The sequence below is a fragment of the Neisseria sp. 83E34 genome (assembly GCF_001308015.1).
Classification (GTDB): Bacteria; Pseudomonadota; Gammaproteobacteria; order Burkholderiales; family Neisseriaceae; genus Neisseria.
The window spans coordinates 1-57,453 of record NZ_LGYH01000008.1 but is presented as its reverse complement, the minus strand read 5'-3'; the positions used below and the strand labels follow the sequence as shown (position 1 = coordinate 57,453).

General features: G+C 47.8%; 56 protein-coding genes and 1 pseudogene (1 of these 57 only partly in view). 32 read left to right on the top strand and 25 right to left on the bottom strand.

Annotated elements, in window-relative coordinates; translation table 11 throughout:
- On the top strand, nt 1-263 hold the end of the coding sequence (leuB, locus tag AKG09_RS08900; RefSeq protein ID WP_054619100.1) for a 3-isopropylmalate dehydrogenase. 808 nt of this gene lie to the left of the window's left edge; only the last 263 of its 1,071 coding nucleotides appear in the window; its start codon lies beyond the left edge, outside the window; the stop codon is at nt 261-263.
- Between the two features lie 75 nt (nt 264-338).
- Here leuB and AKG09_RS08895 read toward each other — a convergent pair whose 3' ends face one another.
- The 3 genes from AKG09_RS08895 to AKG09_RS08885 are packed head-to-tail and all read right to left on the bottom strand — an operon-like array spanning nt 339 to nt 2,425.
- Nucleotides 339-1,088: an ABC transporter ATP-binding protein gene (locus AKG09_RS08895; protein ID WP_054619099.1), complete on the bottom strand. Its 750-nt coding sequence runs from the start codon at nt 1,086-1,088 to the stop codon at nt 339-341.
- A gap of 3 nt (nt 1,089-1,091) precedes the next feature.
- Nucleotides 1,092-2,033, bottom strand: coding sequence for an iron ABC transporter permease (locus tag AKG09_RS08890; RefSeq protein WP_054619098.1), 942 nt, complete (start codon nt 2,031-2,033; stop codon nt 1,092-1,094).
- A 56-nt stretch (nt 2,034-2,089) separates the two neighbouring features.
- Entirely contained in the window at nt 2,090-2,425 is a 336-nt protein-coding gene (locus tag AKG09_RS08885) for a MerR family transcriptional regulator (RefSeq protein WP_054619097.1), read from the bottom strand.
- A gap of 80 nt (nt 2,426-2,505) precedes the next feature.
- On the opposite strand from AKG09_RS08885, the gene AKG09_RS08880 reads away from it, so the two are divergent.
- Complete coding sequence (locus tag AKG09_RS08880) at nt 2,506-3,171, top strand: alpha/beta hydrolase (protein WP_231623924.1); 666 nt, start codon at nt 2,506-2,508, stop codon at nt 3,169-3,171.
- A gap of 73 nt (nt 3,172-3,244) precedes the next feature.
- On the opposite strand, the gene AKG09_RS08875 is transcribed toward AKG09_RS08880, so the two are convergent.
- From AKG09_RS08875 to AKG09_RS08865, 3 genes are all read right to left on the bottom strand, one after another.
- Nucleotides 3,245-4,036 (bottom strand): hemin ABC transporter substrate-binding protein, encoded by a 792-nt coding sequence (locus AKG09_RS08875; RefSeq protein WP_054619095.1) that lies wholly within the window; start codon nt 4,034-4,036, stop codon nt 3,245-3,247.
- Between the two features lie 219 nt (nt 4,037-4,255).
- Nucleotides 4,256-5,296 carry a hemin-degrading factor gene (locus AKG09_RS08870; protein WP_054619094.1) on the bottom strand — a complete coding sequence of 347 codons (1,041 nt, stop codon included), beginning with the start codon at nt 5,294-5,296 and terminating at the stop codon, nt 4,256-4,258.
- An 85-nt stretch (nt 5,297-5,381) separates the two neighbouring features.
- Nucleotides 5,382-7,580: a TonB-dependent hemoglobin/transferrin/lactoferrin family receptor gene (locus tag AKG09_RS08865; RefSeq protein WP_054619093.1), complete on the bottom strand. Its 2,199-nt coding sequence runs from the start codon at nt 7,578-7,580 to the stop codon at nt 5,382-5,384.
- 192 nt (nt 7,581-7,772) lie between these two features.
- Here AKG09_RS08865 and trmA point away from each other — a divergent pair, with 192 nt between their 5' ends.
- Entirely contained in the window at nt 7,773-8,861 is a 1,089-nt protein-coding gene (gene trmA, locus AKG09_RS08860; protein WP_054619092.1) for a tRNA (uridine(54)-C5)-methyltransferase TrmA, read from the top strand.
- A 64-nt stretch (nt 8,862-8,925) separates the two neighbouring features.
- On the opposite strand, the gene AKG09_RS08855 is transcribed toward trmA, so the two are convergent.
- Complete coding sequence (locus AKG09_RS08855) at nt 8,926-10,614, bottom strand: glutamine--tRNA ligase/YqeY domain fusion protein (protein WP_054619091.1); 1,689 nt, start codon at nt 10,612-10,614, stop codon at nt 8,926-8,928.
- Between the two features lie 89 nt (nt 10,615-10,703).
- The gene (gene ung / locus AKG09_RS08850; RefSeq protein ID WP_054619090.1) at nt 10,704-11,363 is read right to left on the bottom strand and encodes a uracil-DNA glycosylase; all 660 of its coding nucleotides are present in this window, start codon (nt 11,361-11,363) and stop codon (nt 10,704-10,706) included.
- A gap of 246 nt (nt 11,364-11,609) precedes the next feature.
- On the opposite strand from ung, the gene AKG09_RS08845 reads away from it, so the two are divergent.
- Nucleotides 11,610-12,107 carry an SgcJ/EcaC family oxidoreductase gene (locus AKG09_RS08845; RefSeq protein WP_054619089.1) on the top strand — a complete coding sequence of 166 codons (498 nt, stop codon included), beginning with the start codon at nt 11,610-11,612 and terminating at the stop codon, nt 12,105-12,107.
- Nucleotides 12,108-12,219: 112 nt separating this feature from the next.
- Here the strand turns inward: AKG09_RS08845 and AKG09_RS08840 are convergent, their stop codons facing one another.
- The 3 genes from AKG09_RS08840 to AKG09_RS08830 form a co-directional block, all read right to left on the bottom strand.
- Nucleotides 12,220-13,032 (bottom strand): basic amino acid ABC transporter substrate-binding protein, encoded by an 813-nt coding sequence (locus AKG09_RS08840; protein WP_054619088.1) that lies wholly within the window; start codon nt 13,030-13,032, stop codon nt 12,220-12,222.
- Between the two features lie 86 nt (nt 13,033-13,118).
- Complete coding sequence (gene ubiE, locus AKG09_RS08835; protein WP_054619087.1) at nt 13,119-13,856, bottom strand: bifunctional demethylmenaquinone methyltransferase/2-methoxy-6-polyprenyl-1,4-benzoquinol methylase UbiE; 738 nt, start codon at nt 13,854-13,856, stop codon at nt 13,119-13,121.
- Between the two features lie 24 nt (nt 13,857-13,880).
- A complete protein-coding gene (locus AKG09_RS08830; protein WP_197272141.1) occupies nt 13,881-14,300 on the bottom strand; it encodes a gamma-butyrobetaine hydroxylase-like domain-containing protein in 420 nt (139 codons plus the stop codon).
- A 130-nt stretch (nt 14,301-14,430) separates the two neighbouring features.
- On the opposite strand from AKG09_RS08830, the gene nadE reads away from it, so the two are divergent.
- The 5 genes from nadE (at nt 14,431) to AKG09_RS08805 (ending at nt 18,771) form a co-directional block, all read left to right on the top strand.
- Nucleotides 14,431-15,222 carry an NAD(+) synthase gene (gene nadE, locus AKG09_RS08825; protein ID WP_054619085.1) on the top strand — a complete coding sequence of 264 codons (792 nt, stop codon included), beginning with the start codon at nt 14,431-14,433 and terminating at the stop codon, nt 15,220-15,222.
- Nucleotides 15,223-15,360: 138 nt separating this feature from the next.
- Nucleotides 15,361-16,494, top strand: coding sequence for a class Ia ribonucleoside-diphosphate reductase subunit beta (nrdB, locus tag AKG09_RS08820; RefSeq protein ID WP_054619181.1), 1,134 nt, complete (start codon nt 15,361-15,363; stop codon nt 16,492-16,494).
- A 78-nt stretch (nt 16,495-16,572) separates the two neighbouring features.
- Entirely contained in the window at nt 16,573-16,869 is a 297-nt protein-coding gene (gene yfaE, locus AKG09_RS08815; protein WP_054619084.1) for a class I ribonucleotide reductase maintenance protein YfaE, read from the top strand.
- Nucleotides 16,870-16,979: 110 nt separating this feature from the next.
- Entirely contained in the window at nt 16,980-18,137 is a 1,158-nt protein-coding gene (locus AKG09_RS08810; protein WP_054619083.1) for a 5-(carboxyamino)imidazole ribonucleotide synthase, read from the top strand.
- Between the two features lie 142 nt (nt 18,138-18,279).
- On the top strand, nt 18,280-18,771 hold the full coding sequence (locus AKG09_RS08805; protein ID WP_054619082.1) for a GNAT family N-acetyltransferase: 492 nt from the start codon (nt 18,280-18,282) through the stop codon (nt 18,769-18,771).
- A 51-nt stretch (nt 18,772-18,822) separates the two neighbouring features.
- Here the strand turns inward: AKG09_RS08805 and AKG09_RS08800 are convergent, their stop codons facing one another.
- Nucleotides 18,823-19,479: a cytochrome b/b6 domain-containing protein gene (locus tag AKG09_RS08800; RefSeq protein ID WP_054619081.1), complete on the bottom strand. Its 657-nt coding sequence runs from the start codon at nt 19,477-19,479 to the stop codon at nt 18,823-18,825.
- A gap of 99 nt (nt 19,480-19,578) precedes the next feature.
- On the opposite strand from AKG09_RS08800, the gene AKG09_RS08795 reads away from it, so the two are divergent.
- The 7 genes from AKG09_RS08795 to AKG09_RS08765 all read left to right on the top strand — a co-directional run bounded on the left by AKG09_RS08795 (nt 19,579) and on the right by AKG09_RS08765 (nt 28,013).
- Nucleotides 19,579-20,463 carry an NAD(P)H-hydrate dehydratase gene (locus AKG09_RS08795; RefSeq protein ID WP_054619080.1) on the top strand — a complete coding sequence of 295 codons (885 nt, stop codon included), beginning with the start codon at nt 19,579-19,581 and terminating at the stop codon, nt 20,461-20,463.
- A gap of 118 nt (nt 20,464-20,581) precedes the next feature.
- Nucleotides 20,582-21,616, top strand: a complete 1,035-nt coding sequence (purM, locus tag AKG09_RS08790) for a phosphoribosylformylglycinamidine cyclo-ligase (RefSeq protein WP_054619079.1) — start codon at nt 20,582-20,584, stop codon at nt 21,614-21,616.
- Nucleotides 21,617-21,815: 199 nt separating this feature from the next.
- Nucleotides 21,816-22,052: a hypothetical protein gene (locus AKG09_RS08785; RefSeq protein ID WP_054619078.1), complete on the top strand. Its 237-nt coding sequence runs from the start codon at nt 21,816-21,818 to the stop codon at nt 22,050-22,052.
- A gap of 207 nt (nt 22,053-22,259) precedes the next feature.
- Nucleotides 22,260-24,671, top strand: a complete 2,412-nt coding sequence (locus AKG09_RS08780) for a DUF2974 domain-containing protein (RefSeq protein WP_054619077.1) — start codon at nt 22,260-22,262, stop codon at nt 24,669-24,671.
- Nucleotides 24,672-24,921: 250 nt separating this feature from the next.
- Complete coding sequence (locus tag AKG09_RS08775; RefSeq protein ID WP_054619076.1) at nt 24,922-25,359, top strand: META domain-containing protein; 438 nt, start codon at nt 24,922-24,924, stop codon at nt 25,357-25,359.
- Between the two features lie 82 nt (nt 25,360-25,441).
- Nucleotides 25,442-26,953 carry a TolC family protein gene (locus AKG09_RS08770; protein WP_054619075.1) on the top strand — a complete coding sequence of 504 codons (1,512 nt, stop codon included), beginning with the start codon at nt 25,442-25,444 and terminating at the stop codon, nt 26,951-26,953.
- A 61-nt stretch (nt 26,954-27,014) separates the two neighbouring features.
- Nucleotides 27,015-28,013 carry an HlyD family secretion protein gene (locus tag AKG09_RS08765; protein WP_054619074.1) on the top strand — a complete coding sequence of 333 codons (999 nt, stop codon included), beginning with the start codon at nt 27,015-27,017 and terminating at the stop codon, nt 28,011-28,013.
- A 391-nt stretch (nt 28,014-28,404) separates the two neighbouring features.
- Here AKG09_RS08765 and rplI read toward each other — a convergent pair whose 3' ends face one another.
- The 7 genes from rplI to AKG09_RS08730 form a co-directional block, all read right to left on the bottom strand.
- Nucleotides 28,405-28,857, bottom strand: coding sequence for a 50S ribosomal protein L9 (rplI, locus tag AKG09_RS08760; RefSeq protein WP_054619073.1), 453 nt, complete (start codon nt 28,855-28,857; stop codon nt 28,405-28,407).
- A gap of 17 nt (nt 28,858-28,874) precedes the next feature.
- Nucleotides 28,875-29,105 carry a 30S ribosomal protein S18 gene (gene rpsR, locus AKG09_RS08755; protein WP_009116841.1) on the bottom strand — a complete coding sequence of 77 codons (231 nt, stop codon included), beginning with the start codon at nt 29,103-29,105 and terminating at the stop codon, nt 28,875-28,877.
- Between the two features lie 6 nt (nt 29,106-29,111).
- Nucleotides 29,112-29,408 (bottom strand): primosomal replication protein N, encoded by a 297-nt coding sequence (gene priB, locus AKG09_RS08750; protein WP_054619072.1) that lies wholly within the window; start codon nt 29,406-29,408, stop codon nt 29,112-29,114.
- Between the two features lies 1 nt (nt 29,409).
- Entirely contained in the window at nt 29,410-29,796 is a 387-nt protein-coding gene (gene rpsF, locus AKG09_RS08745) for a 30S ribosomal protein S6 (protein WP_054619071.1), read from the bottom strand.
- 658 nt (nt 29,797-30,454) lie between these two features.
- Nucleotides 30,455-31,429, bottom strand: coding sequence for a lipoyl synthase (gene lipA, locus AKG09_RS08740; RefSeq protein WP_054619070.1), 975 nt, complete (start codon nt 31,427-31,429; stop codon nt 30,455-30,457).
- Between the two features lie 108 nt (nt 31,430-31,537).
- Nucleotides 31,538-32,143, bottom strand: a complete 606-nt coding sequence (gene lipB, locus AKG09_RS08735; protein ID WP_054619069.1) for a lipoyl(octanoyl) transferase LipB — start codon at nt 32,141-32,143, stop codon at nt 31,538-31,540.
- Nucleotides 32,143-32,412 carry a YbeD family protein gene (locus tag AKG09_RS08730; protein ID WP_054619068.1) on the bottom strand — a complete coding sequence of 90 codons (270 nt, stop codon included), beginning with the start codon at nt 32,410-32,412 and terminating at the stop codon, nt 32,143-32,145. The genes lipB and AKG09_RS08730 overlap by 1 nt, the downstream gene beginning before the upstream one ends.
- A gap of 274 nt (nt 32,413-32,686) precedes the next feature.
- On the opposite strand from AKG09_RS08730, the gene lon reads away from it, so the two are divergent.
- From lon to ribBA, 5 genes and pseudogenes are all read left to right on the top strand, one after another.
- On the top strand, nt 32,687-35,140 hold the full coding sequence (lon, locus tag AKG09_RS08725; RefSeq protein WP_054619067.1) for an endopeptidase La: 2,454 nt from the start codon (nt 32,687-32,689) through the stop codon (nt 35,138-35,140).
- A 216-nt stretch (nt 35,141-35,356) separates the two neighbouring features.
- Nucleotides 35,357-35,626: an HU family DNA-binding protein gene (locus tag AKG09_RS08720; RefSeq protein WP_009116825.1), complete on the top strand. Its 270-nt coding sequence runs from the start codon at nt 35,357-35,359 to the stop codon at nt 35,624-35,626.
- A gap of 74 nt (nt 35,627-35,700) precedes the next feature.
- A pseudogene (locus tag AKG09_RS12240) lies at nt 35,701-35,902 on the top strand (IS30 family transposase); the annotation flags it as partial.
- 161 nt (nt 35,903-36,063) lie between these two features.
- Nucleotides 36,064-36,942 (top strand): cupin-like domain-containing protein, encoded by an 879-nt coding sequence (locus AKG09_RS08715; protein ID WP_054619066.1) that lies wholly within the window; start codon nt 36,064-36,066, stop codon nt 36,940-36,942.
- 162 nt (nt 36,943-37,104) lie between these two features.
- Nucleotides 37,105-38,460, top strand: a complete 1,356-nt coding sequence (gene ribBA / locus AKG09_RS08710; protein WP_054619065.1) for a bifunctional 3,4-dihydroxy-2-butanone-4-phosphate synthase/GTP cyclohydrolase II — start codon at nt 37,105-37,107, stop codon at nt 38,458-38,460.
- A gap of 115 nt (nt 38,461-38,575) precedes the next feature.
- Here ribBA and AKG09_RS08705 read toward each other — a convergent pair whose 3' ends face one another.
- The 4 genes from AKG09_RS08705 to AKG09_RS08690 form a co-directional block, all read right to left on the bottom strand.
- The gene (locus tag AKG09_RS08705; protein ID WP_054619064.1) at nt 38,576-39,154 is read right to left on the bottom strand and encodes an opacity family porin; all 579 of its coding nucleotides are present in this window, start codon (nt 39,152-39,154) and stop codon (nt 38,576-38,578) included.
- Nucleotides 39,155-39,413: 259 nt separating this feature from the next.
- Nucleotides 39,414-40,721, bottom strand: coding sequence for an MFS transporter (locus AKG09_RS08700; protein ID WP_054619063.1), 1,308 nt, complete (start codon nt 40,719-40,721; stop codon nt 39,414-39,416).
- Nucleotides 40,702-40,917 carry a cbb3-type cytochrome oxidase assembly protein CcoS gene (ccoS, locus tag AKG09_RS08695; protein WP_054619062.1) on the bottom strand — a complete coding sequence of 72 codons (216 nt, stop codon included), beginning with the start codon at nt 40,915-40,917 and terminating at the stop codon, nt 40,702-40,704. The genes AKG09_RS08700 and ccoS overlap by 20 nt, the downstream gene beginning before the upstream one ends.
- Nucleotides 40,918-40,920: 3 nt before the next feature.
- Entirely contained in the window at nt 40,921-41,235 is a 315-nt protein-coding gene (locus AKG09_RS08690) for a hypothetical protein (RefSeq protein ID WP_054619061.1), read from the bottom strand.
- Nucleotides 41,236-42,179: 944 nt separating this feature from the next.
- On the opposite strand from AKG09_RS08690, the gene AKG09_RS08685 reads away from it, so the two are divergent.
- The 4 genes from AKG09_RS08685 to mpl all read left to right on the top strand — a co-directional run bounded on the left by AKG09_RS08685 (nt 42,180) and on the right by mpl (nt 46,217).
- On the top strand, nt 42,180-42,599 hold the full coding sequence (locus tag AKG09_RS08685; protein WP_054619060.1) for a hypothetical protein: 420 nt from the start codon (nt 42,180-42,182) through the stop codon (nt 42,597-42,599).
- A gap of 37 nt (nt 42,600-42,636) precedes the next feature.
- Nucleotides 42,637-43,596 (top strand): prolyl aminopeptidase, encoded by a 960-nt coding sequence (gene pip, locus AKG09_RS08680; protein WP_054619059.1) that lies wholly within the window; start codon nt 42,637-42,639, stop codon nt 43,594-43,596.
- A 103-nt stretch (nt 43,597-43,699) separates the two neighbouring features.
- Nucleotides 43,700-44,710, top strand: coding sequence for a tryptophan--tRNA ligase (trpS, locus tag AKG09_RS08675; protein WP_054619058.1), 1,011 nt, complete (start codon nt 43,700-43,702; stop codon nt 44,708-44,710).
- A gap of 130 nt (nt 44,711-44,840) precedes the next feature.
- Nucleotides 44,841-46,217, top strand: coding sequence for a UDP-N-acetylmuramate:L-alanyl-gamma-D-glutamyl-meso-diaminopimelate ligase (gene mpl, locus AKG09_RS08670; protein ID WP_054619057.1), 1,377 nt, complete (start codon nt 44,841-44,843; stop codon nt 46,215-46,217).
- 154 nt (nt 46,218-46,371) lie between these two features.
- Here the strand turns inward: mpl and AKG09_RS08665 are convergent, their stop codons facing one another.
- Nucleotides 46,372-46,797 carry a DUF4124 domain-containing protein gene (locus AKG09_RS08665; protein WP_054619056.1) on the bottom strand — a complete coding sequence of 142 codons (426 nt, stop codon included), beginning with the start codon at nt 46,795-46,797 and terminating at the stop codon, nt 46,372-46,374.
- Between the two features lie 243 nt (nt 46,798-47,040).
- On the opposite strand from AKG09_RS08665, the gene AKG09_RS08660 reads away from it, so the two are divergent.
- From AKG09_RS08660 to AKG09_RS08640, 5 genes are all read left to right on the top strand, one after another.
- Nucleotides 47,041-48,669: an ABC-F family ATPase gene (locus tag AKG09_RS08660; protein ID WP_054619055.1), complete on the top strand. Its 1,629-nt coding sequence runs from the start codon at nt 47,041-47,043 to the stop codon at nt 48,667-48,669.
- Between the two features lie 170 nt (nt 48,670-48,839).
- Nucleotides 48,840-49,316, top strand: coding sequence for an LPS assembly lipoprotein LptE (gene lptE / locus AKG09_RS08655; protein WP_054619054.1), 477 nt, complete (start codon nt 48,840-48,842; stop codon nt 49,314-49,316).
- On the top strand, nt 49,316-50,323 hold the full coding sequence (holA, locus tag AKG09_RS08650; RefSeq protein WP_054619053.1) for a DNA polymerase III subunit delta: 1,008 nt from the start codon (nt 49,316-49,318) through the stop codon (nt 50,321-50,323). The genes lptE and holA overlap by 1 nt, the downstream gene beginning before the upstream one ends.
- A 99-nt stretch (nt 50,324-50,422) precedes the next feature.
- Nucleotides 50,423-50,875: a hypothetical protein gene (locus tag AKG09_RS08645; protein ID WP_054619052.1), complete on the top strand. Its 453-nt coding sequence runs from the start codon at nt 50,423-50,425 to the stop codon at nt 50,873-50,875.
- A gap of 96 nt (nt 50,876-50,971) precedes the next feature.
- A complete protein-coding gene (locus AKG09_RS08640; protein ID WP_156320830.1) occupies nt 50,972-51,472 on the top strand; it encodes an ankyrin repeat domain-containing protein in 501 nt (166 codons plus the stop codon).
- Between the two features lie 65 nt (nt 51,473-51,537).
- Here the strand turns inward: AKG09_RS08640 and AKG09_RS08635 are convergent, their stop codons facing one another.
- Entirely contained in the window at nt 51,538-52,584 is a 1,047-nt protein-coding gene (locus AKG09_RS08635; protein ID WP_054619050.1) for a GNAT family N-acetyltransferase, read from the bottom strand.
- A gap of 493 nt (nt 52,585-53,077) precedes the next feature.
- Here AKG09_RS08635 and tkt point away from each other — a divergent pair, with 493 nt between their 5' ends.
- Nucleotides 53,078-55,066 (top strand): transketolase, encoded by a 1,989-nt coding sequence (gene tkt, locus AKG09_RS08630; RefSeq protein ID WP_054619049.1) that lies wholly within the window; start codon nt 53,078-53,080, stop codon nt 55,064-55,066.
- Between the two features lie 182 nt (nt 55,067-55,248).
- Nucleotides 55,249-57,282, top strand: a complete 2,034-nt coding sequence (locus AKG09_RS08625) for an OPT family oligopeptide transporter (protein WP_369814091.1) — start codon at nt 55,249-55,251, stop codon at nt 57,280-57,282.
- The last annotated feature ends 171 nt before the right edge of the window (nt 57,283-57,453 follow it).

Here is a 57,453-nt window from a genome sequence, read left to right as displayed (position 1 = left end):
AAACAGGCAAAGGTTTGTACGAACCTTCGCACGGCTCCGCCCCCGATATCGCAGGCCAAGATAAAGCCAATCCGCTGGCAACCATTCTTTCTCTAGCCATGCTGCTGCGTTATAGCCTGAACGATGAAGCCCGCGCGGCACAAGTGGAAGCTGCTGTACAAAAAGTTTTGGAGCAAGGCTTCCGAACCGGTGATATTTTTGAAGAAGGCTGCAAACTCGTTTCGTGCACGGAAATGGGCAATGCAGTTTTGAATGCTTTATAACGGCTTGACTATGCAAACAAAATGCCTGTCTGAATATTTTTCAGACAGGCATTTTGTTTAAATAAAGCAATAGCTTCAAACCCTGAAATACACGCCCTGACCGTCTTGAATCCGGCGGATTTCCCAGCCGTAAACGGCTTGCAGCCGTTCGGACTGCATCACTTCGTCCACGGTGCCGGTGGAAACGATTTTGCCTTTGTTCATCAAAATAATGTGGCGGGCGTAGCGGGCGGCAAGGTTTAAATCGTGCAGCACCATCACCGTGCTGAAATTCTTGCCGTGTGTGGTTAAGTATTGCATCAAACGGTGCTGGTGGCGGATATCGAGGTGGTTGCACGGTTCGTCGAGCAGCAGTATCGGGGCGTTTTGCAGCAGCGCACGGATGATATTGGCGCGTTGCTGTTCGCCGCCGGAAAGCGTGCCGATGCGTTTTTCCGCCAAACCGGAAAGGTCGAAATAATCCAACAATTCATCGGCTTGCCGTTGCGTTTGCTCGCGGTCTTTGTGGGTGCGGAAAGTATGCGGATAACGGCCCAGCTCGATGTATTCGCGCACAGTAAGCGGCATCTGGTATTGCCCGTGCTGGCCGACCCAAGCCACTTTGCCCCGCTTGAGCTGCGGGGTGACATCGGCGCCGAACAGGCTTACATTGCCTGTTCCCGTTTGCCGTATCAAGGCTTTCAGCAGGGTGGATTTGCCCGCTCCGTTGGGGCCGATGATGGCGGTGCAGCAATCGTTCGGCAGCGATAATTCTTCCACCGAAAGAATGGTTTTTCCTTTTGCTTCCACATTTAAGCGGCTGATTCGGAAAGAAATGTTTTTCATGATTTATCCTTTCCGCATCGGTTTGACAAACAGCCACATAAAAAACGGCCCGCCCAGCAAGGCGATGATGATGCCGACCGGTACATCGACCGGATAGGTTATCCAGCGTGCCGCGCTGTCCACCGCCAGCAAAAACACCGCCCCCAGCCATGCTGAAAGCAGAATCAATTTGCTGCGCCGCCCTCCGACGGCTTGCGCCAGCACGTTCGGCACCATCATGCCGAGAAAACCGATAACGCCCGACAATGAAACCGCCGCGCCGGTGAGCAAAGCCGCGCCGACCACGGTTTGCACCCGCGTCGCATTGACCGAAATCCCCATGCTGACCGCCGTGTCTTCGCCCAGCATCAGGCAATCCAGCCGCTTGCCCGCCCAAAACAGCAACACCAGCCCGATAGCCATCACCAGCGCAGCATACAACGGTGAAGTAAATCCCGCTTCAGCCAAACTGCCCGATAACCAAATGGTCGCGCTGCGCAATACCATGTCGTCGGATAAAAACAGAATCAGGCTCACGATGGCCGCCGAAAACGCGCTCAACACAAAGCCCAACACCAACAGTCCCAACGTGCCGCCGCCAAACAAACGGTGTATGCCCAAAATCAGCAGGCACACCGCCAACGCTCCGGCAAAAGCGGCCAGCGGCACGCCGATCGCCCCCACGCCGAACGCCAGCACGATAATCACCCCCAATGCCGCGCCGCCGGAAGTGCCGATTAAACTCGGGTCGGTCAGCGGGTTTTCAAACAAAGCCTGCAACGCCGCCCCCGCCGCCGCTAAAGCCGCGCCGACCAACAGCGCGGTGGCGACGCGCGGCAGACGTATGCTTTGCACGGTTTCGTCCATCTGATACGGCGGCTGCCACTCGCCGAAGCCGATACCGGCGCAGAACCAAACAAGTGCGGCGGTAAAGATGAGGCAGAGAATTAATGGAATAGGTTTCATTTATAATATAATTATTTATTTCAGACAGGCATATCTTTGTAGATAAACCCAACAAATTAACGTGCCAATAATTTATCCAGCAAAGCTTTTGATTCATTCAAGGAATCAATCTGCCGGTCAATATCCGCACGTTTATCTTCCAATTTTCCACGTAAAACAGCGCAAAAATCCTGAGGTTCGTCATTCAAACAATCCCGCAGCAACGCAATATCTTTCAAAGCCAAGCCTGCACGATTCAAAATGATTATTTTTCTTATAAAATCAATATCCTGTGATTTATAAACACGGTATCCGCTGGTGTTTCTTTGAGGAGAAACCAGATTTAACTTTTCATAAAAACGTATCATGCGGATACTGGTTTTGCAGGCTCGAGCCAATTCGCCGATTTTCATTTTTCTTCCTAAAACAATTGACCCTGACATTATGTCAGGTTTTAGACTTCGATATACCCAAACTATATAATGAGGAACAGATGATGAATCGACGCGATTTTTGTTTAAGCGGTGCCACTGCCTTATTAACCGCCTGCACAGGGCAGCTTTTTTTCAAAGCATCAGGCAAGATTAAAAAAGTTTATATTATCCACGGATACGCTGCTACACCGGACGATCATTGGTTTCCCTGGCTGAAAGCCCTATTGGAAAATCAAAATATTGCCGTCGATGCCGTCAAACTGCCCCAAAGTCATCAGCCCGATTTCGACCTCTGGCAAACTACGCTGGCCGAGCATATAGGCAAACCGCAAAAAAATGATATTTTTATTGCACACAGTTTAGGCACTATCAGTCTATTGCATTACCTTTCCAAACATAAACCCATGTCCATAGGCGGACTGATTTTAGTGTCGGGCTTCGGCCGGCGCTTGCCTAAACTTTCTACCATAAACGGTTTTAATGTGGATGCTTATATAGACTCAGCCAATCTTGATTTGGCTGCCATACGCACCATGTCTCCCCAAATTTACAGCATCATCAGCGGAAACGATTCTATAGTCGATCCGGAAGAAAGCTTGAAATTGGCCGAACAACTGCACAGCAAAATCATTAGCATACCCAAAGGCGGACATTTTCTGGCACAAGACGGATTCAGGCAGTTGCCTCAAATTCTGCCTCCGCTAAAACATTTCTTAGAGCCATAAAACAATACTTTCAGACAGGCATATCATTACAGACACTCTATAACTGATTACTCCTGTCTGAAAACCAGCCGCGCTACTTCGCCAACCCGTTCAACTTCTTCACAATCTGCGGTGTATCTAAGCCGTAGCGGAACATATCGTTGGCTTTCCATAAGTAAATCTTACCGTTTTTGGCGGCGTTGCTGCCGGCGATTTCAGGACGGGCGGCGAATTGTTTGGTGCCGCCGATCAGTTTTTCGTGGTGGTCGGCGATGATGATCACGTCGGGTTTGGCGGCGATCCATGCTTCGCGGTTGAGCGGTTTCATGCCGTCGAGGTTGCCTGCTGCGTTGATGCCGCCTGCGCGTTTGATGATTTCGTCGGCGGCGGTGTTTTTACCTGCGACGATGCGGCCGTCGTAGCTGAAAAGGTAGCGTTTGCCGTTTTGCGGCTGCTGTTTCATGTCGGCCTGCCATTTGCCGGCCAATGCGTCGGCTTGGGCGGTTTTGTTAATCAGTTTGCCCACGGCGCGGATGCTTTGCGGGTAGGCGGCGATGCTGTCGTCGGGAGCAACGTTCACGGCATTGACGCCGGCTTTTTTCAGGTTGGCAAAAATAGTGGCCGGCTGCACCATCCACGAACCGATTGCCACATCAGGTTTAGCAGCGATAATCGGCTCGACGGTCAGCTGGCGGTGGATGCCGATGCTGGGCTTGCTTTTCAACACGGGGTTTTGAACGGTTTGGTCGCGGGCAACGATTTCGTTGGCGGCACCCAATGCGACAACGATATCGGCCACGTCGGGCGACATCACCACGATACGTTGGGCGTAGGCGGTTTGCATGGCCGCACACAATACGGCGGCGGCGAAGATGGTTTTTTTCATGTGTTTTTCCTTTGTGGATATAAGGGTTTTCAGACGGCCTTTGGTGTATGGGGGAGGCCGTCTGAAAGGTTTGGTTAAGACTTTATGCTGCTTTTACCGGTAGGGCGGGCATCTCTGCCCGCCGCATTGGGGCTTTTTATTTATCGGGTACATGGCGGGCAAGGATGCCTGCCCTACTTTCAGACGGCCACAATGCCTGTCTGAAAACATGATCAAGCATCAACCCGCTTGCAGCAGCTTATCGGTAATCTCGCGCCATACTTCGAGTTCCGGCTCGCCTTCCTGCCGTCTGCCGAAAATCTGAATCACGGTTTTGCGGTGGTTGTCGAAACCTTCCACACAGGTAACGAAGCCGTCGCGTATCGGGCGGCGCACTACCCAAGTTTCTACGATTTCATCATCTTTCAGATGCATGCTGAAGCCTTCTTCTTTGCCGTCGAGCACGTTGAGGTAGCCGCGGGCGCGCACGACGTTGTGCACTTTGCCTGTCTGAATCTGCACGAGGCCGCGGTTGCCGGCAAAAATCATGATTTCGATGCCGCGGTCGCGGGCGGCTTCCAGCACTTGCTGCCATGCTTCGTGACTCAGCAGTTTGGCCGCGCCTTCGGGGGCGTGGCGGTAGGCGGTTTGGCGGTCGAGATTGAATGTTTCCAGCAAGCCGCCGAAGTGGTGTACGTCTTTCAATTCGTTCCAACGCTCTTGAAACGCGGCTTCTTTTTCAGACAGCAATGCGGGCGTGGCGGTTACGGGCGGCAATTCGCCGGTTTGGAATGCGGGCTTGCCTTCGGTGCGGAACGCGTCGAGCAAGGCCTGCCACTCGGCTTCTTTGCCCTCTTCGCGCATAAAGACTTTCTGCACGGATACGCCGAATTCGTCGTAAAACTGAATCGAACGGGACACTTTTTCGCCGTCGCGGTTGGTTACGGCCAGCACATGATGCCAGCGCGCCGGAAAAATCCGCAGGTCGATGCCGCCCACGTTGACGGCGATGCCCGAAGTCGGCGCCATGCTCACATTTTCATACACGCCCTGCTTTTCGTGCACACACACGCTGTTGCGCACGATGCACTGCACCAAGCCCAGCGTGTGCAGCTTCAGCACAATGTCGCGCACATTGTTTTTGCCGCCGAGGTAAACCGTTTCCGGCGCATCGGCCATCAACGCGCCTTCGCTCACGCCCAAATCGGCGGCGGCTTCGCGCGGGAAATACATACCCTGTTTTTGGGCTTTGTTGGCTTGGTATTGTTCCCAAAGATTCATTCGATTCTGCTCCTTTTTTCTTGCTCTCTGCTTTTTCAGACGGCCTGTCTGAAACCTAACACCGAGGCCGTCTGAAAAAATGTGTTTAAAACTTCAGCTGTAACGAAGCAGCCACATTGCGGCCGGGCTGGGTGTAGGTATCCATAGTGCCGGTGTCCGCTACGCCCGCCACATCGGCATGCTGCCAGTATTTTTTGTTGGCAATGTTATATATATTCAGGCCAAGCTCTAGATTTTTAAGCGGTTTGTACCAAACGCCTGCATCCCAAACGCCGTAGCCGGGCGTTTTGAAATAGCTGGCATCGCTGGTGCGGTTTTGCGCTCTCGCCCAGCGCAATTTGGTGCCTGCGCCCCATTTCTCTTGAGCGTAGTCCAAACCGATCACGCCGTTGAGCGGATAAGCGGTGTCCAGCGGTTTGCCTTCGCCGTCTTTGCCGCGCATCCAAGCGATGCTGCTGCCGAGTTGCCAGTTGTCGCCGAATTTCACAGCCGCAGCGGCTTCGATGCCGTAGGTTTTTACTTTGTCCAGATTGTCGTATTTGAACACATTGATCGGGCGGCCGCCTGCGCCCTGCTCAACTCCGACCTGCTTGCGGCTGATAAAATCGCGGTAACGGTTATAGAAGGTGGTTACCTGCGCTTTGGTGCGCTCGTCTTTATATTTAAAGCCCAGCTCGACGCTGTCGGAATGTTCCGATTTCAAGTTGTTGTTCGGAATCACTTTATAGCCGTGCTGGCTGTTGTTGAACGACATAGTGGCCGTATCAAACGGCGGCGTGCGGAAGCCGCGCGAATAAGTGGCAAAGCCGGTAAACGCCTCACCGAACGGCACGCTCAAACGCAGACTGGGCGTAAACGAACTGTCGCTGAAATCTTTCGGCAGGCTGTCGGGCCTGCTGTTCAGATAGGCTTGATCGATTTGCGGTTTGAGCTTTTCATGCTCGAAACGCAAGGCCGGCGTCAGCACGATGCCGTTGGGAAACGCCAAGCTGTCTTGCGCATAAAGGCTGACGGTGCGGCGGCGCGAATCGGGGAAGGTTTTGTTCGGATACAGCGCGCCGGCATACATTTTGCTGATGCTGCCGTCGCGGCCAACCGTGGTGCTGTCGCGCGGACGCTCCGTGTCGGTTTGTTTGAATTCCGCGCCCGCCACAATGGTGTGTTTCAGACGGCCTGTATCGGCTTCAAACACGCCGCGGGTATTGATGCCTTGGGTGGTTTGGTTGAAACCGTAATCGGAATAGCGGATGCCGTCTTCAGTGATGCGTCCGGCCATGCGGGCGGTTTCATCAGTAACCGCATCGTCTTCCGATTTCAGCCTTTGCCGGTAAACGTAAATATTGGCTTCTTTCAAGGCGGAGTCGCCGCGGTAGCGGTAGCCCAATTCAATACGCTGGCGGCGGGCGCGGTCGTCCGACGAACTGGCTGTCGTTGTGGTTACCCGCGGGCCGCGCGGCGCACCCGTGCCCAAAGTGTTCAGCAAATCGGTTTCTTTCTTGCGGTAAAAATGCTCGAATAAGGCTTCTACGCGGTGGTTTTCATTGCCCGCATCGCCTTTGGCTAAGATATTGTAACTGCGGAAATCTTGCGGATTCGGTTTGGTACGGCTGCCGTTGCGCGTATCGACGCTGCCGCGGTTTTTGCTTTCATGGCCTTGGCGGCGGGTCAGCATCAGCAAACCCTGTGCGTTTTGCGCATAACCTGCTGCCGACGCAGTCACGCCGTGGCTGCGGTCGCGGCTGCGGTAGCTGTGTTTCAAGCCGAAGTGGAAAGGTTTTTCGGCATCCACAAAATCAGCAGGCGAATAAGTGGAAAGATTCACCACGCCGCCCAAGGCATCGCTGCCATACAGTGCGGAATACGGGCCTTTCACAATATCCACCTGCTTCAAAGTATCGGCTTCCACCAAATCGCGGCCGGAAACCGCCGCATTGCTTCCGCCGCCCGCATACGCTTCGGGAATGCGGATGCCGTCCACCATCATCAGAATACGGTTGCCGCCGATACCGCGGATATTCACCCCCGCATTGCCGCGGCGGTTGTTGTCGGTCGGCACATCTACGCCCGGCTTGTACAGCACTAAATCATCCAAATCAGCCGCAGCCGCCCGATTCAACTCTTGGCGCGAAATCACCGCCACATTCGGCGCGGCTTTGTCTAAATTTTGCGCGTTGCGGTCGGCGGTTACGGTAACGGTTTTTACTTCAACGGTTTGCCCGTTTGCATACACTATTGGTGCAGTAAAAGCCAATGCAATCAACTGCACTGTTTTTTTCAAATACATTTTGTAATCCTTGATTTTAATATTATTAAAAATAATTATTATTTATATAATTCTTTGTAAGAAAATGCAAGCTTTAGAAAATGCAAATTCCTGTCTGAAAAGCAAAGCTTTGTTTTGATGAATAATAGAGAACAACGGGAAGATTAAGATTCGGGTAAAATAGCAAGGTTTTTTATTAAGGAAGTACCCATCATGCCCGATCAGGATTACCAGCAGCAATTAGCTGAAAAATCCGCCTATTTGCGCGATTTGTTTAAAAATCTGGCCATACCCGAGCTGGAAATCTATGCTTCGCCCGAGCAACATTACCGTATGCGCTCGGAATTCCGCATTTGGCATGAAGGTGATGACATTTGCTATGCCATGTTTGAGCGCGGACAAAAAGCTTCTTCCGCATCGTTAATCCGGCTGGAACAATTTCCACCGGCATATACAACCATCAACGAATTGATGCCTGTGCTCCTGGCGGAAATCAAACAATCTCCCGTATTACAAACCCGCTTATACCAGTGTGAATTTTTATCAACATTAAGTGGAGAAATGCTGGTTAGCCTGATTTATCACAAAAAACTGGATGATCAATGGCAAACCACAGCGGAAGCCTTACAAAACAAACTCGGCATTTTCATTATCGGGCGCAGCCGCGGTCAGAAAATCGTTTTATCGCAAGATTTTGTTACCGAAAAATTAAGCGTTGGCGGCAAGACTTTTGTATACCGCCAAACCGAAGGCAGCTTTACCCAGCCCAATGCCTTTGTGTGTGAAAAAATGTTGGAATGGGCATGCAATACTGCCAACGGCTTAGGCGGCGATTTGCTGGAACTTTATTGCGGCAACGGCAATTTCACCCTACCTCTGGCCGACCAGTTCCGCCGTGTATTGGCCACTGAAGTATCCAAAACATCCGTGCAGGCGGCGCAATGGAATATCGAAGCCAACGGCGCTGCCAACATCTCCATTGCCCGCCTTTCCGCAGAAGAATTTACTGAAGCCTACACCTGCTCCCGCACATTCCGACGCTTGCAAGAGCAGAATATTGATTTACAATCTTATGATTTTTCAACCATTTTCATCGATCCGCCTCGTGCCGGAGTAGATGAGGAAACGCTGAAACTGGTTGCACAATTTGATAATGTAATCTATATTTCGTGCAACCCCGAAACGCTGCACAACAACTTAAACCAATTATGCAAAACCCACATTCCGGTACGTTTTGCTTTGTTTGACCAATTTCCGTTTACCCATCATATTGAAAGCGGTGTGTTGTTGAAGAAACGTTGAAACAATAAATAAAGATGCCTGTCTGAAAAAGTTTTCAGACAGGCATCTGTTCATTCCATCCTGTTTAAGCTTCTTTAGCTTGCCAAGTGTCTTTCAAAGCCACGGTGCGGTTGAATACCGGTTTTTCTTTGCTGTGGTCATAACGGTCGGTAACGAAATAGCCCAAACGCTCAAATTGCCAGCGGCTTTCAGGTTCTAAAGTATCCGCAACCGGCTCGACATAAGCAGTGATTTCCTTCATAGACTCAGGGTTGAGGAAATCGGTAAACGGCAGGTATTCGCCGTCTTCACCGCGAACGGCATCCGGGCGCGGCTCGATAAACAGGCGGTCGTACAGGCGTACGGTAGCGGGTACGGCATGTTCGGCGGAAAGCCAGTGAATCACGCCTTTCACTTTACGGCCTTCCGGCTTCTTGCCCAGCGTATCGTGGTCAATGCTGCATTTGAGTTCGACTACATTGCCGTTTTCATCTTTCACCACTTCCTCGCACTTAATCACATAGCTGTAACGCAGGCGTACTTCTCCGCCGAGTGTGAGGCGCTGCCAGCCTTTAGGCGGATTCTCGCTGAAATCGTCGGCTTCGATATACAGGGTTTGGCTAATGGGTACTTCGCGCTCGCCCATTTCTTCGTGATGCGGGTGGTAAGGCGCGCTGCGGCTTTGAGTTTTGCCTGCTTCAAAATTGGTGAGCGTAACCTTAATCGGGTTTAAGACGGCCATCATGCGCGGGGCGGAATCTTCCAGCTCTTCGCGAACCGCCCCTTCCAATACGCTCATATCCACCACGTTTTCAGATTTGGAAATGCCGACACGCTTGGCAAACAGACGCAGGCCTTCGGGCGTGTAGCCGCGACGGCGCATGCCGGAGATGGTGGGCATACGCGGGTCGTTCCAGCCTGAAACGTGGCCGTCTGAAACCAGCTGGTTCAGTTTGCGTTTGGATGTGATGGAGTACAGCAATTCCAAACGGGAAAACTCGTATTGGCGCGGGTGGTTATCAATCGGAATGTTGTCAAGCACCCAGTCATACAGCGGGCGGTGAGCTTCAAATTCAAGCGTACACAGCGAATGGGTGATTTTTTCGATGGCATCGGAAATGGCATGGGTGTAGTCGTACATCGGGTAGATGCACCACTTGTCGCCGGTGTTGTGGTGATGCGCACGACGGATGCGGTAAATTACCGGATCTCGCAGGTTTACGTTGCCTGCGGCCATGTCGATTTTCAGGCGCAGGGTTTTGCTGCCGTCGGGAAATTCGCCGTTTTTCATGCGCATGAACAAATCGAGGTTTTCTTCGACGCTGCGGTCGCGGTAGGGACTGTTTTTGCCCGGCTCGGTGAGCGTGCCGCGGTATTCGCGCATTTCTTCGGCGGTTAGGTCGTCCACATAAGCTTTGCCGTCTTTAATCAGGCCGACAGCGTAATCGAACAGTTGGTCGAAATAATCGGAAGCATAGCGCGGCTCGCCCGCCCATTTGAAACCCAGCCATTGCACGTCTTCTTTAATCGAATCAACGTATTCTTGATTTTCTTTTTCGGGGTTGGTGTCGTCGAAACGCAGATTGCACAGGCCGTCGTAAATATAGGCCAAACCGAAGTTCAGGCAGATGGATTTGGCGTGGCCGATATGCAGATAGCCGTTCGGTTCAGGCGGAAAACGGGTTTGGATGGCGGTGTGCTTGCCGCTTTTGAGGTCTTCGTCAATAATGGTGCGGATAAAGTGGTTATCGGCAAATTGGTCTTTATTCATCATTTTGCGGTAGCCTTTGATTTTTTCAGACAGGCATATACTTTATGCAATGCCTGTCTGAAAACAAGATATGGAAAGGATTCAATTGTACCTTAAATCTGCCATTCTATGGGCGTTTGGCCGTGTGCTTCCAGATAAGCATTGGCTTGGGAAAAGTGGCGGCAACCCAAAAAGCCTCGGTGTGCGGAAAGGGGCGACGGGTGAGGCGCAGTCAAAACCAGATGGCGGTTTCGGTCGATGAATGCGCCTTTCTTTTGTGCGTGGCTGCCCCAAAGCATAAATACAAGATGCTCGCGCTGATCATTCAGGCGGTGAATCACGCAATCGGTAAACTGCTCCCAACCCAATGAAGCATGCGAATGCGCCTGCCCTGCGCGCACGGTTAACACGGTATTGAGCAGCAATACGCCCTGCTCCGCCCATTTTTGCAGATAACCGTGCCGGGGAATCTGAAAGCCTTCAATATCGGCCGCCAGCTCTTTATAAATATTTTGCAAAGAAGGCGGTATCTGCACTTCAGGCCGCACCGAAAAAGCCAAGCCGTGCGCCTGCCCGGCGCCATGATACGGATCTTGCCCCAGGATCACGATTTTTACTTGGTCAAATTCCGTGGCTTTAAACGCATTAAACACATCGTTTGCCGGCGGATAAACAATCTGCCCAGCCTGCCGCTCAGCTTTCACCGTGTTCAAAATATGTTGGAAATAAGGTGCTTCTTTTTCTGACCCAATCGCTTCTTTCCAAGTCTGCATAAATATTCCATATAAATCAAAAACAGCCTGCACTATAACAAAAGCTATGCCTGTCTGAAAATGATTCCGGCAATTCATTTACCCAACACTTAACCTAAACATTACATTCTATTAATCATTTAGTATAAGTTCAGGAACAAAATACTGCCTCCGCCCTCTAAACTGCTCAAGCAATGTATTTTTAAATATATAAAATATAAAAAATAATTTTTCCTGTCATTCTATTAACTTACAAAGGAGAATAATATGAAACTACACATGTTAGCCGCTTTGGTAGCATCTACTGCATTGTCGGCCTGCTCGGTTTTCGATAAAAAAGCCCCGGTTGCCGAACATTCCTGCAAACAAACTACTAAAGAAGAAATCGCGGCTTTATTCGACCGCTGGAATAACTCGCTGCAAACCAGAGATCCGAAAAAAGTGGTGGAGAATTATGCCGAAGACGGCATCTTGCTGCCGACACTCTCCAACAAACCCCGCCTGACACAAGCTGAAAAAGAAGATTATTTCAAACACTTCTTAGAGAAAAAACCAGTCGGCAAAATCGATATGAGCCATATCCAAATCGGCTGTAACGTAGCCAAAGATAACGGCTTATATACATTTACGTTTGCCGACGGTTCATCAGCCCCCGGTCGTTATACGTTCACTTACAGATGGGACGGCAACAAATGGCTGATTTCATCACACCATTCATCCCTGATGCCTGAAAAAACAACCGGTGCCAAAGGTAAGAAACACTAACCGGTTTCTTGATTCGAGGTAGCAACAATGCCTGTCTGAAATTATTCAGACAGGCATTGTTTAATGATTATCGCTATAAAACTTAATATTTGCTTCACAGCGATATCATATTTTATTTTGCAGAAGCTGCCGATGCTGCAACGGCTTCATCCTGCTTAAACCATTTGGCTTCGATATTGGCATAAGTGCCGTCTGCCTTAATAGCAGCCAAGCCTTTGTTGATTTTTTCGCGCAAGCCGTCATCGCGGCCTTTTTTAAGCGCAAAGCCGTATTGCTCTTTCGGAAACTCCGGATCAATAAACATGCGGTATTTTTTACCCGGGTTATTGGATACAAAGTTTTGAACCACGCCGTTATCGCCCACGGTCGCATCTACCCCGCCCGCTTCCAACTCTTTAAATGCCAAAGGCATGGTTTCGAAGCGTTTGATATTTGCGCTGTCTTTACCTTGCAAATCTTGCAAAATCAAATCAGCAGTTGTGCCGGTTTGAACGGATACGCTGCGTTTTTTCAAATCTTTGAAAGACTTAATATCGCTACCTTTCTCGGCGGTAACAATCATCTGAGTGGCTTCAAAATAAGGATCGGTAAAATCCACTTGCTGCTTGCGCTCTTCGGTAATAGTGATGCTGGCCAACGCCACATCACTGTCGCCTTTACCTACGTTGGCAAAAATGCCTTCAAACGGCGTGTTGACGAATTCAAATTTAATGCCTTCTTTTTCGCCTGCTGCTTTCAAGATATCGTGAGAGAAACCGATAACCTGATTATTCTCCATATATTCAAAAGGCGCGTAAGACGCATCGGTCGCAACGATATAAGTTTTCTGACCGGCCTCGGCAGCGTTTTGCCCATTGTCTTTCGAACAAGCGCCGAGCATGAGTGCTGCGGTTAAAGATGCTAATAGGGTAGCTTTTTTAATCATGGTTCTCTTTCATTATAAGATTCAATATTTATCATGATGCCTGTCTGAAAACACACACTTTTCAGACAGGCATTTTATTAAGGGAATCAGAATTTCACGCCTTTATGCAAAGCAACGATGCCTGCACTCATATTATGGTAATCCACGCTATCGAAACCTGCGTCATACATCATTTGCTTCAAGGTTTCCTGATCGGGATGCATCCGGATGGATTCCGCCAAGTATTGATAACTGTCGGCATCTTTGGCAATCACCTTGCCCATCAGCGGCAAAAGTTTGAACGAATACAAATCATAAGCAGGAGCCAATGGTTTGAATACTTTGGAAAATTCCAGCACCAAAAGCGTGCCGCCCGGTTTGAGCACGCGATACATTTCTTTCAACGCAGCATCTTTATGCGTCATATTACGCAAACCGAAAGCCACGGAAACCAAATTGAAATAATTATCAGGAAAAGGCAGCTTCTCCGCATCGGCCAAAGACACAGGTAAAATCAAGCCCTCATTCAACAGGCGGTCGCGGCCGACGCTGAGCATAGACGAATTGATATCAGTCAGCCACACTTCGCCTTCTTTACCCACGCGTTTTGCCCAGCCTCGCGACAAATCACCCGTTCCTCCTGCAATATCCAACACTTTATCGCCTTTTTTCAAACGTGCGGTGTTGATTGTGAAATGCTTCCAAACACGGTGCAGGCCGCCGGACATCACATCGTTCATAATGTCGTAGTTTTTCGCCACTGAGTGGAACACTTCGGCCACTTTGCCTGCTTTTTCGCTTTCATCAACCGTTTTATAGCCGAAATGGGTTTTGTTATCGCTCATGCTTTTGGTTTCCGTTTGATTTGGTTAATGTTTGCCGCAGCCGCCCGAAGCACAGCCGTTTGCATTTTTTTCAGACAGGCTTTCCGTTGATGCTTCCCGTGAAGCACCCGCCGCCTCAAGCCGGCGCAAATAATCGGCCCACATTGTATCGTATTCGCAAGCCAGTTGATATAAATAATCCCAGTCATACAAACCGCTGTCGTGGCCGTCGCTGAAAATAATTTTTAATGCATACTGACCAACCGGCTCCAAACCCGCAATACAAACGTTTATTTTACCCGTCTGCAAAGTTTCCTGCCCCGGCGCATGACCGCGCACTTCCGCGCTGGGCGAGTAAACGCGCAAATATTCGGCCGGCAGCTTTTTCACCTCGCTACCGTATACCAAAACCAGCGCATTTTTATCTTTTTGCAAGCGGATTTCTTCAGGAACAGGATGCTTCATAATTCGCATTTTTCAGATTCAGACAGGCATTATAAGTTTAACTATGCCTGTCTGAAAGAATTTTATTTTCATACGCGCGCGAAAGGTTTATATTAACGCAATGCCCATCTTGCCAATTCAAAGGAATATCATGAAATATCAATTCGTTATCCAGCATATCACCAACTGGCTTTCCGATTACGCAACCAAAGCCCGCGCGAAAGGTTTTGTCGTAGGTATTTCCGGCGGTATTGATTCGGCCGTGGTATCCGCTTTGGCAGCAAGAACAAGGCTGGACGTATTGCTTTTGGAAATGCCGATCAGGCAAAAAACCGATCAAATAGACCGCGCGCAAGAGCACATCGCCGATTTACAAAGCAAGTTTGACAACGTGCGCGCCATGCGGGTGGACTTAACTCCCGCGTTTGAAGCATTCGAAAAAACAGTTAACGTGGATGCTGCTGATTACCCCGCCCGCGATCTTGCTTTTGCCAACAGCCGCGCCCGCCTGCGTATGCTCACGCTTTATTATTACGGTCAAATTAACCAGCTTCTGGTTGCCGGCACCGGCAACAAAGTAGAAGACTTTGGTGTAGGCTTTTTTACCAAATACGGCGACGGCGGCGTGGACATCAGCCCGATCGGCGATTTACTGAAAACCCAGGTTTACGGTTTGGCTAAAGAATTAAACATTGTCGATTCCATCCAACGGGCCATACCCACCGACGGCCTGTGGGATGAAGAACGTACCGACGAGCAACAAATGGGGGCAAGCTATCCCGAGTTGGAATGGGCTATGAGCGTATACGATTCACACAAGCCTGAAGATTTTCAAGGACGTAAACGAGAAGTGTTGGAAATTTACACGCGTTTGCATAAGGCCATGCAGCATAAAGTTCAGCCCATCCCGGTATGTAAAATTCCTGAAGAATTATTGGGTTAGATTCAAACAAAGCCTACCTGAAACGTCATTTTTTTCATATAACCGCACTTAAAAACCAATTAAATTTAAGGTAGAATACTCGCCTTAATTTGTTATTTATTTTTTGAAGAGTTCAACATGTCTTGCGAGCACCTGGTAATGGCTTACAGCACATTCAGCAAAGAGAAAAACGACGCCTTACAAGAGCCGATGTTTTTCGGCCAGCCTGTGAATGTGGCTCGCTATGACCAACAAAAATATGAAGTATTTGAAAAGCTGATTGAAAAACAGCTATCTTTTTTCTGGCGGCCGGAAGAAATCGACGTATCGCGCGACCGCATCGATTACCAAAACCTGCCCGACCACGAAAAACATATATTTATCAGCAACTTAAAATATCAAACCCTGCTTGATTCCATTCAAGGCCGTAGCCCGAATGTGGCTTTGCTGCCGCTGGTTTCCCTGCCTGAATTGGAAACTTGGATTGAAACCTGGTCGTTTTCCGAAACCATCCATTCACGCAGCTATACCCATATCATCCGCAATATCGTCAACAACCCGTCAATCATTTTTGACGATATTGTGCAAAACAAATACATCATCGCCCGCGCGGAAGACATCGCATGTTACTATGATGATTTAATTGAATACACACAATATTACAACCTGTTAGGCGAAGGTTCGCATCAGGTAAACGGCAAAACCGTTACCGTTAGCAAGCGCGAACTGAAGAAAAAGCTTTACTTGTGTCTAATGTGTGTCAACGTATTGGAAGCCATCCGCTTTTATGTATCGTTCGCCTGCTCGTTTGCTTTTGCCGAGCGTGAATTGATGGAAGGCAATGCAAAAATCATCAAACTAATCGCGCGCGATGAAGCCTTGCACTTAACCAGCACGCAACACATGCTCAACCTGATGCGCAGCGGTTCGGACGACCCTGAAATGGCGCAAATTGCTGCCGAATTGGAAGAAGACTGCTTCGAATTATTTAAAAAAGCTGCCGTGCAGGAAAAAGAGTGGGCCGAATATCTGTTTAAAGACGGCTCTATGATCGGCCTGAATAAAGATATTCTCGGCCAGTATATCGAATACATCACTAACCTGCGCATGACTGCCGTAGGCCTGCGTCCGGCTTTCGTCGGCTCCAATCAGAACCCGATTCCGTGGATTAACGCATGGCTCTCGTCCGATAACGTGCAAGTTGCACCGCAGGAAGTGGAAATCAGCTCTTACCTGATCGGCCAGATTGATGCAGAAGTGAAGGCTGAAGATTTGGGCGACTTTGAATTATAACCGCCCGCTTTAAGCTTTATATACAATGCCGTTTCGCCATTAGCTTGAAACGGCTTTGATTTTTCAGGTTATTCCTTCATGCCATTGATTACCACCAACGATAAAGCTTTTGAATTGCAGGAGCATGAAACCCTGCTCGAAGGTTTGGAGCGCACAGGTCACGAAGTCGAATACCAATGCCGCAGCGGCTATTGCGGCTCCTGCCGCGTCAAAATCCTGTCGGGCAAAGTAAGTTACCCGGATTTTCCGTTGGCTTTTGTCGCACCCGGCGAAATCCTGCCCTGCTGCTGCCGCGTCGACGAACCCATACGCCTCGATTGCAACAGCAAAATGGAAGAGCCTGATCTGTTTGAACAAGATTTGTTTAATGAATAAAAATGCCTGTCTGAAACTTTTTCAGACAGGCATTGCACAAGCAACAACCGACACAAACACATTAAACAAGCCTATTAACCACCCTACCTGATGTAAGCGTTTTACACAAAATGAACACCGACCAACCCATTCTTCCTCCTGCCATGCTCGGCATACTCGGCGGCGGCCAGCTTGGGCGCATGTTTACCATCGCAGCCAAAACCATGGGCTACCGGGTAACCGTGCTCGATCCCGACCCAAGTGCACCGGCCGCCGAATTTTCAGACAGGCATTTGTGTGCCGCTTTCGATGACCAAGCAGCCTTAAACGAATTGGCACAATGCGCCGCTGTAACCACCGAATTTGAAAACGTCAACGCCGATGCCATGCGCTTTCTGGCAAAACACACAACCGTTTCGCCCAGCGGCGACTGCGTTGCCATCGCACAAAACCGCATCCAAGAAAAAAGCTGGATACGCAAAGCCGGCCTGCAAACCGCGCCTTACCAAGCCATCCGCCGGGAAGAAGACATCACCGAAGCCAGCGCGCAATACCTACCCGGCATACTCAAAACCGCCACGCTAGGCTATGATGGCAAAGGCCAGATACGCGTGAAAACGCTGGAAGAACTACGGGCAGCTTTTGCCGATCAGGGCAAGGTAGATTGCGTACTGGAAAAAATGGTTGATTTACGCGGTGAAATTTCCGTGGTTGTCTGCCGTTTGAACCATGAAAATGTGTGTACGTTCGACCCCGCAGAAAACATCCATGAAAACGGCATTCTCGCTTATTCCATCGTACCCGCCCGTTTAAGCGCCGATGTGCAGCAACAAGCGCAAGAGATGGCGCGGCGGTTGGCTGATGAATTGGATTATGTCGGTGTATTAGCGGTAGAAATTTTCGTGGTCGGCGACACACACGAACTCATCATCAACGAAATCGCCCCTCGCCCGCACAATTCCGGCCACCATACCATAGATGCCTGCGCAGCAAGCCAATTTCATCAGCAAGTGCGCATCATGTGCAAGCTGCCGCCCGCAAATACCCGATTGCTTGCTTCCTGCTGCATGGCCAATATTTTAGGCGACGTTTGGGGCGAAAACGGCAGCGAACCCAACTGGTTGCCCTTGATGAACAATACCCGTGCCCATCTACATCTTTACGGCAAAAAAAGCGCCCGTATCGGCCGTAAGATGGGGCACTTTACCGTATTGGGCGCGGATGCCGACGCCGCATTTGAAGCAGCCAAACAATTGCATGCTTCTTTAACTGATAAATACGCCCGGTAAAGCACATGCCTGTCTGAAAACTTTCAGACAGGCATTCTTTGCCTAAATCTTTATTTCTATTACAATAAAACCCTCTGCGCGCAACGCGCGCCATAACACATTTTCCAAACACCATTACATTACGCCTCTATCCAGACAAATCATGAGCCTGTTAACCGTACTCCGCCCCGCTCTACCGGATGACTGCGAAGCCATCTACACCACCCACCGCTTTTCCGTGCAATACACTTGCGAACGCTGCTATGACCGGCGCGTGCTTGAAGCATGGAGCAAACTGCTGCATCCCGAAAGCTATCAGGAAGCCCTGAATAATGACAACAAAGCCCTTTGGGTTATCGAATACCAGCGGCGGATCCGAGGCTTTTTTCAAGTAGATTTAGTACAATCCCAGCTTGATGCGCTCTATGTGCACCCTTTCCTGCACAACCGCGGCCTCGGCACTGCTCTGCTCAACCGCGCCGAATCGCTGGCAGCCCAATCCGGGCTGGGCTTTTTGAAACTGTATGCCTCACTAAACTCAGTCGGTTTTTACCATATCAATGGCTACCGCTCCCTCGGCTCTGCCATTTTGCCTTTAAACTTGGAAGTGTCGGTGGAATGCGAATTGATGCGTAAGTATTTAAATGATTATTAAATAAAAAATGCCTGTCTGAAACATTTTCAGACAGGCATTTCCGCATATTTATCACGCTCCCGCAAACACCACCGCACACACCGCAGCCGCCGCAATCGCCAGAGCCACCAAAAATTTGCCTGCTCCGGCAAACTTCAAAACAGGCAATTTGCCTTCCAGATATTTATAGCCGGTCAGCATCGGCGTAATGAGATTGTGCTTTTTCACAAACTTATACAGCAACACCGTAAATACATGCACGCCGATTAAAATCAGCAGCAAATCAAAAAACTGTATATGCAGCTTACGGAAATCTGCGCTGGCGCTGCCGGCAAGGCCACTTAAATAACCATTGTAGAGAAACGCGTTTTCATCACTGGAAAGCAAACCCGTTACCACCTGAAACAACACCGCACCAATCAGCGCCACCACCATCAGCGCGCCCAGCGGATTATGCCCGGGCTGTTCATTCTCGTTCAAGCTGCCTTTCAAATAGCGGCCAATCTGCCACGGCTTGAAAAATTGGACAAAACGCGCAGTATCGCTGCCCCAGATGCCCCAGCAGATGCGGAACACAATCAATCCTAAAATAAACACGCCGCAGCGCAAATGCCAAGCCATGATGTCGCCACCCTGCTCGCCGCTGTACCACATAAAAGCAATCGACACCACCAGCAGCCAATGGAACAGCCGCGTGGGCAAATCCCATACTTTTAATTTCTGTTTCATAATAAAATATCCATATTGGTTTGTGTTTTTCAGACAGGCATTCAATGCCCGCTTGAAAGCGTGTAAGCCCGATTGTACTCATTTTTCCGAGGAGCTGCCATGCCGGAACTTTACCATACCGACCTCACCCGTTTTATCCAACCGGCCAAACAATTTCCCAATATTTTCAAAGCGCGCGCGGTCGACAGCCACAAAGGCACCCACGGCACACTGGGCATCATCGGCGGCGCGGCAGGCATGAGCGGCGCCGTAGTGCTGGCCGCAGAAGCCGCAATTTACAGCGGCTGCGGCAAAGTTTGGGCAGGTTTCAACCAAAGCGCACTGCCCATGCCGCTGATTCCGGAACGCCCGGAAATCATGCTTTCCACCGCAGCCAACTTACAAAAGCGCAGCGACATTACAGCGTGGGTTGTCGGCTGCGGGCTCGATTTAGACGCATCCTCCACCCTGCTGCTGCACACCCAATTCACACTTTCACACGATATCCCCTTGCTGCTTGATGCCGATGCACTCACTCTGGTTGCCCATGATGAAAATTTGGCCGCCACCTGCCGCGAACACCCCGCACTCGTGCTCACGCCCCATCCTGCCGAAGCCGCACGCCTGCTCGGAAGCACTACCGCAGCCGTGCAGGCAGACCGCGTGGCCGCAGTGCAATGCCTGTCTGAAACATTCAACGCAACCGTCGTATTGAAAGGCCACCAAAGCTTGGTAGCCGAACCCGGCGCCGCACTCTACACCAACACCAGCGGCAACGCAGGTCTTGCCACCGCGGGCAGCGGTGACATACTCAGCGGCATCATCGGCGCCCTGCTTGCACAAGGTATTTCAATCGGAGAAGCCGTGCGCGGCGGCGTATGGCTGCACGGCGCGGCAGCCGATGTATTGCGCGATTCGCAAATCGGCGAAATCGGCATGCTTTCGGGCGAAATCGCTCCGGCAGCACGCTGGCTGCGCAACCGTTTGGTTAATACACCAGCATAAACCGTATGCCTGTCTGAAAAATCCTTTCAAGCAAAGCGATTATTAACCAAGCCACAGTTAAAATCGGGTAAAATAAGCCCGATTTTTTTACCCTCATTATCAACTGAAAGAACCCGACATGAGCGATTCACTGAGCTACCGCGACGCAGGCGTGGATATCGACGCAGGCGACCAACTCGTTGAAAACATCAAACCTTTTGCCAAACGCACCATGCGCCCCGAAGTATTGGGCGATTTGGGCGGCTTCGGTGCACTGGTGGAAATCAGCAAAAAATACCAAAACCCCGTGCTTGTTTCCGGCACCGACGGCGTGGGTACCAAACTGAAACTCGCTTTCGATTGGGACAAACACGACACCGTCGGCATCGACCTCGTGGCCATGAGCGTGAACGACATCTTGGTGCAAGGCGCGGAGCCGTTGTTTTTCCTCGACTATTTCGCCTGCGGCAAATTGGATGTCGCCCGCGCTACCGACGTGATTAAAGGCATCGCGCAAGGCTGCGAAGAATCCGGCTGCGCCCTCATCGGCGGCGAAACCGCCGAAATGCCTGGCATGTATCCCGAAGGCGAATACGACTTGGCCGGCTTCGCCGTGGGCGTAGTGGAAAAAGATCAAGTAATCAACGGCCGCAGCATCGTGCCCGGCGACGTGGTGTTGGGCTTGGCTTCCAACGGCGCGCACTCCAACGGCTATTCGCTGGTACGTAAAATCATCGAGCGCGACCAACCCGACTTAGACGCGCCGTTTGACGGCGGCAAAACCCTGCGCCAAGCCATCATCGCGCCCACCCGCCTGTATGTAAAACCGATTCTCGCCGCGCTGAAACAGTTCACCATCAAAGGCATGGCGCACATCACCGGCGGCGGCATCACCGAAAACGTGCCGCGCGTACTGCCGGAAAACACCGTTGCCCAAATCGACGCCAAAGCGTGGGAAATGCCCAAGCTGTTCCAATGGCTGCAACAAGCGGGCAATGTGGCGCAACAAGAAATGTACCGCACCTTCAACTGCGGCATCGGCATGGTAGTGATCATCGCCAAAGAAGATGCCGACGCGGTGCAAAAATTCTTAGCCGAACAAGGCGAAACCGTTTACCGCTTGGGCGAAATCCGCGCACGCAACGGCGACGAGCATCAAACCCAAGTGGCCTAACATCAGACTTATTTCGCTCAATATAGTTAACGCCCGTCATACTCGGGCTTGACCCGAGTATCCCGAATTTTCGGTAACTTTAAAGAGATACCCGGGTCAAGCCCGAGTATGACGATATGGTTATTAAAATTATGATAGAAGCCGTCTGAAAACACCTTTTCAGACGGCCTGTCCCTAGAACCATCACACTTAAACCTATATGAACATCATTGAAAAACAAGCCTTAAAATTCATCCTCAAACACACGCAGGAAACGCACCAGCAACAAATGTCCGACTACGTGCAAACCCATTGGGCGCGCTACCGTGCAGGCGAAATCAATCTGCAAGAAGCCAAAACACTGGCCAAACAAGCCCGCCCGATGCTGAAGCCCGAAAGCGTGACCGAGCTGACCGAGTTTGTCAAAACATGGTCGAAGCGCTTGAATTTCAAATAAGCTTAAATTATGAAACTTCCCGAAATAATATAAATGCCTGTCTGAAAATATCGTTCAGACAGGCATTTATGCTAAACGGAATTGTTGTTTTTTAAATAAAAGTTCCGCATTTATATTTAATAAATATAGTAATAATTTTATTAGAAATAATAAATATTATAAAATATCAACTCAAGCACTTTAAATATTTACTTAGGGGATTTTTAAATGAACGAAACAATACTGCATCCAATCAACCAAGCTATTTCTGAAAATACCGTAAAAGAGCAAGAAGTTATCATAAACGCAATAGAAGAAACACCTCTTCTTCCTACCAATACAACACAAGAACGACCATCCCAACCCCAAAGCCCGGCAGCCTCTAATGCCCCAACCTCTGCAAACTCGGAACAACCCTCTCCCACTGACCAAGTATTACTGGCTTCGGAAGTAGAGTCGGTTGAACCCGCTACAGCCTCCGGCTTCGGCGCTGCAAAAATTCTCGGCGGTTTGGGTGCGCTAGGTGCAATCGCCGCTTTGGCAAGCGGCGGGGGCGGGGGCGGAGATGACGCACCGAAGAAAAACAATAAAACCGAAAATCCGGCTGAAAAGCACGATAAGAAAACCGGGCAGCCCGATAATCCGCAGATACCCGAACAGAACATCCAACCGCCGGCTTCCAATAAAGAACAAGCCGATACCCATCAGCAACCCGAATCACCACCGGAAACCTCGCCCATCCAGCCTGTTGTTTTGACTACCCGCATCCTATATAAAGACGGCAGCGTGCTAACACACAAAGGGAGTGCGGATAACCCTTTTCAGACAGGCATGTTGAAATACTCCGAATCTAATCCGATTCAGCAATCACATAACAAAACTGTATTGCCTTCAAAAGAGAAAATAACTTCCTTAGAAACTTATATTGCTAACAATTCTGATTTTTTAAACAAAAATATCATTTCTTCTTATGGTAAAGATACTGACGGTGATGGTTTGATTGATTTAAAAGACCCTTACCCAAACAGCTGGAATGTATCCGACCGTGATTTAAGAATGTTTGCCACCTTAGCTTATGAAGATGAATCATCATTAAAGGCTATTTTCAACGATCAATCCATAGAGGTAATTGAACAAATTAACAGAGATTCCAAAAAATTTAATGGTCAAGCAGATGTTGCCGAACTTATTCAGCATTGGCATTTATTGAAAGTGCATAATTCCAGTGACATTACAGGAAGCGGTTTGGACTATGCGATTTTCGGTAATGGAAAAACAGAAAAAGGCTATGAAAATATAGTGGTTGCTTTTCGCGGATCAAGCAATGTGGGGGATTGGACAGCTAATGGCAAAATTTTATTCGGCCTTCTGCCAACTCAAGCAAAAGATTTATCATATACCATTGATGATGTTCAATACTTTAACCCTGAAAAAATTTATTCTACTGGCCATTCATTAGGTGGTTATTTAGCCCAATATTTCGCCGCTCACAATATTCAATCTACGCCCAGTTTAAAAGAATATTTTATTCGTAATACATTATTTAACCCAGCAAAAATTGATGCCAAATTTTGGTCGAATAAAAATTTAAAAAATGCAGAAAAAAATACTGAAAAGCTCTTAGAAGAATATATATGGGATAACGGTGAGCAGCATAAAAAAACCACTCCCTTTGTTATTAAAAGAGAATGGGTAGGTGATGCGCTTGGTACTTACAAAAATACTATTTTCTTCGAAGATTCAAGGTCTTGGGGAAAACACGACATGGTTAGTTTTTATAATAAAAACAGCAAAATGCAACAATATTTTACCCAAGGATACCGTACCGACACACATTATCAAAATATAGATACAGACAAAGACGGCTTAACCGATATACAAGAATATAGAATAGGCACCAACCCGAACCTTGCCGACTCCGACGGCGACGGTTTTTCCGACGGCATCGAAATCAAGCTGGCGTCCAATGCCTCTGATGCAGGAATCACGCCTTATACTACCGGCAGCCCGTTAATTGAAACGGATAACCGCCCTTTTGTTGCAATTGTTCAAACAGAAGACGACAAAGGCAGAATCATCGGGATAAAAGGTATTGAAATGCAGGCTGATCAGTTAGATGGTGAAATCGTGTATACGCCTTCCGGCAAAGAGTTTGATTTGGCCGGCAGTGGGTTTGATTGGTCTGCTTTCGAATCCCAAAACGCTGCAAAAGGCCTCGCGTTCCTAAACGGCACCTCCGGCAACGATACTTTGCAAGGCAGCAAGGGTAATGATTATTTATGGGGCAATTTGGGTAAAGACACGCTTATCGGCGGCGAAGGGAGCGACACATTTGCCTTTAAAGCAACCGATATCCGGCAAGGCGAAGCGGATATAATTAAAGATTTCCATCCGCAAGAAGATTATTTGGATTTAAGCGGCATGCGCTCTTTATTTGAAGACAGAAGCCAAGGCTTTAAGTGGTCTGATGTGCTGGTAAACGATAAAGAAATTTTCAACGACACATTGTCATCTCTACATTTCAATAGCCAAGAGCAAACTTTGTCTTACCACAAAGCAGGTGCGAAAGAAGGGATTGTTTTTGCGCAATTTGACGGAGAACATCATGTCAATATCGGCTCGGAACATTTAATAGGCTGATACCTGATTAAGTTGATAAACATATAAATGCCTGTCTGAAAAACCGCTTTTTCAGACAGGCATTGCTCATCGATTCGAATCAACCATCCTCACTAAGAATCCGTGTACAATCACTCTTAATAGTCAATCAACTTAACTTTATACTACGGCGTTACTGAGCTTTGTCATGCTACCTGTACTGTTTTCGCCTTGCTACCTCGTAAATGTGTTGATTAACTATATTTCTCAAGCATTAAGATAGGATCGGATAATGAAACTGCCTTTCATCGCATCAACTCTACTATTGCTTGCAGCCTGCACCGTTACACCGCAACAATCCGGCAGCGCTGCTCCCCCTCAGAGCAGCACACACGTTAAACGCATTTGGAAACTTATCGAAATGGAAGGCTTCAGCCGCGACCAATTGATTAACGCCAAAGCCACAATGGATTGGACAAAACTACCCAAAATACATGCCTATATGGGCTGTAACCAATTAATATTCAGCGCTGAAAAAATGAATGCCGGCCAAATAAGCTTCAGCAATGCAGCCGCCACCCGCATGTATTGCGCGGAAACCATGAAGCTGGAGCAAACCTTTCTGAGCAAACTGAACAGCATCCATAGCTACACCGTTCAAGGGCACGAGCTGATTTTAAACAGCCCGAAAGGCAAGTCCATGCGCTTCATTGCAGAAGATTGGGATTGATGCTTGTCTGAAAAGATTGTGTAGAATACATTTTATTTAAAACCAACAAACCACACTGCATTCCGGCAGCAAACCACCCGTCATGAGAAAAACCGCTTTATCTATCGTTTATCTGCCTTTTCTCGCAGCCTTTCCGCTCAGCGCAGCCGCTTCCCCACTGGCGCAAGAGCTACCCGTTATCCCGCATACAGAGCAGGAAAATGCAGAACACTCCGGCTCAAACGCCTTAAGTTTTCAAGAAGCTCGGGCGGAATTAATGCAGCAATCCCCCAAGCTTGCCGCCGCTCAAGCTTTTGAATCCGCCCGACAGCTGCAAAGCGATGCCGCAAAAGGATTGGGCGGCCCCAGCCTAGTGCTGGACGCATCCGCATCCAAATACCGCGTACGCGGCGATGTGGATGTGGACGATATCAAACAACATGCCCTAGACCGAGGCGGTAACAGCGCCGCCTTAAGCGGTATCGACCCTTCTATTTCATCTTTACTGAGCAACACAGCCAACCGCATCTCCTCAGGTATACCCGATGAAATCGTTTACGACCAACGCGGCAGCACCAGCAATGCCTCGCTGATTGCCATTTGGCCGGTATACAACGGCGGCACCACAAAAGCAGTTAAAAACCTGTTGAAAGCCCGGGCCGAAGAGGCCGGAGCGGATACCTTGCTTACCGCCAACGAATTAAACAGCACACTGATTGAGCGCTATTTCGGCACCCAGCTCGCACGCATGGCCGCCGGCTTACACGATCAATCGGTACGCACCATCTCCCGCTACGATTACACCGCTAAACGTGCTTTGGAAGAAGGCTTAATCTCCAAAGTTGAACGCTTGGAAGCACAAACTGCGTTTGAAAACGCCAAGCGCGAGGCAGAAAAAGCGCACAACGATGCCATACTCGCCGAAACCGCTCTGCGCCGCCTGCTCAAGCGCAATGCTCCCGTCAAACAAACCACCCCGATTTTTATCCTTACCAAACCCATCGAACCTGTTGAATACTTTCAAGATTTGGCTTTAACAAATCACCCCGGTTTTAAAAAAGTCAACGCCAAAAAACATCAAGCCGAAGCCATGCATAAAGCAGGGCAAGCGCGCTATATGCCCAACGTCAATTTATTTGGCGCCTATCAGACCCGCGAAAAAGGCAGCTGGGTTGCCGGTGTGAATATGAGTTGGACGCTATACAGCCAAATCGACCGACGCGCGATGAGTCATGCTTCTGCCCAGCAAATCATTCAAGCTGAACAAAGCGATGAAGAACTCCGCGAAAACATTATGCTGCTGGTAGAGAAAAACTGGCGCAGCGTTGAAAATGCACGCACCGACTACATCCGCCGCGGCAGCAACGTCAACCTCGCCAAAGAAGTGCTCCGCCTGAAGCAAGCCGGGCTGCGCGAAGGCGTGAACACCGTGGCCGACTTAATGAAAGCCGAAACAGAGTTCGCCAAAGCCGAAACAGAACGCGCCAAAGCCGCCAATGATTATGTGCAATCTTTGGCCAAGCTCCTCGAAAGCAGCGGCGTGCCCGAACGGCTGACAGATTACGAACGCAAAGCCGATGTAAAATTACTGATGAAAAACCGAATAACGAAATAAAGCATGCTTTCAGACAGGCATTCACTCCACCCATGCCTGTCTGAAAAAAGAAAGATAAATCATGACAAAAAGTGAAAACAAAACCCGCTCCACCGCCCTGATTATCGTATTGCTGATTTTAGTGTGCGTGATTGCCTATGGCGTGTGGCTGGCTGCCAAGCCCGACCCCGTGGTATTGCAAGGCCAGATGGATGCACAAGAAACCGATATTGCCGCCAAAGTACCCGGCCGCATCAGCAAAATATTAGTGAAAGAAGGCGAAAACATCGAAGCCGGCACACAACTGATTGAAATGGACAGCCCCGAGATTACCGCCAAAATCAAACAAGCCAAAGCCGCACAAGATGCCGCAGATGCAGTGGCACGCAAAGCCGAACACGGCGCCCGCCCGCAGGAAATCGAAATGGCACGCGCCACATGGAAACGTGCACAAGCCGCCGCTGAACTCGCCGAAACCTCTTACCGTCGCGTGCAAAACTTAGCCAACGAAGGCCTGATGTCCCGCCAGAAACGTGACGAAGCCTACACCAACTACATCGCCAGCCGCGAGCAGGCCGCCGCCGCCAAAGCGCAATACGACATGGCAAAAACCGGCGCACGCACTGAAGACAAAGAAGCAGCCGAAGCTCAAGCTAAACAAGTGGCCGCCAAAGTGGAAGAAGCCGAAGTCGCACAAGCCGAAGCCAACCTGAAAAGCCCGATTAAAGGCCAAGTGGCCGACGTAATGGTGGAAGAAGGCTCCGTTGTACCGCAAGGCGTGCCTTTGGTTACGCTGGTGGATTTAAGAGACCAGTGGGTAGTATTGAACGTGCGTGAAGATTATTTAGAAGCTTTCGGCTTGAATAAAGAATTCGAAGGCACGATTCCCGCTCTAGGTGAACAACCCGTACGCTTTAAAGTGTTTGCCAGCAAAGTCCTCGCCGACTACGCCACCTGGCGCGCTACCCGCAACAACGACGGCTTTGATATGCGCACTTTTGAAATTAAAGCCCGCCCCGTGCAACCGCTAGACAATATCCGCCCGGGCATGAGCGTGTTGGTACCCGTGGAGCAGAAATAAGCTTTACATATAGTAGAAATATGACAGTAACAGAGTAGGCTAAGATTAAGCCTGCATTCTCAATCTAAACACTCTAAAAATACTGGCCTAAAGCCCGACCTGTCCAGTTACTATCTTTCGGTTCTTCCGTAATTATGAAATTATGGAATTCTTACATAAAATCGACACAACATAATGCCTGTCTGAAAAACAACTTTTTCAGACAGGCATTTCTATTATTTCTATCATTCATTGTCATACTCGTGTTACGCCTGAGTATGACGAAACCATGATTAAAGATAAGTTTGTTTTACTATAGCTATGATATATTGCTCATTTTTTAACAAAAAACCCTTCAAAGTCTTATCCGACTTTAAAGGGTTTCTACTGATAAAACTAATTATTCAATTTCTTATTGAGCGGCAGCTACAACAGCCACTGTAATCTTAGCAACAGCATCGGAATGCAAAGCAACTTCTACTTCGTATTCACCTATCGCTTTAAATGGGCCGTCAGGCAAGCGTACGTTCGATTTAACTACTTCAACACCAGTAGCTTTAATAGCTTCTGCAATGTCAGAGTTAGTAACAGAACCAAACAAACGACCATCAACACCGGCTTTTTGGGCAACAGTAATGGTTTGTCCATCCAATTTAGACTGACGCTCTTTTGCATCGGCCAAGATTGCAGCTTGTTTGGCTTCCAACTCAGCGCGACGCTCTTCAAACTCTTTCAAGTTTTCAGCAGTAGCACGTTTCGCTTTGGCTTGAGGAATCAAAAAGTTACGGGCATAACCGTTTTTAACAGTTACCACATCACCCAAATTGCCCAAACCACCGATTTTTTCTAACAGGATAATTTGCATAATCTGATTCTCCCAAATTATTTGTGTTGATCAGTGTAAGGCAACAATGCCAAGAAACGTGCACGTTTGATCGCAGTAGTCAATTGGCGTTGGTAACGGGCTTTAGTGCCGGTGATGCGCGCGGGAATGATTTTACCGTTTTCAGAAATGAAATCTTTCAGCAAATCAACTTGTTTGTAATCCACTTCTTGGATTTTTTCAGCCGTGAAACGGCAGAATTTTCTACGTTTAAATGATTGACGAGCCATTGTCGTTTAACCTTTATATTCTTGAATATTTTGAATCCGCAGTATCGGCTTAAATATGTGTTGGCTGCGCTGCGCTAAAAAGCCGCTCGCTTTAACCATTGTATTTTCACGATACTGCCATTGCTTAGCCTGCTCACCCACAATCTTTGCTGGCAGTTCAAACTTAACCAAACATTTTTGTCCGTTTTCTACTTGCCAAGACTCATGTTTTAGCATGACATCCAATACAGGAATTCCTGCAGGCGTATAACGAAGCACTTCGATTTGAGTTAGTTCGGCAGTAATTTGGAATAGATTATCCAAATTAGGCTTCGGCAGCTTCTTCTTTAACAGGTGCAGGGGCAGCTCCCTCGCTCAGCAGACTTTTTGATTTTTCGTCTTTCATCATTGGGGAAGCTTCGGTAACTGCAGCTTTGGTTTTGATGGTCAGATGACGCAATACTGCATCGTTGAAACGGAAAGCAGTTTCCAATTCATCTACCACTTCAGGAGTGGTTTCGATGTTCATCAAAACATAATGTGCTTTGTGGATTTTGTTGATCGGGTAAGCCAGTTGACGACGACCCCAATCTTCCAAGCGGTGGATAGTACCGTTGTTTTCGGTAACAAGTGCTTTGTAGCGTTCAACCATAGCGGGAACTTGCTCGCTTTGATCAGGATGAACGATAAACACGATCTCATAATGACGCATGTTATCTCCTTACGGTTTAAACAGCCTTTTACCATGCGAAAGCAAAAGGCAAGGTTAAAAACCTGTGTATTATACATACTTTATATTCTTTACACAAGTAATAGCGTGGTTTAATAATAAATAATGCCTATCTGAATTTTTCAGACAGGCATTATTTATTTACACAGGCCGCTTTTACGCTTCATGTAAATTCCATCATTAAATGGTGCCCAAACGACCTAAAACTTTATTTTCTACATTATTATTTAGTGCTAAACGGGTTAAAAATTTATCCTTAAGTCAAAATTACAACGATATTTGAGACTGAATTATCATGCCTGTCAGAAAAATTCCTATAAATTACCGTAATATCACTGGAATGGCCGCCCATTCTACGTCTGTAGGCTGCGCAGCTTATGAATCTTCTTTGGAACGGGATTTCCTTAGCCTGTTGGAGTTTTGTCTGTTACTGATACAGGTCTGAGATAAACGTCGATGGTCGGTTCCGTAGGTACGTTATCGTTTTTTCGTACTGCTCCGAACCAATCAATTCTCCAAACTCTTCCGTCGTTGGGAAATTCTTTAATCTGGATCACCGGCATCTTGTTATTCCATGTTAGCACCATTTAGCGATGTATAGCACCAAAGAGCGATGTTCAGTATCATTTATTGTTAGAATTCACACTTCATTTTTCCAAGCGTGTTCGGCTTGTTCGTCAGCATGGTAACTTGACCTTACCATTGCGCCAATCGCAGCATTGGTGAAGCCCATCTCATAAGCTTCTTTTTCAAACTCTTTAAATTGTTGGGGCGTTACATAACGCAGCACCGGCAAATGACCGTCACTCGGTTGCAGGTATTGGCCTACCGTAATCATTTCAATATTGTGCGCCCGCATATCCCGCATGATTTCACGTACTTCTTCATCAGTTTCCCCCAATCCGACCATAATACCCGACTTAGTGGGAATATGAGGCATCATTTCCTTATAGCGGCGAAGCAATTCAAGCGAATGCTTATAATCTGACCCCGGGCGTGCCTGTTTATACAAACGGGGATGGGTTTCCAGATTGTGATTCATCACATCAGGCGGTGTTTGTGCGAGAATTTGCAGCGCTATATCTAAACGGCCGCGGAAATCCGGCACCAGAATTTCAATTTTAGTATTCGGACTCCGTTCACGTATGGCTTGAATACAGTCTGCGAAATGCTGTGCGCCACCATCGCGCAAATCGTCTCTATCCACGGAAGTGATCACAACATAGCGCAAATTCATTGCCGCAACCGACTCGGCCAAGTTTTTGGGTTCATCTGCATCCAGGGGATTCGGCCTACCGTGGCCTACATCACAAAAAGGGCAGCGCCGAGTACAAATATCGCCCATAATCATAAAAGTGGCTGTACCTTTACTAAAGCATTCGCCGATATTCGGGCAACTTGCTTCTTCGCATACTGTATGCATTTTTTGATCACGAAGAATATTCTTGATTTCGAAGAATTTTTTATTATTGGGCAATTTGGCCCGAATCCACTCCGGCTTTTTGAGTTTTTCTTCCAAAGGCACTACTTTAATCGGAATGCGTGCGGTTTTGGCTGCACCTTTGTGTTTTACGCCTTGGGCATTATCAAGTTTGGCGGGCATTTCATTATTCATTTCAATTATTCTTTCGCGATTCTCTATGAGGTAGCTTTAAATTAATCTATTAGCTATATTTTGGTGCACTATAATGCTATTAAAATTCAAAGGGAAGCATGATACTATCTAAATTACTAATTTTTCTTGCAAATTAGAGGTCAACCTTGCTGCAACTTCAGCAACAGAAGGGCAAGGCTTAAGGAAATCGGCCATTTGCGCCATTTCCAAGCCCGAATAGCCGCAAGGGTTGATGTGGGTAAACGGATTTAAATCCATATTTATATTGAGCGCCAATCCGTGATAAACCGAGCCGTTTTTAATTCTCAAGCCCAAAGAGGCAATTTTTTTTCCTTCGACATACACCCCCGGTCTTTTAGGATCTGCTGAGGCTTTAATTCCATAGGCTGCCAGCGTATCAATAATGCTGTTTTCCAAGGCCGTAACGATATGGCGAACTCTTGTTTTACGGCGTTTGAAATCAATCATGGTATAAACCACCAACTGCCCGGGCCCATGATAAGTAATCTGTCCGCCCCTATCGATTTGCACCACAGGAATATCATCTTGAACCAACAGATGCTCGGCCTTTCCTGCCAAACCTTGCGTGAATACAGGCGGATGCTCCACCACCCAAAGCTCATCTTCCGTGCTTTCGGTGCGCGAATCATTAAATTTTTTCATTGCCTCAAAAGTCGGCAGATAATCTACCAACCCCAAGTGCACGATTTTCATTATAAAACCACTTTTACCATAGGATGGGAAGTGAGCGCGCGATAGATATTATCGAGCTGCTCTTGGTTTTCCACATTTACCGGCAACGTTAACCCGGTATAGTTACCGCTCGAGCTTTCACGGTGTTGTAAATGTTCTTCGCTCGCATCCGGCGCATGCACTTTTACCGCTTTGATTACCTCGGCAGGAAATTCCGGATGTTTAGCACCCATAATTTTCAAAGGAAACTTACAAGGGAACTCGATCAGCGTTTTTTTTTCTTCAGACATTGTTACATTCCTAAACTTACTTTTCAGACAGGCATATATATAAGGATAATGACGGTGTAATTCAAATAAAAAATACCGCCCTTAGTTTTTTAAGCTATACTGAATGCCTGTCTGAAAATCGAATCTCGCATTTTAACGCAAAAGCTATTTTCAATCCACGCACCCCTTTCACAATCCCTCTTAAAACAATCTATTCAAAATCTCTTGAAAAACAAATTTACCGGCCCAATTTCACGCTCATCAAGTAAGTTTTTAAAGAAAGCAGAATTCAATTATGGCAAACAAACAACTCGAGGATTACGGCACCCTGCCCCTCCTACCACTGCGTGACGTAGTGATTTATCCACACATGGTACTTCCACTGTTTGTAGGCAGACAAAAATCCATCGCCGCACTGGAAGCTGCAATGGAAAACGATTCTCCCGTATTTCTGCTGGCGCAACGTGATCCAAACGATGAAGATCCATCGGTTGATAATCTATACCAAGTCGGTACATTAGCCAACGTATTACAAGTATTAAAATTACCAGACGGAACCGTTAAAGTTTTGGTTGAAGGCATTCGCCGTGCGCGCGCAGTTTCCGTACAAACCGGAGAAAACTATTTCTCAGCGCAAACCGAAAATATTGAAGAAAAAGAAAGCAAAAATGCCGATGCAGAAGCATTGCGCCGTGCCATTTTGTCGCAATTTGATCAATTCACAAAATCCAATAAAAAAATTCCGGCTGAAATCGTAAGCACTATCCACAGCATTGAAGACAACGGTCGCCTGGTAGACACCATTGCCGCCCACCTTCAATTGAAGTTGGAATTCCGTCAGATGATTCTGGAAAAAGCAGATATTATCGAGCGCATGGAGTTTCTGCTTGGCCAGCTGGAAGCCGAACTCGATATCTTGCAAGTTGAAAAACGCATCCGCGGCCGTGTAAAGCGCCAAATGGAAAAGTCACAGCGCGAGTATTATCTCAACGAGCAAGTTAAAGCGATCCAAAAAGAATTGGGTGAAGAAGATGAGCGTGGCGAACTGGAAGCTTTGGAAAACAAAATCAAAGCTGCCGGCATGAGCAAAGAAGCAGAAGACAAATGCCTGTCTGAACTTAAAAAGCTCAAAATGATGCCGCCGATGTCGGCCGAATCTACTGTGGTGCGCAACTATATTGATACCTTGCTCGAACTGCCGTGGAAGAAAAAGACCCGTGTTATCAAAGATATTGCCAAGGCTGATTTAGTTTTAAACGAAGACCATTACGGCTTGGAAAAGGTGAAAGAGCGCATCCTTGAGTATTTAGCTGTACAAAAACGTACCGACAAGCTCAAAGGCCCGATTTTATGCTTGGTCGGCCCGCCCGGGGTCGGCAAAACCTCACTTGGCGAGTCGATTGCTAAAGCTACCGGCCGTAAATATGTGCGTATGGCTTTGGGCGGAGTGCGCGATGAAAGCGAAATCCGTGGTCACCGCCGCACCTATATCGGCTCGATGCCCGGCAAAATCATTCAAAACATGATTAAAGCAGGGGTAAAAAACCCGCTCTTCCTATTAGACGAAATCGACAAGCTCGGCAATGATTTTCGTGGTGATCCGGCGAGCGCATTGCTGGAAGTGCTGGATCCGGAACAAAACAACTCATTTGCCGACCACTTTGTTGAAGTAGATTTCGACTTAAGCGATGTGATGTTCATTGCCACTTCCAACAGCCTGAACATTCCGCCTGCCCTACTCGACCGTATGGAAATCATCCGCCTCTCCGGCTATACCGAAGATGAAAAAATCAATATTGCCATGCAATATCTGATTCCCAAGCAGATGAAACGTAACGGCGTTAAAGAAGGCGAGATGGAAATTCAAGACAGCGCTGTGCGAGATATTGTCCGCTACTATACACGTGAAGCAGGTGTGCGTTCTCTTGACCGTGAGATTGCCAAAATCTGCCGCAAAGTGGTTATGAGTGTGCAGTTGAAAGAAGATGCCCAGAAAACCAAAACCCGGAAAACCAAGCCTAAAACCATCGTTGTCAGCGACAAAAACTTACATGATTATCTAGGCGTGCGCCGATTTGACTATGGGGTAGCAGAGAGTGAAAACCGCATTGGTCAAGTTACCGGCTTGGCTTGGACTGAAGTGGGCGGCGAATTGCTTACCATCGAAGCCGCTGTAATGAAAGGCAAAGGAAATATTGTACGCACCGGCAAGCTTGGCGATGTGATGCAAGAATCGATTTCTGCTGCGTGGACGGTCGTGCGCTCACGTGCAGAAGCTTTGGGAATCGCATCGGATTTCTACGAAAAAAACGATGTGCATGTCCACGTCCCCGAAGGTGCCACACCGAAAGACGGGCCGAGTGCAGGTATTGCCATGACTTTGGCCATGGTTTCGGCTTTTACCGGCATTCCTGTGCGCGCCGACGTTGCCATGACCGGTGAAATTACTTTGCGCGGTGAAGTGTTACCGATCGGCGGCTTAAAAGAAAAACTTTTGGCAGCCTTGCGCGGCGGTATCCAACATGTCTTGATTCCCCATGGAAACGTTAAAGATCTGGAAGAGATTCCGCAAAATGTAAAAGAAGGTTTGCAGATTCATCCGGTAAAATGGATAGACGAAGTATTAGCTTTGGGCTTGGAACGCCAGCCTGAAAGCGGCGTGACATCACCCGTTGAGCCGATTAAAGCACCTTCTTTGCCTAAAACAAGGCGGCGCACTAAGTCAAGCGCGAAAGCAACGCAACATTAAAAAAAGTAAAATGTGTTGTAAAGGTCGGATGTAAACGGTTAAAACCGCCGACAAGCCTTACCATTCGTACCTTTTCGCTTGACACCTGCTTTTTATACTTGCTATAAAGGCGCAAATGCAAGAAAACCGTATCTTTCATTAACGCGCTACATTCTCAGCAGATAACCAACCGCTTGAGGGTTTCATAAATTTACAACGATAGAAAGGGACTTAACTGTGAACAAGTCTGAATTGATCGAAGCAATTGCTCAAGAAGCTGATATTTCTAAAGCCGCCGCAACTAAAGCTTTGGACGGTATGATGAATGCTGTAACCAATGCATTGAAAAAAGGCGATACTGTAACTTTGGTAGGTTTTGGTACTTTCTACGTTGGCGAACGCGCTGAACGTCAAGGCCGCAACCCCAAAACTGGTGAGCCTCTGACTATTGCTGCTGCAAAAACCCCGAAATTCCGTGCAGGCAAAGCTTTGAAAGATGCGCTGTAATATCAGTTAAAGGAACATCAATCAGGTGGGTAAAATACCCGCCTGATTTTTTATATAGAGCAGCAGATTCGGATGAAGGGCAACAAAGTGCATTATTGACCTTAGTCGAACGGATTACCCCATATACCCTCATCTGCAAATTGAAGGGCCTCAAAGCCAAAGATACCCGCCCGCTCCATCATCAAGGTATTAAAAGCACATAAAGCCAGAGTGCACATTATTACCATGGGTAACGGCAAAGCATGCTACCCTAAATGTTTTATTTTTAAATCTGTTTCAACCATTAGCACTTGAAATTCGAATTTAAAATCCTGTCTGAAAATTTTCAGATAGGCTTCTTTTATAAGCAAAGCGCTCCCTTTATCTAAAAACAGTTTGCCTAACAAACAAATTTAACTAAAATCATCATCCTATATTCAATTACCGTAATAACAAATATGGGCTTCAAACTTACCCCTATTGATGTGGTTGACAGCATCAGCCGCGAAGATTTCCGCCAACACTATCTCAAACCGCGCCGCCCTCTGGTCATCAAAAACTTGACCCAAAGCTGGCCGGCATACGGCAAATGGTCGCTGGATTATATGAAAGAAGTCATCGGCGACATTACCGTACCACTTTACGACAGCAGCAAAGCCGATCCTGCCGCCCCGATTAATGCAGCCAGCACAGAAATGAAATTCGGCGACTATATTGACCTAATCAAACGCGAACCAACCGATTTACGGATTTTTTTGTTCGACCCCATCAAACACGCACCTTCCCTGCTCAATGATTATGTTTTCCCCAAAGATCTGATGGGCGGCTTTCTCGATAAATATCCCACCATGTTTTTCGGCGGTATCGGTTCCGAAACTTTTCTGCATTACGATATCGACATGGCGCATATATTTCATACCCATTTCGGACGAAAACACATCATCTTGTTCGACTATAAATGGAAAGAGCGGCTCTACCGCATACCCTATGCCACTTACGCCTTGGAAGATTACAGCGTTGAAAACCCCGACACACAACGCTTTCCCGCACTAGAAGGCGTAGAAGGCGTGGAATGCTTCTTAGAACATGGCGACACACTATTTATGCCTACCGGTTGGTGGCATTGGATGAAATACCTTGACGGCTCATTCTCCATCTCCCTGCGCGCTTGGGATGAAAGTTGGGCTGTCAAAGCCCACAGCCTGTGGAATCTTACCGTACAGCGTAAATTCGACAATCTCATGAAAGCCCGCTACCGCCAACGTTATATGGATTGGAAAGAACAACAAGCTGTCAAACGCGCAGAAAAAGCGCTGATCAAAGGCTTACCCCGTTAATATTTCCTAATACAAATGCCTGTCTGAAAACATTGTCAGACAGGCATTCATTTCAAACCTATATTTTACTTTAAAGTAAAACCCATACAATAACACAAAACTTTACTTTTAATAATAGCAAGCGTAATATCCATTTTTTCAGCTCATCAACGCCCTTATAACATGAATCTTACCGACCAGCGCCGTAAAAACCTGCGTCTATGGATAAACCGCCTACACCAAGGGCGGCAATCACTTTTTGCCGCAGAAACCGGTATCAATCAAGGGGAGCTTTCCGCCCTTTTAAAAAACAAACCTTTTGGTGAACGCAAGGCTCGCAAAATCGAACAATCCGCAGGCATGCCCGCCATGTGGCTCGACGGCAACTACTCCAAAACCACATCAACCGCAAGCCCAAACCTTCCAAACTCTCAGAAAACAAACGCCAACACTATGCAAATCTCACCTATATCCGAAATTCTGGCCGACATCAAAGCCGGCAAAATGGTTATCATCACTGATGCAGAAGACCGCGAAAACGAAGGCGACCTTGTTATGGCCGCCCAATTCGTCACCCCGCAAGCCATCAACTTCATGATCAAACACGCGCGCGGCTTAGTTTGCCTGCCTATGAACGATGCTATGGTCGACCGCCTTAATCTGCCGCAAATGACACAAAAAAACGGCGCCCAATACGGCACCAACTTTACTGTTTCCATTGAAGCGGCTCACGGCATTTCTACCGGCATCTCCGCAGCAGACCGCGCCCTTACTATCCAAACCGCCGTATCACCCAACGTAAAACCCGAAGACATCGTGCAACCCGGCCACATCTTCCCGCTGCGTTCACAAAAAGGCGGCGTATTGGTGCGGGCCGGACATACCGAAGCAGCAGTCGATCTCGCTGAAATGAGCGGACTTTCTCCTGCCGGCGTTATCTGCGAAATACTCAACGACGACGGCACCATGGCGCGTATGCCGGAATTAATGAAGTTCGCCGAAGAACACAACCTGAAAATCGGCACCATCGCCGATTTAATCGAATACCGCAGCCGCACCGAAAGCCTGCTCGAAGAAATGGGCGATACTACCGTACAAACCCTTTGGGGCACTTTCCAACAGCATGTTTATGTAGACAAACTCTCCGGTGAAACCCATCTGGCCTTGGTTAAAGGAGAACTATCGCCCGAAACAGAAACTCTTGTGCGCGTACACGAACCCTTCAGCGTGATGGACTTTCTACAAGCCGATCCCAACCATTCCTGGCCGCTGCCTAAAGCGCTGGAACATATCCAAAACGCCGCCAGCGGTGTGATTATTCTGCTGCACCGCACAGAAGACGGCGACGCTCTGCTAGACCGCACCTTGCCGAAAAACACATTCCAAATCAAAAAATGGGATAGAAAAACCTACGGCATCGGCGCCCAAATTCTCGTGGGGTTAAACGTGAAAAAAATGCGCGTGATGGGCAAACCCTCTTCCATGAACGGCCTAACCGGCTTTGGCTTGGAAGTAACCGGCTTTGAAGCCGCACCTTGAAATCATCCGATATAAAAAAACAATGCCTGTCTGAAACAAGCAACGCGAATTTCTGCGAAGCTAAAATTTTCAGACAGGCATTGTTATGTTTTATCAATTGAAATAACACACCGACTTAAAATTTGAAGCGTACACCAGCGGATAATTCATGTGTATGTACTTTCACTGTTTCTATCTTTTGCCAACGGTTGAAGCGATAACCGGCATCCAAAGTCACATTGTTAGAAACTTGAAAACCCACACCGGTCATAATACCCAGTCCGGTTTTTGCTTGTGTGTTGGCATTATGTTCAACATAGCCGTTTTCGTTAATCGTTTCTTTCGTATTGGCTCTGTTAATTGAAGCACGCGCGCCAATATAAGGTTTGATTTTTTCGTTTACATCGAAATCATAAGCGACAGAAAAACCTACGCTTTCCAATTTAACTTTTGATTCGATTTGCTCTTCTTCATCAACCGAAGATATTCTGGCCGTTTTATAACGCGTGTAATCTAATCCTGCACGCACATTATTTCCAAAATCATATCCCACAGTTAAACGCGGGCTGAAACCTTTTACCGAAACAGATTCTTCGTGATTTTTGGCTTTAAACCAAGAACGACCGGCGTCAACTTGAAGATATACGCCGCGTTCTGCAAATGCCGGAGCAGATAGAGCTACAGAAAGCAAAGCAACTAAAGTGAGTTTTTTCATAATATTCCCCAAATAAATAGTTAACAACTTTACAAAAGCGAGGGAAGTTTATGTGAAGTCTGTGACATTTGTAAATTGAAGCATAGAAGATAATCGCAAATGAAATTATTTTTGTACACAATCCACTACAATGCCAACCAAATAAAATTATAACTGAATGATTAATAAAGTTAATTCAAATAAAATATCAAAAAACATGCCTGTCTGAAAATTTTAGCTTCGCAGAAATTCGCGTTGCTCGTTTTCAGACAGGCATTGTTCACTTGATACCCAAATAAGACTTCAAATCTTCCCATATCTTCGGCTCCAGCTTCAAAAGATAATAAAGCATGCCGAGATTGCCCAATGCGGCTAAAAAATAAAGCAGGTTAATGCTGTCAAACAAAAATAAAAGCAAGGCGCTAGCCAAAGCAGCAATAACCATAAACAAGCCGTTCACGATATTGTTGGCGGCAACAGCGTGTGCGCGAAAGCTGTCGCTGCTGGCAGTTTGCAGCCAAGTATAAAGCGGCACGGAGAAAAAGCCGCCGAAAAATCCGATGGTAACCATACAGGCCATGATTGGCAAAGAGCGGGGCTGTGAAAGGAAATACCACACGCCGTTCAGCTCAACATGATGTGTGCCGTAAGTGAGCCACACCAGCAACACCCCGGATAAGGTCAAGCCCACAGTTCCAACAGCAACCAAGCCTAAACGGAGGCGCTCGTGGCTGAGCTTGGCGCATAGTACCGATCCTACTGCAATGCCGATGGAAAACAGCGCAAGCATAAGGTTGAATACATTGTCGTTGCCGCCTAAATGGATTTTGGTAAAAGTCGGCAACTGGGTGGTATAAACCGCACCAATTAACCAGAACCATGAAATACCGATAATCGCAGTATAAAGCTCACGCTGGGCAAATGTGGCTTTCAGCAAGCTCCAAGTGCTGCGGGCAATATTCGGATCAATCCGCACATCCGGCTGTTTGGCGGCTACGGGCGGCATAAATGCGCTGGTTACAAACCCCACAAATGCAATCAAAATAATTAATGTTGCCACCACATAATGACTCATACCGGCAACAAACGTACCCAAAATCTGACCAAACAAAATCGCTAAAAACGTGCCGGACTCAATCAGGCTGTTGCCCATAATCAGCTCTTTATTATTCAGATAATCGGGCAAAATGGCGTATTTCAACGGCCCAAACAAGGTAGATTGCGCCCCCATCATAAACAGACATACCAAAAGCATAGACGCAGACTGAATCAGAAAACCGTAGGCGGCTACCAACATAATCAAGATTTCTAATATTTTGATTATGTTGGCAAGTTTCGCTTTGTCGAATTTGGTGCTCAATTCACCGGAAATCGAAGAAAACAAAAAATAGGGCAAAATAAACAGTAATGCCCCTAAATTCAGCATTTGGCTGGGAGGAAGCCAACCGTTATTGCCCAAACCATAAAAACTGATGGACACAAACAACGCGGTTTTAAACAGATTATCGTTAAATGCGCCAAGAAACTGCGTGCCGAAAAGCGGAGCGAAACGACGGCTGCTTGCAAAATTAAGATTGTCTTTGATCATGTTTGTCTTCTGCCGCAGAATCAACCGGCTTGGATTCGCTCTCTTCAGGGTGATATTCGTCATCGTCCATAATAATCCGGTGCGCCGGGCCTTCCAAATCATCAAACTGGCCGTTTTTACCTGACCACCAGAAAAAATAGCCGATTAAAAACGCCAGAATGATACTCAGCGGTATCAGAATATAAATGCTTTCCATGGTTTACATCATTCCTGTCATATCGCCCAATATCAGCGATTGTGTGCCGATTCTTAAAAATTCATTACGCAAGCTGCCGACTTTCTCAAATTCTTTATAAAGACTAATCTGGTCTTTCTCCACGCGCCAGCAAAACGGCTGCGTTACATCGCCAAACGCTGCCAACACACTCAAAGCTGCCTGATCTTGCGGCTGCGTTTCGCTTTGCAGCTTAACAATAAAACGCCCGCTTTGCGGATGTGCACTTTCATCATCCGGCAACATGATAAAAAAGCCCAAATGCTCGCCTGCTTGGTTATGAATACTGAAATAATGCATGGCTTAAAAATGCCTGTCTGAAAAATCATGAAACATGAGAATTTAAACCCCTTTAAGCCAAGCTGCAAGACACAGGTTATATTTGGCTTGTAAGCAATGTTTTATTTTATTAAGCTGTTTGAAAAATCTTACAAACAGGAATATTACGGCGTATGAACGCTAAAATTAAAAAATTAAAACGTTTTTTCTTACTTCAATTATCATCGCATCTCTCAAGTGTCTGCCAAAACCAGCCGAAATCTTCAAACAATATACGCCGATTACGATAACCTTCCCTTTAGCGAAGCCGAGTTTTTAAAACACACGAGAGACATTCAGAAAGCTGCCGCCGGCCTTGAACCACAACGCACAATCTACTTCGTCAAAGATTGACAAGAAACAAAAGAGCCCGCTCCCAAAGGCTATTTCCGCAAATCATACTGCCTCGAGATAACGGCCTCTATCTGCTGCAAGACTTTTTCCACAACGGCAAAAAACAAACCAGCTTGTTTTACTGCAATTCGGAAAACGATGGAAACACCAGTAATTGTTTTCAGACAAGCATAATTCCCAACAATGCCTGTCTGAAAGCTTGTTTATCCTGCAGCTTCAAAATTTTGCATATCTACTATCTCGCTTTCCTCCAAAATAGACTCTTGAACTTAAGCCGTCTACGACATTTGCATACCATTAATCTTTAAATAATTTGCAAAAAATATAATTTGTTTACAATGTTTGTATAAAACAATGAAATTCTGTTAAATCAATAATAATAGTGGTTTGTTGTTTTACAACCTATCCATTGTTTGTATCTCACCATATCGATTATTGTTTGAACAATCCAACCGAACCATACACAAACTGAATTATTTTAAATTGAGAAAAAATATAAATAAGATTATTATAACTATCAAAATAATATCAAAATAACCAATTCGCAATACTACGGAAAAAGGATTTGCATTATGAAAAAATATTTATTTATTTGTATGTTATTTCCACTTGCCCTTACCGCTTGCCAATCCAGCTCGCCAAGATTTGTCCATTTAGAGCAGCCTGGATATAACCACGGCAAGCTCTATATTTATCGCCCGCATAACTATAAAACCGCCAAAGTCGTTTACGAAGTTTATGCCGGAGATATAAAAATAGGCCATATCCACAATGGCCAGCACATTCATAAAGACCTACCCTTCGGCATTCATAAAGTCCATTTAAAAAATGCGCAAGCATCAATAAACGTACCTCTGCGTATTGATGAAATAAAATGTCTGCGCCTCACATTTAACGAACAGCAGCAACCCGTGTTGCAAAAAATGCTCTATGAACAATGCAAAGTAGACATTCTGTCCACCAAATCATCAATAGTAAGCAATAAGCATTAAATTACAAACTGTCACATCCTCAATAAAAGGGAAAACCATGTATTTCGTCCCCCTGTCCAACCGGAGCGGCATGCTTCAGGTATCGGATACCCACCAAATCTACTGGGAAGAGTCAGGCAACCCAAAAGGCATTCCTGTAATTTTCCTTCACGGCGGCCCCGGAGCAGGGGCATCGCCTTCATGCCGTGGTTTTTTCGATCCCACCGCCTACCGCATCATTATCATTGATCAGCGCGGCTGCGGCCGCTCCCTGCCTTTTGCCGAAACAAAGGAAAACACCACTTGGGACTTGGTGGAAGATATCGAAAAAGTGCGCGCAATGCTCGGTATCAACAAATGGCTGGTATTTGGCGGCTCTTGGGGCAGCACCCTCTCGCTGGCCTATGCCGAAGCCTACCCTGATCGGGTGCTCGGCCTGATTTTGCGCGGCATTTTTCTGTGCCGCCAAAGCGAAATCAACTGGATTAACGAAGCCGGCGGCGTCAGCCAGATTTATCCCCAACAGTGGCAAAACTATATTGCGCCCGTACCGAAAGAAAAGCGCGGCAACCTTGTTCAGGCTTACCACGAAATGCTGTTTTCCAAAGACCACTCCGTTGCCCTTCACGCAGCCAAAGCTTGGGCGGATTGGGAAAGCTGGCTGATTCAGTTCGAGCCCAAACCCGTAGATGAAGATGCAGAAAAATCCCTTGCGATTGCCCGCATCGAAAACCATTATTTTATGCACTTGGGCTGGTTGGAAGGTGAACGCGCCATTTTGCGCAACATCCGCAAAATCCGCCACATTCCCACCATCATCGTGCAGGGCCGCTATGATATGTGCACACCTATGCAAAGCGCTTGGGATTTAAAACAAGTATTCCCAGAAGCAGAGCTGCGTATAGTTCAAGCCGGCCACTCCGCTTTCGACAAGCCCTTATCCGCCGCCCTAATCAAAGCCTGTGATGAATTTGCCGCCCGCCTGCAACATAACGAAGGGCAGGATTATGCAGACTAAAGCAGATTCTGATAAGATTCGGCAGTTTTAAACCATTCAGCAACACTCTTTCAGACAGGCATATGCCTGTCTGAAAAACATTCCAGCAGAAAGCAGCCCGATCATGACTAAAAAACGCGTGCTCACCGGTGTTACCACTACCGGCATTCCCCATTTAGGTAACTACGTCGGCGCCATCCGCCCCGCCATCCGCGCCAGCCAGAGCGAAAACACAGAATCTTTTCTCTTTCTGGCTGATTATCACGGCATCATCAAATGCCACGACCCTGAAACCATTCATCAATCCACCCAAGCCGTAGCAGCCACATGGCTCGCCTGCGGCCTTGATCCCGAACGCACCACTTTCTACCGCCAAAGCGACATACCCGAAATCCTCGAATTAAACTGGATTCTCACCTGCATCACCGCCAAAGGCCTGATGAACCGTGCCCATGCCTACAAAGCCGCCGTGCAGGACAATCTCGACAAAGGCCAGGAAGACCAAGACCATCAAATCGAAATGGGCTTATACAGCTATCCCATTCTGATGAGCGCCGACATCCTTATGTTCAACGCCCACGACGTACCCGTAGGCCGAGACCAAATCCAACACGTTGAAATGGCGCGCGACATCGCAGGCCGCTTCAACCACCGCTTCAAAGAGCTGTTTGTATTGCCTGAAGCCAAAATTGAAGAACATGTAGAAACATTGGTCGGTTTGGACGGCCGAAAAATGAGCAAAAGCTACGGCAACACCATCCCGCTTTTTGAAACCGAGAAAAAGCTGCAAAAATCAGTCAACAAAATCATCACTAACCTGAAAGAGCCGGGCGAACCTAAAGAACCGGGTGAAAGCCCATTGTTTGAAATCTACAAAGCTTTCGCCACCGAGCAGGAAACCCAAGAATTCATACGCATGCTGGCCGAAGGCTTGGCCTGGGGTGAAGCCAAAAAAATCCTCGGCGCCAAACTCAATGAAGAATTAGCGCCCAAACGCGAACGCTACAACGAGCTCACCGCCAACCCCGCGCAAATCGAAGACATCCTGCGAGCCGGCGCCGCACGCGCGCGCAAAGAAGCCCGCGTTTTACTGGAAAAAGTTCGTGATGCAGTAGGCATCCGCGCACTGAAATAATACAGCCTCTACGCAACAATGCCTGTCTGAAAGCTCGCGTTGCTCGTTTTCAGACAGGCGTTGTATATTAGAAAATATTAATTTTCACAGCTATAATACACACCTTTCATTTTGCAGCGAAACCCACACCATGAAACACATCCACATTATCGGCATCGGCGGCACCTTTATGGGCGGCCTGGCAGCAGTTGCCAAAGAAGCAGGCTTCAAAGTTACCGGCTGCGATGCCAAAATGTATCCGCCGATGAGTACCCAGCTTGAAGCTTTGGGCATAGGCGTACACGAAGGATTCGATGCCGTGCAGTTGGATACCTTTCAAGCCGATGTTTATGTAATCGGTAATGTAGCCAAGCGCGGCATGGACGTGGTTGAAGCCATTTTAAACCGCGGCCTGCCTTATATTTCCGGCCCGCAATGGCTGTCTGAAAACGTGTTACAAGGGCGTTGGGTGCTCGGCGTAGCGGGTACACACGGCAAAACCACCACTGCTTCCATGCTGGCTTGGGTGTTGGAATATGCAGGTTTGGCTCCCGGTTTCCTGATTGGCGGCGTGCCGCAGAATTTCAGCGTATCCGCCCGCCTGCCTCAAGCGCCGCGCCAAGATGCGGATTCCGTTTCGCCGTTTTTTGTCATTGAAGCCGACGAATATGACACCGCATTTTTCGACAAACGCTCCAAATTTGTCCACTACCGCCCGCGTACTGCCATTTTGAATAATCTGGAATTCGACCATGCCGACATTTTTGCCGATCTGGCCGCCATTCAAACCCAATTCCACCATTTGGTGCGCACCGTTCCCGCTCAAGGCCTGATTGTCTGCAACGGCGTTGAGCAAAGCCTGCGCGATACACTGGATAAAGGCTGCTGGACGCCTGTTGAATTTTTCGGCGGCAAAGAAGGCTGGCAAATCGGCGCGGTGGATGCAAACGGCGCATTCGATGTGTTGTTCAACGGCGAAAAAGCCGGCCATGTGGCTTGGGACATTATCGGCGGACACAACCGCATGAACGCCCTGGCCGTGATCGCAGCCGCCCGCCACACCGGTGTGGACGTAAAAACCGCCTGCGAAGCCTTGAGCCAATTCAAAAATGTGAAGCGCCGCATGGAAACCAAAGGCCAAGTCAACGGCATCACCGTTTACGATGATTTCGCCCACCACCCCACCGCCATTGCCACCACCGTTGCGGGCTTACGCCAAAAAGTCGGCAGCGCGCGCATTCTGGCTGTATTGGAGCCGCGTTCCAACACCATGAAGCTCGGCACCATGAAAGCCGCCCTGCCGGAAAGCCTTAACGAAGCCGACCAAGTATTCTGCTATTCCGGCGGAGTGGATTGGGATGCGGGAGAAGCCCTGTCGCCGCTCGGCAGCAAATTACATGTCGGCAGCGATTTTGATGCCTTTGTAGCCGAAATTGCCAAACAGGCGCAAAGTGGCGACCATATTTTAATTATGAGCAACGGCGGCTTCGGCGGCATTCACGATAAACTGCTGACTCAATTGAAATGATTCAAGAGCTTCATAAATTTAGCTAGTCTAAATAACCAATAATGCCTGTCTGAATATCTTCAGACAGGCATTATTTTTCATAACCACGCTTATGCTTAACCTAAGCGTGCCACGATTAAAAATAATCTGAAACTTATCTTCTTTACTACGGAGATTAATTTTCCTCTAAAACCGCTTCACCGCCGGAAAGCCCGTTCAACTCATCCTGTGCTTTTTTCACTTCGGCTTCCAAACCTGCGATGCGCTCAAGATAACGTACATAATTGCGTTCGTTGCCATAGCGCACTTTTCTCCCTTCTTCTAACGCACGTTGCGCATCTTTTAATTTTTTTTCTGCTGCTTGGTAAGCCGGATCAGGAGTAGGTTCAGGCTCATATGCCGGCGGCGTGTAATTCACCGGCTTGGCAGGTTCGGCAGAATAAATGCTCGGGTGACCGATGTCGGCTTTTTTGCAGTCTGCCGACTTGGCATCCTGCGTATATACTTTGTTGCCGTAACGATCGGTGCAGGTATAAATTTCAGCGTGAGCGAAAGGCAGCGCAGCCAAATATAGTGTTGATAGAATCAGAGCTTTTTTCATACGTTTTTCCATGTAAGTCATTTTTTAAATTATAGCCGAATTCCGCCCTTAAGCGGTTTGCAGCTTGCTTAAGCACTCTCAGCCAAGTTATACGAAAACGGCATATTCAGCAAATGCCTGTCTGAAAGCTTTTTCAGACAGGCATTTATCTTAAATAAATTCAAAATGTAAGGCCGCATACAAGCCGCCGATATGGTAGAATATTGCCCATTTTTGACAACAGTTTCATTAGGATATCTCAATATGATTTCTACCAACGGCATTACCATGCAGTTTGGCGCCAAGCCGCTGTTTGAAAACGTATCCGTTAAATTCGGCGAAGGCAACCGCTACGGCTTGATTGGTGCCAACGGTTCTGGCAAATCCACTTTTATGAAAATCCTCGGCGGCGATTTGGAGCCGACCAGCGGCGAAGTTGCTATCGAAAACGGCGTGCGCTTAGGCAAGCTGCGCCAAGACCAGTTCGCTTACGAAGACATGCGCGTATTGGACGTGGTGATGATGGGGCACACTGAAATGTGGGCGGCGATGACTGAACGCGATGCCATCTATGCCAACCTCGAAGCCACTGAAGACGACTACATGCGCGCAGCCGAATTGGAAGCCAAGTTCGCCGAATACGACGGCTACACTGCCGAAGCCCGTGCAGCCGAGCTATTGAGCGGCGTGGGTATCGAAGAATCATTACACAACGCCCAAATGAGCGAAGTAGCACCCGGCTTCAAGCTGCGCGTGTTACTGGCGCAAGCATTGTTTTCCAAACCCGACGTATTGCTGCTCGACGAGCCGACCAACAACTTGGACATCAACACCATCCGCTGGCTTGAAGGCGTGTTGAACCAATACGATTCGACCATGATCATCATCTCGCATGACCGCCACTTTTTAAACGAAGTGTGCACCCACATGGCCGACGTGGATTACAACAGCATCACCATCTACCCCGGCAACTATGATGATTACATGCTTGCTTCCGCACAATCGCGCGAACGCGCCTTGAAAGACAATGCCAAGGCCAAAGAAAAGCTACAAGAGCTGCAAGAATTCGTGGCGCGCTTCTCAGCCAACAAATCCAAAGCCCGCCAAGCCACCAGCCGCTTGAAGCAGGCCGACAAGATTAAAGCCGAAATGGTGGAAGTGAAACCCTCTACACGCCAAAATCCTTATATCCGCTTCGAAACCGACGAAAAAGCCAAGCTGCACCGTCAGGCGGTGGAAGTGGAAGGTTTGGCAAAATCTTTTGAAAACACCTTGTTCAAAAATCTCAATTTCATGTTGGAAGCAGGCGAACGCCTGGCCGTTATCGGGCCGAACGGCGCAGGTAAGTCCACCTTGCTGAAACTCTTAGCCGGCGCATATAACCCTGAATATTCCGACGGTATCACTCCGGATGCCGGCACCATCAAATGGGCGGAAAAAGCCAATGTCGGATACTATCCGCAAGACCACGAAAAAGATTTCGATGTGGATATGAACCTCACCGAATGGATGCGCCAATGGGGTCAGGAAGGCGACGACGAACAAGTTATCCGCGGCACGCTCGGCCGCCTGCTGTTCGGCAGCAACGACGTAGTTAAACAGGTTCAGGTGCTTTCGGGCGGTGAAAAAGGCCGTATGCTCTACGGCAAGCTGATTCTGCTGAAACCCAACGTGCTGATTATGGACGAGCCTACCAACCACATGGATATGGAAAGCATCGAATCCTTAAACATGGCATTGGAAAAATACAAAGGCACCTTGATTTTCGTATCGCATGACCGCCAGTTTGTATCTTCACTGGCCACCCAAATCATCGAGCTGGACGGCAAAGGCGGCTACGAACATTATCTGGGCGACTACGAAAGCTATTTGGAGAAAAAAGGTTTAGTGTAAAGCCCAACCCAAGCCCAAAATAAATAATGCCTGTCTGAACAACTTTCAGACAGGCATTATTAAAAACAAACCGCAACCAACACCCAAAGCCACCGGCTTCCTACTACCCTCATATTGGTGATTGAACCGGTTTAGCGATATAATAAGCAGCCCTGCAAAAAGGAAATCTCATGCGAAAAATCCTTCTTGCCGCAGCCATACTTGCCGTATCGGCATGCGGTTTTCATCTGAAAGGCACGCAGCCTTACGATAAACTGCCTTACACCGCATGGCGTGTCGATGGCGGCGCTTTGCAGCAAGTGTTGGAAAACGCATTACGCCGTGCAGACGGTGCGCCCGTTGACGCACCGCAGGCGCAGGCAGTTATCGCCGTAAACCACATTGAAACCCGCAAAGATGTGTTAACCATCACCCGTGCTGCCAATATCAATGAATACCTACTGATTCTGCGCGTTCACGCACAAGCCAGCCGCAATGGTGAAAACTTGGGTGCGCCCATAATCGTAGAAGTGCGCCGCAGCATGGATTATGCCGACAGCGAAGTGCTCGGCAAGCAGGAAGAAGAAGCAACCATCTGGCAAGAAATGCGCCGCGATGCCGCCGAGCAGATCGTGCGCCGCTTGGCATTTTTGAAAGCAGCCCAATAATGAGCCTTTTGCCGATAGAAGATTTAGGCAACCATCTAGCGGGCAACCTAAGCCCGCTTTATGTAATTCACGGCGAAGAAGATTTGCTGCGCGTGGAAGCCCTTGATACCTTACGCGCGGCAGCTAAACAAAAAGGCTATTTAAATCGCGAAGTCTATACCGCAGATACCCATTTCGATTGGAACGAAATGCTTGCCTCAGCCAACAGCATGGGGTTGTTTGCCGATTTAAAACTGATGGAAATCCACATCCCAAACGGCAAACCGGGCAAAAACGGCGGAGATGCTTTACAAAGCCTGTCTGAAAACCTGCCCGAAGATACTGTGGTTATCGTGATTATGCCCAAGCTGGAGCGGGCTCAAGCCCAAGCCAAATGGTTCGGCGCCCTCTCCAAACACGGTACGGTTTTGGAAGCCAAAGCCATAGGTGCGCAAGCCTTACCTCAATGGATTAACCGCCGTTTGCAGCAACACGGCCTGGAAATCGAAGCCGATGCGCTGGCCTTGTTTGCCGAGCGGGTGGAAGGCAACCTTCTGGCCGCCAAGCAGGAAATCGACAAACTCGCCCTGCTTTATCCGGCTGGCCATTTGGTTAATTTGGAAGACGCACAAAATGCTGTTGCCAACGTAGCGCGTTTCGATGTGTTCCAACTGTCTTCAGCCTGGATGGGCGGCGATGCCGCCCGCGTTGTGCGTTTGATGGACGGATTGGAGGAAGAAGGCGAAGAGCCGGTATTGCTGCTGTGGGCCTTAGCCGAAGACATCCGCACCTTAATCCGCCTAACCGCAGCTTTGAAACAAGGGCAAACCGTTGCCAATGTGCGCAACAGCCTACGCCTTTGGGGTGACAAACAAGTGCTGGCGCCCAAAGCCGTAAAACGCATCTCAGCCAACCGCCTGATTGTGGCTTTGCAGGAATGCGCTCGCATCGACCGCATTATCAAAGGTGCGGAAGACGGCGAAGCATGGCCTGCGTTCAAACAGTTAGTTACGGATTTGGCCGTATAAAACAGCTTGAACTGTTTTCACTTTCAGACAGGCACCACATAAATAATGATGATTAGCAAACCATTTCATATCAAATACATTAGATAAAGAAAGAAAAACATGGAACCGAAAATGTTTATCAAACCCGCCATCAGGATTTCGATTTTCGCCGCCGTAGTGATAGGCATCCTGATTTTGTTCGGCGTAACCTGGTGGATTGCCCTGCTTTCCGTGCTCGGCGTGATTGCCGTTGTGGCTTTGATTGCCTACATCGTTATCCGCCGCCAGCGTAAAAAGTTCACCGACACACTCAAAGCCTTCAATATCGACCCGCAATCCGGCCGCGTAAACCCTGCGGATTTAAAACGCATGTACAACAGTGGAGGCGACGCGCAAAAACAAGCCGTATTGATTTACCGCATGGCAAACAATAACTGCCCCGAAGCAGAAGCACATAAATTTTTCAAAAGCATGTCTGTCTTCAACCGCGCCGAGCAAATACAGGAAATCCAAAAAATGCAGGCTCAACAACGCAAAGGCAAGGGCAAAGGAAAAGGCAATATGTTCCGCTAACGCGTCTTACCAAGCATATAAAGCTATGCCTGTCTGAAAAATATTTCAGACAGGCATTGTTGTTAACTCCATCAGCAACAAAACATATGATTTGCCATGCTCAAATATATACCTCTACTGTACCTGCTTAGCGACATTCCCGAAACGATTGCCGACTCTGGTATACCCCACTTTCGCTATACAGACTCACGGCAATGCCATGTTTACACATCCCTCCATACTTGGGGCTCTCTGATCCACATTTTGGTTTCAGAACACAGCCATCCGCTCTTCGGCTTAAATCAAGAGCAGGTTTTAGAAAAACTTGAGCAAGCCATACAGCGCGGCTGCTCATTGGAAGAAAAAGACTTGGCAGAGCTTACCCCTCTGCAAGCAGCCATTTTATTTAATGATGCCGATATGGCTGACTTTTTACTCAAACACGGGGCAAATCCCTACGCCCGAATTCAATTCTCAAATAAAAGCAGAAAAAGCAATGGTAAAAACAGTTTTGAGTTTTTAGATTTACTAATAGAAGCGGAAACAAAATCTTCCCTGCCAAACCCGTCATTTAGAAACCGCAGCAAATTGAAACAGATATTACAATCTTATCAGTAATCAAATAAAACAACGCCTGTCTGAAAAGTTCAGACAGGCATATTTATAAAAATGCAGCTTATATATCAAGCGCGATATAAGGGGAAGAAATGAGAATTCTCATCCAATTCACCTGCTTCTCGGCGGATTTCCAAAAGCTTGTTATAGATTTCTTGATTAAAAATCTTATTGCCAATGTAAAAATCGTACAAACCTTCCGGTGCAAAGCCTTTTTTAAACCGCAATAAATCATCATTGCTACCATAGCCGCCGCCGATAACAAATCTTTTAAACCCATTTGCGTGAGACCATGCAATCATTTCACTCATCAAAAGATAATTGGGCGACTCTTTTAAAAACTCGCGTGAAGTGCTGCTGAGGAAACAGTATGTATTTTCGTTTCCGCCAATCAGCAAGTTCACCGCACCCACCTTGCCTTCTTTTTCTGCAAAAAAATAGTAAATCGGATCGCCCAATTCATGCAGCGTCTCGAAAAACTCTTTATTGAAATAATACATAGAGCGCGCATCATTTCGATCCATTGTGTCGTAATAAACGGGCAGGAATGTATCAATATCTTCCTTAGTATTTCCTACGCGAACAGACCAACCACTCTTTTGAATTTTGCGCACTTTCTGGCGGGTTTTACCTTGGTAGCGGCCAAAAACATCTTCCCAGCTACCCGATAAATCGCACACCACATTAACCATCGGGCTCACAGCATAGCCGTCGTAATGCTGGGCATAGTCAGTAAACAAATTGAAGCGTAAAAATTCGCAAACATAGCCTTTTTCCAAACAATATTGGTTGTAAGCTTTTTGCACTTCATCCGGAAAAGAATCCGTATTGTAAAGGAAACCACCATAACCATAAGGAGAAGACAAATCAAAATATGTGTTCTCTGGGATTTTTCCGCAAAACGGCTGACTCAAAGCAATATCGCGCCGCAAAATAACAGTAGCGGCTCTAACATCACCATTCTCGTAAAATAATAAAATAGGCTGGCTGTCTTTACTATGCCCTGCAGAAGCCTTTACGTAGGCATTTAAATAAAATGGTTCATAAACAGGAAAGCTTCGGATCGTTTTATCCCATAATTCATTGTCCTGAATACAGATTTCAATTAACGTCATGTGTCCGTCCTTTTGTTGAATCTTAAATTTATAATAATTCTTTATGATTATTTTAAAAACTGAAAATCAAAACCAGTAATGCTTCTATAATTATAATTACCGAAAATGATTTAATTGCCCCCTTAAAAGCAATCCAAATCTGAATTTTTGGCAGCTAAATGAAACCCCTTTGTTTACAATTTTTTTACTAATATTTCTTTTTTTTCACAGCATAACAACAAAACTATTTTTTCATTGATTTATGAGAAAAGCGGTGCTTTTTTTAGGAAAATCGGTTGTCCTTATTCATTTTTAACTATATCTACAGTTACAAATAAAAGCTCTTCTCAGAAACTTATTCGTAGGATATTGTATTTTCAACCCATCCTGCCATTATTTTTTGATTATTTCAGGCAATTTTAAAAGCCATTTTTAATGCCTCCTCTGCTTGAAAGACCATATAAAAAGCCGGATAATCCCAAGCTTGTCGCAACCACAACATAAGGATTAAAACATGGCTTCTCCCTTAGCAAACGCCATCCGCTTTTTATCAGTAGACGCAGTGCAAAAAGCCAATTCCGGCCACCCCGGTGCGCCGATGGGCATGGCTGAAATGGCCGAAGTGTTGTGGACGAAATTTTTAAACCATAACCCCGCCAACCCAAAATTCTACAACCGTGACCGTTTCGTGCTTTCCAACGGCCACGCTTCCATGATTCTTTACAGCCTGTTGCACCTTACCGGCTATAACGTATCTATTGAAGATTTAAAAAACTTCCGCCAATTACACAGCAAAACTCCCGGCCACCCAGAATATGGCTACACCGACGGTGTAGAAACCACCACCGGCCCATTAGGGCAAGGCATTGCGAATGCGGTGGGTATGGCGCTGGCGGAAAAAATCCTCGCCGCCGAATTCAATAAAGACGGCCTCGATATCGTCGACCACCACACCTACGTATTCATGGGCGACGGCTGCCTGATGGAAGGCGTGTCGCACGAAGCCTGCTCTCTGGCCGGCACTTTGGGCTTGGGCAAGCTGATTGTACTCTACGACGACAACAATATTTCCATCGACGGTAAAGTAGACGGCTGGTTTACCGAAAACATTCCTCAACGCTTTGAAAGCTATGGCTGGCATGTGGTGCCGAACGTAAACGGCCACGACACCGCCGCCATTCAGACAGCCATCGAAGCAGCCAAAGCCGAAACCGGCAAACCTTCTATCATCTGCTGCAAAACCCTTATCGGCAAAGGCGCGGCCACCAAAGAAGGCAGCCACAAAACCCACGGTGCACCGTTGGGAGCCGAAGAAATCGAAGCCACCCGCAAACATTTGGGCTGGAACCACGGCCCATTTGAAATCCCGCAAGACGTTTACGCCGCGTGGAGCGCCAAAGAAAAAGGCGCAAAACTCGAAGCCGAATGGAACGAAAAATTCGCCCGCTATCAAGAAAAATTCCCCGCCGAGGCCGCCGAATTCGTGCGCCGCATGAACGGCACTCTGCCGGAAAACTTCGATGCCTATGTTCAGACGGCCTTAAAAGAAGTGTGCGACAAAGCCGAAAAAATCGCCACCCGCAAGGCCAGCCAAAACAGCATTGAAATCCTCGCCAAAGTCTTGCCCGAATTTGTAGGCGGTTCCGCCGACCTTACCCCGTCGAACCTTACCGATTGGTCGGCAAGCAAAGCCGTAACCAACGAAAACGGCGGCAACTATATCCACTACGGCGTGCGCGAATTCGGCATGGCCTCCGTCATGAACGGCATGACCCTGCACGGCGGCGTGAAACCCTTCGGCGCAACCTTCCTGATGTTCAGCGAATACGCCCGCAACGCCCTGCGCATGGCCTCGTTGATGAAAATCAACCCGATTTTCGTGTTCACCCACGATTCCATCGGCCTCGGCGAAGACGGCCCCACCCACCAACCCGTCGAACAAACCGCTACCCTGCGCCTGATTCCCAACATGGCCGTATGGCGGCCGTGCGACACCGTCGAATCGCTGGTGGCATGGGCTGAAGCCGCCAAAGCGGCCGACCATCCGAGCTGCCTGATTTTCAGCCGCCAAAACCTGCCGTTTATCCCGCGCAGCCAAGCCCAGCTGGATAACATTAAACGCGGCGGCTATGTCATCAGCGAAGCCGAAAACGGCCAAGCCCAAGCCGTGGTGATTGCCACCGGCTCCGAAGTCGAGTTGGCTCTGAACGCACAAAAAGCATTGGCCGAGCAAGGCATTGCCGTAAACGTCGTTTCTATACCGTCCACCAACGTATTCGACCGGCAAGATGCCGCCTACCGCAACAGCGTACTGCCGCAAAACCTGCCGCGTATCGCCGTTGAAGCAGGCGTTACCGACGGCTGGTACAAATACGTCGGCCTGAACGGTGCCGTAGTCGGCCTCGACCGTTTCGGCGAATCGGCACCGGCAGAACTGCTGTTTAAAGAATTCGGCTTTACCGTAGACAATGTCGTTACCGCAGTGAAAGCAGTTTTGGTTTAATTAACATATTGTTTTTAAAATGCCTGTCTGAAATTTCAGACAGGCATTTTTTGCTTCAAATAAACAAAGAGACGCTCAAAAAATCTAAATATTATGCACGCATTTCTTGACATTTATTTGTTAACAAAACATTATACCAACTTAACACAAAGCTTATTTTGCAATTCCACATGGTAAAAAATATGTCAACAACACACCAAGACCCTTATGCGGGCTACCGCGAACTTACTTTGCGCGGCATGGTTTTGGGCGCGCTGATTACAGTGATTTTTACTGCGTCCAACGTATATTTAGGCTTGAAAGTAGGGCTTACTTTTGCTTCTTCGATTCCTGCCGCCGTGATTTCTATGGCCATTCTTAAATTTGCCAAAGGCAGCAATATTCTTGAAAATAATATGGTGCAAACTCAAGCTTCGGCTGCCGGCACTTTATCAACCATTATTTTCGTATTACCGGGTTTGCTGATGGCCGGGTATTGGAGCGGTTTTCCATTTTGGCAAACCACTTTGCTGTGTATGGCCGGCGGTATTTTGGGCGTAATTTTCACTATCCCTTTACGTTATGCGATGGTCGTGAAAAGCGATCTGCCCTACCCTGAAGGCGTTGCAGCGGCTGAAATTTTAAAAGTCGGCAGCGGCGAGCATAACGAAGAGGAAGAAAAACAAACCGGTGGCAGCGGTATTAAAGATATTGCGGCCGGCGGCGTTTTAGCCGGTGTGCTGAGCTTTTTAACCGGCGGTTTGCGCGTGGTTGCAGACAGTGCAAGCTATTGGTTTAAAGCAGGTGCTGCGATCTTTCAATTGCCCATGGGCTTTTCTCTGGCTCTGCTTGGCGCAGGCTATTTGGTCGGTTTAACCGGCGGCATTGCCATTTTAGTAGGCATTCTGATTGCCTGGGGCGGTGCTGTTCCCTATTTTTCCGCTACCATCCCGCAGCCGGCCGATATGGACATGGCGGCTTACGGTATGCAGCTTTGGAAAGAAAAAGTGCGCTTTATCGGCGCAGGCACCATCGGCATTTCAGCAATTTGGACTTTGATCACCTTGCTAAAGCCTATGATGGAAGGTATGAGGCTTTCATTTAAAGCGATCCGCGGAGGTGCAGAAGTATCTACCGAGCGTGTAGAGCAGGATTTGTCTCCCCAAGCCATGATTTTATGGGCTTTAGGCATGATGGTGACATTGGGTTTCTGCTTTTACCATTTTATTGCTGCGGCTCAAATGCCTGCCGGTATTGCCTGGACTCTGGTAGTAGTATGCACGCTGCTGGCTTTTGTGATTGGCTTTTTGGTCGCAGCCGCCTGCGGTTATATGGCAGGTTTGGTCGGCTCTTCTTCCAGCCCGATTTCAGGCATCGGCATCATTTCGATTCTCACAATTTCATTAGTTTTATTGCTTGTAGGAGAATCTGCCGGTTTGTTTGCGGATGAAGGCAACCGCCAATTTCTGCTGGCATTAACGCTGTTTTGCGGCTCGGCGGTTATTTCCATCGCTTCAATTTCCAACGACAACCTGCAAGATTTAAAAACCGGTTATTTGGTTAAAGCCACACCACGCTTACAGCAAATTGCGCTGATTATCGGCTGTATCGTCGGCTCTATCGTGATTTCACCTGTATTGGAACTCTTGTATCAGGCTTACGGCTTTACCGGTGCCATGCCGCGTCCGAATATGGACGTATCGCAAGCTCTGGCCGCACCGCAGGCCACTTTGATGACCACCATCGCCCAAGGTATCTTCGCGCATAACCTGCAATGGGATTATATTTTCTTCGGCGTAGGCATCGGAGTAACCTTGATTATCGTGGATTTGGTTCTGAAGAAAAGCTCTTCCGCCAAACTAAGCCTGCCGGTTTTAGCGGTAGGTATGGGCATTTATTTACCACCTTCGGTTAACGTGCCCATCGTGTTCGGCGCCTTTTTAGCAGCGTGGATTAAATACCGTATTCGCACACGTTATGCCGATAACACCAACATGCGCCTGAAAAATGCCGACCGCATCGGCACACTGTTTGCCGCCGGTTTAATTGTAGGCGAAAGTTTAATCGGCGTGATTCTGGCCTTTATCATTGCCGTTTCGGTAACCGGCGGCGGCTCCGATGCGCCATTGGCATTGAATCTGGAAAACTGGAATACGATTGCCTCATGGCTGGGCTTGGCGGCGTTTGTAATCGGTATGGTGATTTTTGCCAAACGTGTTTTCAACTCTGCACGCTGAGTTTTAATAAGCAGAATGCCTGTCTGAAAAAGATTTCAGACAGGAGCGGATTCGGATTTGAAGTGCAACTTTCCGCAACAGAAAAAGGCCAGTATGCGGTAGCATACGGCCTTTCCTGACAAGAAAGATTGCCATGAGCTACACACAACTGACCCAAAGCGAACGATACCA

Bases quoted from the DNA above. Each gene is read 5' to 3' on its own strand.
- AKG09_RS08690 (WP_054619061.1), bottom strand. From the start codon at position 41,235: ATGCATTATTTCAGTATTCATAACCAAGCAGGCGAGCATTTGGGCTTT.
- purM (WP_054619079.1), top strand. From the start codon at position 20,582: ATGAGCGATTCACTGAGCTACCGCGACGCAGGCGTGGATATCGACGCA.
- AKG09_RS08705 (WP_054619064.1), bottom strand. From the start codon at position 39,154: ATGAAAAAACTCACTTTAGTTGCTTTGCTTTCTGTAGCTCTATCTGCT.
- ribBA (WP_054619065.1), top strand. From the start codon at position 37,105: ATGAATCTTACCGACCAGCGCCGTAAAAACCTGCGTCTATGGATAAAC.
- nrdB (WP_054619181.1), top strand. From the start codon at position 15,361: ATGGCTTACAGCACATTCAGCAAAGAGAAAAACGACGCCTTACAAGAG.
- rplI (WP_054619073.1), bottom strand. From the start codon at position 28,857: ATGCAAATTATCCTGTTAGAAAAAATCGGTGGTTTGGGCAATTTGGGT.
- AKG09_RS08765 (WP_054619074.1), top strand. From the start codon at position 27,015: ATGACAAAAAGTGAAAACAAAACCCGCTCCACCGCCCTGATTATCGTA.
- AKG09_RS08665 (WP_054619056.1), bottom strand. From the start codon at position 46,797: ATGAAAAAAGCTCTGATTCTATCAACACTATATTTGGCTGCGCTGCCT.
- lptE (WP_054619054.1), top strand. From the start codon at position 48,840: ATGCGAAAAATCCTTCTTGCCGCAGCCATACTTGCCGTATCGGCATGC.
- AKG09_RS08795 (WP_054619080.1), top strand. From the start codon at position 19,579: ATGCCGGAACTTTACCATACCGACCTCACCCGTTTTATCCAACCGGCC.
- mpl (WP_054619057.1), top strand. From the start codon at position 44,841: ATGAAACACATCCACATTATCGGCATCGGCGGCACCTTTATGGGCGGC.
- pip (WP_054619059.1), top strand. From the start codon at position 42,637: ATGTATTTCGTCCCCCTGTCCAACCGGAGCGGCATGCTTCAGGTATCG.
- lon (WP_054619067.1), top strand. From the start codon at position 32,687: ATGGCAAACAAACAACTCGAGGATTACGGCACCCTGCCCCTCCTACCA.
- holA (WP_054619053.1), top strand. From the start codon at position 49,316: ATGAGCCTTTTGCCGATAGAAGATTTAGGCAACCATCTAGCGGGCAAC.
- AKG09_RS08685 (WP_054619060.1), top strand. From the start codon at position 42,180: ATGAAAAAATATTTATTTATTTGTATGTTATTTCCACTTGCCCTTACC.
- trpS (WP_054619058.1), top strand. From the start codon at position 43,700: ATGACTAAAAAACGCGTGCTCACCGGTGTTACCACTACCGGCATTCCC.
- trmA (WP_054619092.1), top strand. From the start codon at position 7,773: ATGCCCGATCAGGATTACCAGCAGCAATTAGCTGAAAAATCCGCCTAT.
- AKG09_RS08645 (WP_054619052.1), top strand. From the start codon at position 50,423: ATGGAACCGAAAATGTTTATCAAACCCGCCATCAGGATTTCGATTTTC.
- AKG09_RS08635 (WP_054619050.1), bottom strand. From the start codon at position 52,584: ATGACGTTAATTGAAATCTGTATTCAGGACAATGAATTATGGGATAAA.
- AKG09_RS08810 (WP_054619083.1), top strand. From the start codon at position 16,980: ATGAACACCGACCAACCCATTCTTCCTCCTGCCATGCTCGGCATACTC.
- AKG09_RS08890 (WP_054619098.1), bottom strand. From the start codon at position 2,033: ATGAAACCTATTCCATTAATTCTCTGCCTCATCTTTACCGCCGCACTT.
- AKG09_RS08730 (WP_054619068.1), bottom strand. From the start codon at position 32,412: ATGTCTGAAGAAAAAAAAACGCTGATCGAGTTCCCTTGTAAGTTTCCT.
- AKG09_RS08875 (WP_054619095.1), bottom strand. From the start codon at position 4,036: ATGAAAAAAACCATCTTCGCCGCCGCCGTATTGTGTGCGGCCATGCAA.
- lipB (WP_054619069.1), bottom strand. From the start codon at position 32,143: ATGAAAATCGTGCACTTGGGGTTGGTAGATTATCTGCCGACTTTTGAG.
- AKG09_RS08870 (WP_054619094.1), bottom strand. From the start codon at position 5,296: ATGAATCTTTGGGAACAATACCAAGCCAACAAAGCCCAAAAACAGGGT.
- AKG09_RS08885 (WP_054619097.1), bottom strand. From the start codon at position 2,425: ATGAAAATCGGCGAATTGGCTCGAGCCTGCAAAACCAGTATCCGCATG.
- AKG09_RS08830 (WP_197272141.1), bottom strand. From the start codon at position 14,300: ATGAAGCATCCTGTTCCTGAAGAAATCCGCTTGCAAAAAGATAAAAAT.
- ccoS (WP_054619062.1), bottom strand. From the start codon at position 40,917: ATGGAAAGCATTTATATTCTGATACCGCTGAGTATCATTCTGGCGTTT.
- AKG09_RS08660 (WP_054619055.1), top strand. From the start codon at position 47,041: ATGATTTCTACCAACGGCATTACCATGCAGTTTGGCGCCAAGCCGCTG.
- rpsR (WP_009116841.1), bottom strand. From the start codon at position 29,105: ATGGCTCGTCAATCATTTAAACGTAGAAAATTCTGCCGTTTCACGGCT.
- AKG09_RS08840 (WP_054619088.1), bottom strand. From the start codon at position 13,032: ATGATTAAAAAAGCTACCCTATTAGCATCTTTAACCGCAGCACTCATG.
- ung (WP_054619090.1), bottom strand. From the start codon at position 11,363: ATGCAGACTTGGAAAGAAGCGATTGGGTCAGAAAAAGAAGCACCTTAT.
- AKG09_RS08895 (WP_054619099.1), bottom strand. From the start codon at position 1,088: ATGAAAAACATTTCTTTCCGAATCAGCCGCTTAAATGTGGAAGCAAAA.
- AKG09_RS08770 (WP_054619075.1), top strand. From the start codon at position 25,442: ATGAGAAAAACCGCTTTATCTATCGTTTATCTGCCTTTTCTCGCAGCC.
- lipA (WP_054619070.1), bottom strand. From the start codon at position 31,429: ATGAATAATGAAATGCCCGCCAAACTTGATAATGCCCAAGGCGTAAAA.
- AKG09_RS08785 (WP_054619078.1), top strand. From the start codon at position 21,816: ATGAACATCATTGAAAAACAAGCCTTAAAATTCATCCTCAAACACACG.
- yfaE (WP_054619084.1), top strand. From the start codon at position 16,573: ATGCCATTGATTACCACCAACGATAAAGCTTTTGAATTGCAGGAGCAT.
- AKG09_RS08625 (WP_369814091.1), top strand. From the start codon at position 55,249: ATGTCAACAACACACCAAGACCCTTATGCGGGCTACCGCGAACTTACT.
- AKG09_RS08855 (WP_054619091.1), bottom strand. From the start codon at position 10,614: ATGATGAATAAAGACCAATTTGCCGATAACCACTTTATCCGCACCATT.
- AKG09_RS08640 (WP_156320830.1), top strand. From the start codon at position 50,972: ATGCTCAAATATATACCTCTACTGTACCTGCTTAGCGACATTCCCGAA.
- AKG09_RS08700 (WP_054619063.1), bottom strand. From the start codon at position 40,721: ATGATCAAAGACAATCTTAATTTTGCAAGCAGCCGTCGTTTCGCTCCG.
- AKG09_RS08845 (WP_054619089.1), top strand. From the start codon at position 11,610: ATGAAACTACACATGTTAGCCGCTTTGGTAGCATCTACTGCATTGTCG.
- ubiE (WP_054619087.1), bottom strand. From the start codon at position 13,856: ATGAGCGATAACAAAACCCATTTCGGCTATAAAACGGTTGATGAAAGC.
- AKG09_RS08800 (WP_054619081.1), bottom strand. From the start codon at position 19,479: ATGAAACAGAAATTAAAAGTATGGGATTTGCCCACGCGGCTGTTCCAT.
- AKG09_RS08865 (WP_054619093.1), bottom strand. From the start codon at position 7,580: ATGTATTTGAAAAAAACAGTGCAGTTGATTGCATTGGCTTTTACTGCA.
- AKG09_RS08715 (WP_054619066.1), top strand. From the start codon at position 36,064: ATGGGCTTCAAACTTACCCCTATTGATGTGGTTGACAGCATCAGCCGC.
- AKG09_RS08880 (WP_231623924.1), top strand. From the start codon at position 2,506: ATGATGAATCGACGCGATTTTTGTTTAAGCGGTGCCACTGCCTTATTA.
- nadE (WP_054619085.1), top strand. From the start codon at position 14,431: ATGAAATATCAATTCGTTATCCAGCATATCACCAACTGGCTTTCCGAT.
- AKG09_RS08775 (WP_054619076.1), top strand. From the start codon at position 24,922: ATGAAACTGCCTTTCATCGCATCAACTCTACTATTGCTTGCAGCCTGC.
- AKG09_RS08780 (WP_054619077.1), top strand. From the start codon at position 22,260: ATGAACGAAACAATACTGCATCCAATCAACCAAGCTATTTCTGAAAAT.
- AKG09_RS08805 (WP_054619082.1), top strand. From the start codon at position 18,280: ATGAGCCTGTTAACCGTACTCCGCCCCGCTCTACCGGATGACTGCGAA.
- tkt (WP_054619049.1), top strand. From the start codon at position 53,078: ATGGCTTCTCCCTTAGCAAACGCCATCCGCTTTTTATCAGTAGACGCA.
- rpsF (WP_054619071.1), bottom strand. From the start codon at position 29,796: ATGCGTCATTATGAGATCGTGTTTATCGTTCATCCTGATCAAAGCGAG.